We start from the raw sequence: 57,418 nt of genomic DNA, 5'->3' as shown, positions 1-57,418 counted from the left end.
TTGGAAGTGCCTTTACCATCTGACAGTTTTACCAGGGAAGAGGCTCTGAAAACGAAGGCCGATTTGGAATTGTTGTTGAACTCGGCGTATGACGTATTTGCCAATATATATAATGGTCGCAGCCAGGTTTTATCCGCCTTGTTAGCAGACAACATAGGCAATAATTTTGTCGATGGCAACGGCTTCTTTAGAGAGGTGTACAACCGGAATACGAATTTTTTTAATTCGGAGATCGGTACCTATTACAAAGATCCTTATAAGGCCATTGCCCGGGCCAATGTGTTGATAGAAGTCGTAGAGTCTGGAAGTATTCCGGATTTGGACGATGCTTCTGCGTCCCGCATGAAAGGAGAGGGCTTGTTTATCCGTGCGGTCATGCATTTTAATTTAATTCGTATGATGGCCCAGCCTTATGGATATTCCTCTGACAACTCCCATCCGGGAATCGCCTTAAAAGTCAGCTCTGCTGCTGAGGTGTTACCACGAGCCTCCGTGAAAGAAGTGTACGACCAGGTTCTACAAGATTTAAATGAGGCTATCGCGATATTGCCGGCAGAAAACGGGGTTTATGCAACTTCCTGGGCGGCCAAAGCTTTTTTGGCCAGGGTGTATTTCCAAATGAACGACTTTGCCAATGCAGCCAAATATGCCGGAGAAGTGATTGACGGTGGACAGTTTGAATTGGAAAATGAGGTACAAGGCCGTTTTTCTCAAGATATTTCTACTGAGGCTATTTTTACGACTGTGAGCCCTGGAAATAACGACAACAATGCCGGGGAATATACAGGCAAATTCAGGTCGGACAATGCCGAGCCCTTCTTAAAGCCTTCCGGTTCTATTTATGAGTTTATCACTGCGGATGCTGCAGATAAGCGAAGTGAGTGGTTCGAAATGAAAGCGTATGTAGATGAAGGACCGGAAATACTTGTGTTAAACCGTTATAATGACGATTTTTTTAATGTGGCAGTCATTCATTTGGCAGAAATGTTATTGACTCGTGCGGAAGCTTTGGCCGCTCAGAACCAAAACCTCAATCAAGCTTTAGCAGACTTGAATGTAGTCCGTACCCGTGCAGGATTGTCTGCCTTGTCTTCCGGAATGACGGCTCAGGAGCTGGTTGAAAAAGTGAGGGAGGAGCGGAGAAAAGAATTGCTTTTGGAAGGTGATCGAATCCAACAAATCAAAAGGATTGGGGCGTTAGGAGAAACTTCGGTAGTAAGAGGTGCACCTTGGAATTGTCCCGGGATGGTGTTGCAATTCCCTGCCAGCGAAGAATTGCCCGGTTATTTTGAATTGAATGAAAAAGGAGGATGCCAATAGCAAGGATCAGAAAAAGGAAGTGGTCGGTGAAAAAAAATGTCTGTCTTCCATTCTTATTCCTAAAACATGAATTTTAACGCTCTAAAAAAATATGAAGATGACTACTTATAAATATATAGGAATTTGCCTGTTGCTCTGGTGGGGGGTAAGTGCCTGCCAACCGGATGATTTTCCGGCCATTGGCGACAAAGTAAATAAAATTGAAGGCATTGAAGGGGATTGGTCGGTGCAGTCCGTGAAGCAGATTGACGAGATTGCGTTGAATGACGGAGCTTTAAATTATGAAATGGACATTACCGATTTGTTCGATTTTGACGATTATCATATCAGTTTTACTTCGGATGACGAAGGTAACCCTGCAACGTTTGAAGTAAAAGGCAAGGCGCCCAACTATGTAGATACGGAAGGTACCTGGCAGTTTGACAACGTAGAGTTTCCTACCAAAGTGATGTTGTTTACGGATGGGGCTACGGAAGCAACCAGCGTGTTTTATCTTAACCGGGTGCCCTCCAAAGGGTTTAATCTGGAGTTGAAATTCCAACGCTTTGAGGGAGATATTCCCATTCTCAGCTATGTCTACACATTTACCAAAGTGCAACCCTAACTACCGGAACTCATGAAACCACTTTCGATATATACCATTGTCATGATCTTGTTGCTTGGTACCCAACAACTATGGGCTGCCGGGCAAATTAGCAAAATATATTCTCATCCGGCGGCTTTTACGCCCGATGAAGAAGTGACCTTTTACTTTGACGTCACCGGAACGGATTTGGACGGAGAAGTGGGACCTCTGTATTTATGGACCTGGGAGCCCAACCAACCGGATGCCAAACTCGGGACTTGGGACAATTCCAGCGAAGAGGCCAAATTGACTCAAGTGGATGGTAATTTGTGGAGCTTTACCATGGTGCCCACGGATTTTTACGGGGTGGATGCCAGTGCAATTACGCAAATTTTCGGTTTGTTAAAAACCAAAGATGGCAGTAAACAAACGGGTAATTTTGATGCGGATAGTGGTACGGCCATCCAAGTATATGATTTTAGCAAAGTCGCTACGAAAATACTGGATTATTATCCCAAAAACTTCAAAGGCGATGAACCTTTGACGATTATTTTGAATGCCAATTTGGCGTGGAGTGACGGAGGAAGTTCCCAAGGACAACTAGTGGGCAAACAACCTTCTATGCACAGTGGAGTAAACGGTTGGCAAAATGTGATAGAAAGCGGTCAACCGGAAACCTTGTTGAAAGACCTTGGAGACGGGATATATAAAATTGATTTTATTCCTTCGGAGTACTATGCCTTTAGCGAGAAAATTACTGAAATCAACTGTTTGTTTAACGACAATGGTGATTGGGCGGCTTCGGGAAGAGACGTAGGTGGGGAGAATTTTTTAATCGTACCCAAGTCAGACGATGAGGAGAAAGAGTTTAGTTTCTTCCCTCAAAAGTTTACCGTAGATGATGTGGTGACACTTTTCTTTAATCAAAATCTCACGAAAGTAGAAGGCCTGAAAACCGCTACGGAGATACACTTTATCTTATCCACTACAGATGGAGCTCAAGTGATAGAAGGAGTGACTAAACCGGAAGGTGACGGAAAGTTCAGAGCAAGTATGATCCTCAACAGGATTTTTGAAGAAGCGACTTCTCTTGAAGCACTTAACCTGGTCATTCAAACCCCTGACGGTTCTGCTAAAACCGAGGAGGTAAGCGTGAGTTTAGTGCCTTTGCATTAGAAACTATAGAAGTCATTTATTACGATCAACTTACGTAAACTATCTGTGAAAATGAAAAAGATACAATTACTCTATAGTTTGATGATGGTCTTCCTGTTAGGATTTATCACTGCCTGTGAAGAAGATGAAGTGGGGGTTACTTATGATATTGAAAAACCGGTGGTCGCAATCAACGATCAGGTGTTTCAAACGGTGTATCAAAAAGGAGGGGCCTTTCAATTATTAGCCACCCTGACAGACAATAAAGAACTGACTTCAGCGAAAGTCACCATGCCCGAGTGGGGAATTGATTCTACCATGACGCTCTCCGGTACATCTTATAACCTGGACTTTAGTTTTACCATTCCCGGAGATGCCGATATTGCCCTGGTACAACGGGTCATGCTTGAGGTGATGGACGAACGGAGAAATACTACTTCCGTAGAAATTCCGGTGAATTTCGGGACAGATGCCGAGGGACCTGCCATTTTATTTGACCCCATTTCTTCCACCGAAGTATACTTGGGAGATGTGTTGGAAATCAATATTCAAATTACAGACTACTTTGGCTTGAGTGAGGTAAAAGTGAAAGCCGCTGAATTAGGTTTGGAAAAACAATTTTTTGGCAATGGGGTGGACACTCTGAACGTCTTTGCCAGTGGTGAGCAAGCAATTCGTATTGCTTCGGATATGACTTTGGGGGAGTATGATATTGTGGTGGAAGCCACGGATATTTATGGAAATACATCCACAGATACCTTGACCGTTACGGTGACCGAACCGGCTTATGAAACCATGTACATGGTAGGGGATGCTACCGAAGGGGCTTGGGACAATGCCAAGGCCACCTTGATGTATCGCCATCCTACAAAGAAAACGGAGTTTACCTATACCGGAAAGTTCAACGTTGGAAATTTTAAGTTTTTGTCTACTTTGGGCGAATGGCAACCTCAGTGGGGTAAAGGAGCGATAGAAGGAGAGTTGGGTGTGAATCTGGGAGATGGGGCTGATCCCGATGTAATAGCTATTCCCTCAGAAGGATATTATACGGTTACCATGGATTTTAAAGCCATGACCTATTCCGTGGAGACGTATGATGCAAGTGGAGCCACTTCATATACCAGTATTGGCATCATTGGCTCTGCAACGCCTAACGAATGGGCGGACCCGGATACGGATATGCAGCAGTCAACTTTTGACCCGCACCAATGGATGATCGCTAGTCAAGTGCTGACTGATGGCGAAATGAAGTTTCGTGCCGATGATACCTGGACAGTAAATTGGGGTTCTTTGGATGGCTTGCCTTATGGCATAGGTGTGCAGGATGAAGATAACCTTGGCATTACAGCCGGAAACTATCTGATTAAATTCAACGACCTTACAGGACATTATGCCGTGATTAAAATAGACTAGATAGGTCTCCTTTCAAAATAGATGACACTCTTTCTTCCGGTGCCAATCTACTTGGTACCGGGGGAATCAGAGGCTTATAGCTCTTTCAAACAATAAGTTTCAATGAAAACTTAATGAATCACTATATTCATGAAAACCAACTTATTCATCCTGCTTTTTCTATTTGTTTTGTCACAAGTAAAGGGGCAATTGGTATCCAGCGATCCTGCTTTTCCTACAGCCGACCAGCCCGTAACGCTTACTTTTGATGTGAAACAAGCCAGCGATAGCCGCGCACAAGGATTATTGGGTTTGACCGATGGAGTGTATCTATGGTCAGGGGCCGGCTCTACGGAAGGGGGGAACGCTTTTGAGTTTCAACCCACCGGGCAATCGGATTTTAACCAACCTTTCGAACCCGGTAAAATGACTTTTATCGGAGATGACCGTTGGCAAATTACCTTTACTCCCCGAATTTATTTCAATGTGCCGGAAGGAACACCCATTGCGAAACTGGGACTTTTGTTGAAAAATGCCAACGGTTCTGCTCAGACAGAAGATTTTATGTTGACTATCTATGAAGAGGGGACTTTAGAGGTTTCTTTAAATAGCCCTCAAACATTTCCTTTGTTTATAGACGAAGGAGGAAAAATAAATATTTCTGCAGAGATTTCTCAAGAAGCTGATATTACAATAGAAGTAGATGGCGGAGACGTTTATCAAGAATCTGCGGCTACGCAAGTCAGTTATGAATATACAACCACCGGAACAGGTAAGCGGGAAGTAAAAGTAACTGCCAAAGCAAATGGCAAAGTAGCGATGAAATCATTCTCTTTCCTGATCCGGCAGGCTACGGAAGAGGTCACAAAACCTGAAAATATCCGCTTGGGCATTAATTATAGTGAAAATGCTACGCAAGCGGGTTTGGCTTTACAAGCACCTGGAAAATCATCTGTATACGTGATCGGAGATTTTAACGACTGGCAACCCGGCCCGGTTCATCAAATGAAAAAAGACGGAGACATATTTTGGCTGGAAATCGAGGGATTGGAAGCGGGAAAACCTTACGTCTTTCAGTATTTAGTGGATGAATCCATTCAAATAGCAGATCCTTACAGCGAACTTGTTTCTGATCCGTATGACGATCATTATATTGATGTAACTACCTATCCGGATTTGATCGACTATCCTGAAAATCCCTTAGCCAAGGGAATTGCTTCCGTAGTACAAACCGGACAACCGGCATACACTTGGCAAGCGACAAATTACGAAAGACCTTCCAAGGAAAACTTAGTCATCTATGAGCTGTTGATGCGGGACTATTTAGGTACTCATGCTTATCAAACTTTGATTGATTCTTTGGATTACCTGAAAAACTTAGGGGTGAATGCGATTGAATTGATGCCTATTATGGAGTTTAAAGGAAATAATTCCTGGGGGTATAACCCAAATTTCTTTTTGGCACCTGACAAATATTATGGAGGTAAAAATGCTTTAAAAGCTTTAATCGATACGTGTCATGAATACGGAATGGCAGTGATTCTGGATATTGCCCTGAATCATACACACGAGTCGAATCCTTTGGCTGCTTTGTATTGGGATGAAGCCAATTTCCGTCCTTCAGCTGATAACCCCTGGTTGAATTCGGTGGCCAAGCATCCTTTTAATGTCTTTTTTGATTTTAATCATGAATCGGCCAATACCAAAGCCTTTGTGGATAGTGTCAATCGTTACTGGTTGGAGGAATACAAAGTGGACGGTTTCCGGTTTGACCTTTCGAAAGGGTTTACTCAAAACTTTTCTTCTTCGGTGGGGCAATGGAGTGCCCGTGACGAAAGCCGGATCACTTTGTTAAAACGGATGGCGGATAAGGTCTGGGAAAAAGATCCGGAAGCTTATGTCATTCTGGAGCATTTTGCTGATAATTCGGAAGAAACGGAATTGGCAGATTACGGAATGATGCTTTGGGGAAATATGCAAGAAGGCTATGCGCAAATGGCGATGGGGTATCAGGAAAATGCCAATATTGCCTGGGGTATGCACAGCCAAAGAGGTTGGCAAAACCCACATCTGGTGAGTTATATGGAAAGCCATGATGAAGAACGGCTTATGTATAAATTACAACAGTTTGGCAATGGTGCTTCCGGGTATTCTACGAAAGACCTTTCTACAGCCTTGGATAGAATTAAAGCTGCATCGGCTTTTTTCTATACCTTACCTGGGCCAAAAATGCTCTGGCAGTTTGGAGAGTTGGGGTATGATTTACCTATCAACCTTTGTTCGGACGGATCTACTGTAGATAACAGCTGTCGAACAGATCCCAAACCGGCCAAGTGGGACTATTTTCAAGATACACAGCGTTTAAAACTTTGGAAAACCCTGCAAGCATTAATACAGCTGCGTTTTTCGTACGAAGTTTTTCAAACCGGCCAGCTAACTCTGACCAACAATACTTCATTAAGCAAAGAAATCCGTTTGGTACATCCTTCGGGAAAAGTTCAACCGGAGATGGCTGAGGAAATGAGTGTGTACATTGTAGGGAATTTTGATGTGGTTAAAAAAAGTATCACAGCGAATTTTCCTTTTGCCGGTGATTGGTACCACTATTTTTCCGGAGGGGAATTGCTGGAAGTGACGGATGTTAACCGAGTACTGTCGCTCGACCCCGGAGAATTTCGTCTATATACCAATTATCCGATTACCCCTGCAGAAAGAGAACTGATGGCTTTTGTGGCTCCAAGCCCGGTAGAAAACCTTCAGGCAAATACAGACAATAAGAACATCACCCTGAGTTGGACCAGTGATTCGGAAACTGCAACCAGTTTTAAAATTCTGCGCGCAAAAGAAGGAGAAGATTTTTCCACTATTGGCAGTGTAAGCATAGAGGAACGTGAATATGTAGATGCCAACCTGGAATCAGAAATGGAATATACCTACCAGGTAGTGGCTGTGAATAAATACGGGGAAAGCGCTTCAGACGAGGTGACCGCTACAGCGCCTTTGATTACCGGCTTGAAAGATGACCTGTCTGGGTTTGCCAAAGTGTACCCCAATCCTGCAAGCAATCTTTTAACCATCGCTATGGACAAGCATTCCACGCAAACTACGGAAGTTCGTATCACCGACCTTTTTGGAAGAACCTTGTTCGAAAAGGTATTTACGGAAGTGAAAAGAAAAGAATACACACTTTCTGTAAACCACCTGCCTTCCGGCTTGTACTTTATCCATTTGGAGCAAGGTGAGCAATCGGGAAGAGAGAGGGTTTTGGTGAAATAAATAGGTTAAGCAGTGAAATTGGGAGAAAGGCAATAAAACAACTTCCCCTCCTTAACAGGGAGCAAGCCTGACCGGACGGGTGGATTGCCCCACATAAGCAAACGCCCCCTTAACATTTGAATTTAATACCCTAAAAAACGTTCGCCATGAGCCTATTAAAAAAACGATATTTTAAATGGACACTTGTAGCCATTTTGCTGCAAGCCATTAGTCTTACTACTAACGCTCAAGATCAGGCTTTGGAGCGGGTGGAACCCCCTTTTTGGTTTACCGGAATGCACAATACACAACTACAATTGTTAGTGTATGGAAAAAATATTTCGCAAGCTACAGTCAAATTGAACCATGAAGGCATACGCGTAAAGAAAGTGCAACAGGTAGAAAACCCGAACTATCTATTTATTGATCTTGAAGTTTCATCTCAGGCAGAATCGGGGAAATTTCCCTTGGAGTTTGAATGGGAAGGAGGCACTACTTTGCATTACACGTATGAGTTAAAAGAAAAAAATAAAACTGTCAACGCTCAGGCGGGTTTGGATGGTGGTGATGTGATTTACTTGGTTACCCCTGATCGCTTTGCAAATGGCAATCCGGGAAACGATGCAATAGCCCGTTTAAAAGAACAGCCCAATCGTGAATTTCATGGTGGTAGGCATGGAGGAGATTTGCAGGGAGTGAAAGACAAAATCGCTTACATGAAAGATTTGGGCGTAACAACTGTTTGGTTAAACCCGGTGTTGGAAAACGATATGAAAGAGTACTCCTATCATGGTTATTCTACCACCGATTATTATAAAGTAGATGCCCGCTATGGTAGCAATGAAGAGTATGTGGCTTTTTCAAAACAGTTGCATGATCAAGGGATGAAATTGGTGATGGATATTATTTTCAATCATTGTGGACTGGACCACTGGTGGATGAAGGATTTACCAATGAAAGATTGGATAAACCAATGGCCGGAGTATACGGGAACGAACCACGCCATTGCTTCTCTCTCCGATCCTTATGCTTCGGATACAGATAAAAAACAAATGGTGAAGGGTTGGTTTGTGCCTTCTATGCCTGATTTGAACCATGAAAATGACTTGTTGGCCAATTATCTTATACAAATGAGTCTTTGGTGGATTGAGTATGCAAACTTGGATGGCATCCGGATGGATACGTATCCTTATAATCAAAAAGATATGATGGCTAAATGGGTACAACGCATTCTTCAGGAGTACCCGGATTTCTATATAGTTGGAGAGACCTGGGTGGACAATGTAGCCAATGAAGCTTATTGGGCCGGTAAGCAAACCCGGGATAAAACGGTATTTAACTCATACTTGCCGGGGATCAGTGATTTTCCGGTGTGTTTTGCTACCCGGAAAGCCTTCGGCAAAGACGGTGACTTGAAGGCTCTCTATGACGTGTTGTCCAAAGATTTTTTATATAGTCAGCCGGAAAACAACAAGATCTTTCTGGATAACCATGATATGGACCGCTTTTTTTCTGAAATCGGTGGGGATCCGGAAAAGTTTAAACTTGCCATGACCTTTCTACTCACTACCAGGGGAGTTCCTCAATTATTTTACGGTACGGAAATACTGATGAAAGGCAAAGGTGACCATGGGGTGATCCGGGAAGATTTTCCCGGAGGATGGCCGGATGATACCCGGGATGCTTTTACCCGTAAGGGACGCAATGAGCCTGAAAACGAAATCTTTGAATACGTACGGAAGCTCCTTCGGTGGAGGCAACAAGAAGAGGCGGTTCACCATGGGAAGTTAAAACATTTTGTGCCTTATGACAATGTGTATGTTTATGCCCGCTATACCGGACAGAAAACGGTGATGGTATTGATCAACAATAACGAGGAAAATAAAACACTGGAAATGTCCCGCTTTAAAGAAGTGTGGGATGGACATACATCGGCATGGGAGGTATTGGAAGAAAAACATATTTCGGATCTGACACAAATCCGGATTCCGGCGAATAGAGCCATGATTCTGGAACTGGCCAAAAAGGGTAATGAAACAGGGAGCAGAAAGTGATGAAATGAAAGAGATCCTTAGGTTCAAATAAAAAATGAGAGTTTACCTCTAGGGGAATTAGTTGTTGAATTAGAATTAAAAGTTTACACTGAAATGAGAAAACTATTTGCAGTCTTACTAGCTTGTGTTGTCATTACAGGGGCTTGCAGCACTCCTGAAAAAAAGAACATTTATGAGGTGGGCTCACCGGGAAATTTAGTCAAGGTGAATGTCTTCTTGCAAGAGGAAGGACAACCTGCCTACCAAATAATGTTTAAAGATAAAGTAGTGGTAGATACTTCCGCTCTGGGCTTTGTATTGGCCGGTGGCCCTTCTTTTGATAAAAAGCTGGAAGTTATCAATTCGACAACTCGTTCGTTGGACGAAACGTGGGAACAACCCTGGGGAGAGGAGCGGGAAATCCGTAATCAATACAATGAACTCACTGTGTCTTTTCAGGAGAAAGAAGGTCAAAACCGTAAGTTTGATGTAGTATTCAGAGTCTATGATTATGGTACTGGCTTTCGCTATGTATTTCCGGAGCAAGAAAATTTAAAGGAAATCCAGGTGACGGACGAATTGACAGAGTTTAAAATGACGGGTAATCATCAAGCCTGGTGGACACCTGCCTACAAAGGCAACCGGTATGAATATCTGTATCAAAAAGACCCTATCAATGCATTGGATACAGTGCATACGCCTTTGACAATGCAAACTTCGGAGGGCTTGTATCTGAGTATTCATGAAGCTGCTTTACAAAATTATTCCAGCATGACTTTGGCATCAGATAAAAACCAAACGTTAACATGCGACTTGGTGCCCTGGAACACAGGGGTGAAGGCAAAAATGCAAGCACCCTCCGCAACACCCTGGAGAACGTTGCAAATTGCTGAAAAACCAGGTGATCTGATTACCTCCTACCTGATTTTGAACTTGAACGAGCCGAACAAAATCGGAGAGGTTTCCTGGGTGAAACCTGGCAAATACATTGGTATCTGGTGGGAAATGCATATCAATACCGGCACATGGAATTCGGGTCCGAAGCATGCTGCCACTACTAAGAATACCAAAAAATACATTGATTTTGCATCCAAATACGGTTTTGATGGCGTGTTGGTAGAGGGTTGGAACATCGGATGGGATGGTGACTGGATGCAAGACGGAAGCAACTTCCGGTTTGCGGAACCTTATCCGGATTACAATATTGATGAACTGTGCAGTTATGCCAAAGACAAAGGGGTGTATATCATCGGGCATCATGAAACCGGGGCCGATGTATTGAATTACGAAAGTCAGTTGGAAGAGGCTTATGCCTTTTTGGAAAAGCATGGTATGAAAGCCGTAAAAACGGGTTATGTGGAAATGGTCGGAAAGTTAAACAACAATGAATGGCATCATGGGCAATTTATGGTCGAGCACTTCAAAAATGTAGCGGATATGGCTGCCAAGCATAAGGTGGCAGTGGTCGCCCACGAACCGATTAAACAAACCGGTTTGCGCAGAACCTATCCGAACATGGTGTCAGCAGAAGGGGCCCGCGGGCAAGAATACAATGCCTGGTCAGGGGATGGAGGGAACCCCCCTTCTCATACGGCTATTTTGCCTTTTACCCGTTTGTTGGGCGGTCCGATGGACTTTACCCCGGGTGTTTTTGATATCCAACTTCCCACCCAACCGAACAACCAAATCAATACGACATTAGCCAAACAATTGGCTCTGTATGTGGTGTTGTATGCTCCGATGCAAATGGCCTGTGACTTGCCGGAAAATTACGAAGGTCATCCGGCATTCCAATTTATCCTGGATGTGGCAACCGACTGGGAAACCACCAAGGTGCTGGATGCCGAGATTGGCGAATACGTAGCCATTGCCCGGCAGGAAAGAGGGGGAGAACGTTGGTTTGTCGGTGCCATAACGAATGAAAATCCGAGAAATATGAATATAAAGCTGGACTTCCTGGAATCCGGCAAAAAATACAAAGCAACCCTCTATGCCGATGGAGAAGACGCACACTACCTGGATAACCCTACAGCGTATAAGATCGAAGAAATGGAAGTGACTTCCGGATCGGAATTGCCGCTTAAACTGGCAGCCAGTGGTGGGGTAGCTATCAGTATTGTTCCGATGTAATTATAAAAAGGCCTATTCGGTTAATTGTCGATAAACACAAAAAAACGGTCTCTGCTTAGAGGCCGTTTTTTTGTGTTTCGTTCTTATTGAATCTTCTCACCAAATTTGATCAGATTTCCATCCAAATCAAGGATGGCAAATTCTCTCATTCCCCAAGCTTGTTTTTTGAGTGGTCCATTAGGGTGTACTACCTTTACTGCTAACATCTCTTGATAGAGGACATCAATATCGGTGACTTCCACATAGCAACTTGTGTTTTCCGGAAATAATTTATCCGCACATTTCCAAAAATGAATGGCAATCTCATCTCGTTCCACAATGCCATAGTTTTCATCCATCCAGATCGAATGGAAGCCAAGTTTTTCTTCATAAAAACCCACAGTTTTAGCAATGTCTAAAGAGGCCAATACTGGATGGGAGCGTTGGAGAATTTTCATATTAAAAATGTATTTGAAGTATAAATCTTTTTAGAGAAAGAATTATGCTACATAAGTTAAACATATATTGAATAAATGGTTTCGTACCCGGAACCGGGTTAATGGTATAAATATAGGAGATTAGTTGCTAAAGAAATACCTGTTAAGCGTTCTTTGTCAAGAGGTTGTTGTAACCATTTGAAACTGAAACCAAGCTCTTTTAGGTTAATTTTTTATAGATGGGAAAACAGAATCTCTTACTTTATAAATGGAATAGGTATGAAAAGTTTAATGTTACTTGTAGGGCTGGCGGTTTGTTGGGCTTGTACTTCCAAAAATCAAAAGGAATCAACAACTCTCAGTGATGAAGCAAGTTTTGTAAACAGTATAGAGAAGGTCCATCACAAAAAAGATTTTATGGCAAAAGAGGCCATTGCCTTCGATTTTGATCTGACTTTTGGTGGCAATCAGGTGATGGTCGGCAAAGTGACAGTAGCGACCAATTCCTCTAGAATCCGTATTGACCGTGAAGATGGCCTTTGCCTCGTATACGATGGAAAATTGGTATACCAGACTCCTGACTCGGTGGAGCATCCCATGGCCCGTTTTGATATATTTACCTGGCCTTATTTTTTTGCTATGCCGTTTAAACTGAGCGATCCGGGAACCCAGTGGCAAATGCAAGAAAATGCAACCGTTAACGAACGAACTTGTAAAGTTGGAAAGTTGACTTTTGAGAAGGGGACGGGAGATGCCCCGGACGACTGGTACCTGATCCATCAGGACCTGGATAATCATCGTTTGTATGCTGCCGTATACATTGTCACATTTGGTAAAACATTCGAAGAAGCCAACGAAAAACCACATGCCATTTCGTACCACGATTATCAAGAAGTGGAAGGGGTACCCATGGCCACTACCTGGAATTTTTGGGAGTGGAACAAAGATTTGGGGTTTACCAAACAACTGGGGGAAGCAAGGCTCTCTAATATAGAGTTTGTACAACCGGAACCCGGTTTTTTCTCAAGACCTGACAAGGCCAAACTGATTACTTTGTAAGTAGGTACTTACCGAAAGAACAGGGAGTTTTTATCTTTCATACAGACTTGTTTTAGCCTGGGGGCTATACCTTTGAAAGAAAAATACCTAGAGCGATGCAAATTAAAACTATTAAAGCGGAAGAAACCTGGGCGTTGCGGAAAACCGTCATGTGGCCTGATCGTGACTTGGAGTATGTAAAACTGAAAGAAGATGATCAAGGCTTGCACTTTGGCTTGTTTAAAGACGAAAAATTAACTTCTGTTGTCTCACTATTTGTGAAAGGAGAGGCGGCACAGTTCCGGAAGTTTGCCACCTTGGTCGAAGAACAGGGCAAAGGCTATGGATCCGTATTGTTAAATCATGTGATTGATCAAGTACAGGCATTGGGTGTGAAAACCTTGTGGTGCAATGCCCGGGAAGATAAACTGTCCTTTTATAAGAAATTTGCTTTAACCCCCACTGAGCAAACTTTTGAAAAAGGCGGAATTCGATACAGAATAGCCGAACGTACTTTATAAATCATATTTGCCGTAGTCTTTCAATCTTGTAAAAGACTACGGCTTTGTGATTGATACATAAGTACTTTTTTAGCCCCCTGGAAAGGTTTTGTAGAGAAAGTGATCCTTGACGGTAAGTGTTTCATCATCAGTGATTTTTTACGATTTTGAGAAGAAGATTACATGCTGCTTGCATATGCTTTGTTAACTTCTGTTGAATGATTATTTTCGGGCAAATAAACTTTTTAAACTATGAAAATTTTCCCACACATAACCCTAGCGTTGTTTGTTTTTTGTATAATGAACAGCCTTTACAGCATAGCTCAACCTTCCAAAGAAGCGATAAAAAAGCAGGTGGCCGATATGCTTGCTTCCAAAGAGTACGATACGGAGTTGCTTCCAACACCTGAGGCGTTGGAAGTAATTCAAGATGAAATCAACATCTATGAAGGGCATTTTTCTAACAAAAGAAAAACAGAGTACTTGGCGGTATGTGCTCCGGGTGGCGACTTCCCTTTTGGCTTTTATGATGGAATGCCGATCTACCTTTTATTAAAGTACAATGCGAATGGAAAACTGGTCTGGTATAAGCAATGGTATGCCATCGCTGAAGTAAAAGACATTAACAATGATGGAAAATCGGAGGTGATCTGTAAGGCCAACCGGTGTAAAGATGGAAAATGTACCTTTGAGTACAGTATTATGTCATTTTCCGGAAAAAAGGCGAACATGATTTATGAAAATCATTCCTTTGACAACTCCGGAGTGATGGATGATATGCAACTGAAGAAAGGAGATACGGTGAGTAAAGTGCATGAAGTAAGTTTTTCTGACGAAGATAATGACGGTGTGAGTGAACTGGTTGAAACCGTTTTGATCAGTTATTATGACGGACCTGGCAAAACCGAAGACAAAGAAGAACGGATTGTCTGGAAATACCGGAATGGGAAGTTCGAAAAATAATCGTTTTTTAATTGGGGACCGGAGATCCGAATTGATAATCTCTATCACTTTTTCAACGGCCTGTTTGCTCTCGGGTATTGGCATAATAGGATAGATATGTTGCATTTTGTTGCCAATGTATACCTTTAAGGTGGTTTGCTTTTAATTTGTCGTGAAAATCGACAATGTCGGGATAAAGGATTTCATGAGTACCTACAAAAATAGCTAGAGGCAGATATGGGACTAATACTCCCTTGAGTGGGGTGAATTCACCGGAATTTATGTTTTTTTTTCCTGCATACAATTGAAAGCAAACCATTGCTACGGATTTCTCAAGCCTTACATCTTTCTTTTTGTAATGGGGTTTCTATGGCAAAGGTATTCCGGATGCTGATCGCAATTTCAATAGCATGAGGTGAATGGTTTATGGTGGCGTAGTTTTCTTGAGAAAAGTAGCAAAGCCATTTTGTAAATCATAAATTTCGATAGGCATAGTTCTTTCATTTTAATAAAAGCTGCATGAATACCAAATCCAGCCACTGATCAAATTTATAGCCCACTTCTTTTAACCTGCCCACTTCTTCAAAGCCAAACTTTATATGGAAATCATAACTGCTTTGGTTTGCAGCATCAATTCCGGCAATCATAGAGTGTAAGCCTTGTTGTTTGGCTGATTGGATAAGGGCTTCCATCAGGACCGATCCGGCTCCCTTGCCTCTTGCGTTTTCAGAAACATACACAGAGTGTTCCACACAAAACCGGTACCCAACTTTTGGACGGAAGGTTCCATACGTCCCGAATCCCAATACCTGTCCTTCTAATACTGCCACAAGCACAGGCATATGCTCCTGCTGTTTTTGTTGTAACCACTCTCGTTGGGCTTCCGGGCTTCTTTCCTCATAGTCATATATGGCCGTAGAATGGCGAATTTCATAATTTATGATTTCCAGTATTGCCGGAAGGTCTTTTTCTTCTGCCGCTTTAACTTCAATACTCATATTATTTTTCTTTGTTGAACAGACCATTTACAGAATGTATAAACATGTTCATAATAATTACGAAAATATAAAAAAGAGAGACTTGATCATTGGTGTTTTACTTACAAAATGAAAAAAAACTATAGACGGTTTTCCAATAACTTATCGCTGCATACGAATTGGAGAAAGTGAAAATACATTGAGGACAAAACGATAAGGATAAAAAAATACAAGCCCGTAGTATGAGCTTGTATTCCATATGCCGTATGTTTGGGAGGTGCTTGGAATATTTGCGACATTACCCATGGTGTTAAAAGAATGGCACCAATGCCGGACGTTACACAATCCGGTGATATGATTAGGTATATGGAAGAATACAAAACAAGAAAAATACGATTTCAAGAAGTGTATAGGATAGACAATTGGGCGATTAAAATATACACAATTTCAAAGGTTGGAGAGTTTGAACATCCTCAATACTATCAGAGTGTAAAAGCTGAGTTGCCAAAATGGCTTTCGATGAAGAATAGCTTTGATGCGAGTCATGAGAACATTGGGTTTTTGATCCTTCATGCAGGCACCGAAGGAATATTTTCTTTGGTCAATTGGTGGGTTGGGAAAAACATGCTTAACACGCATATCTTTATGACGGATTCTCAGCAACCGGATGCCTTCAAACGGATCTCAGGGGATGGACTTGCTCCTTGTATCTGGGAACTCGAGGTAATTAATCACGAAAGGTTATCTTGGATGCGAAATGTGTTGAAGCAAGCTTCGGCACCCAATTACCAAGGGTATTTACAAGAGGTTTATAACGGAGAAATGTAATGAAAGAAATTGCGATAAGGCCGGTAAGACGGGAAGATATTTCCGGTGTAATCGAGCTTTGTAAATTACACGCGGCTTACGAGCAAGCAGAATACGACCAAACCAAGAAAGAGGAAAAGTTAAGTAATTTCCTGTTTTCGGAAACACCCGCCTTGTATTGCTTAATTGTAGAAATAGATCATAAAATCGTTGGTTACTCAACGTATATGAAACAATTCTCTACCTGGGATGCAAACCATTATATCTATATGGATTGTCTCTTTTTGACAGAGGAGTGCAGAGGGTATGGAATAGGTGAAAAACTGATTGATAGAATTAAGAAAGAAGCAGTATTATTGGGTTGTAATTTAATTCAATGGCAAACCCCTGCTTTTAATAAGCGCGCCATGAAGTTTTATAATAGAATCGGGGCGAAATCAAAATCCAAAGAAAGGTATTTTCTTGAAACCAACCAACCGGTAAGTCCGGTTACAACACCAGTGATACCTGTTTAAAGGCTTTTAAGTTTACATCAAAACTCAAAAATAACTTCTGATCATATGAAGCATTTAAATTACACTTTAGAGTATACTGATAATCTTGGTACACTTGATTTTTCTCAGCAAGAATTAAATTCTATTCCCAATGAGATAAAACACCTTTCAGAAGAAATAGATGAAAAGTACTCGGGAAAAAAGAAGCCCTTAAAGGAAATTATACTTCCTGGAAAGGATATCACTGAGTTATCCCGTGAAGATTTCCAAAATCTAAACCGTTTTGATGTAATTCATTTGATTGGGCTTCGCATGAAACGGCTTTCCTCTGATATCCGGCTTTTAACGCATCCGATTGTTGTGAATTTTTCCTGGAGTGATTTGGTAGAATTGCCAGCGGAAATTTATGCTTTGGAGCAGTTGCGAAGTATAAGAGTAAATTGGACCGCGATAGAAAACTTTGATCAAAAAATAAAAAACTTGAAAAAATTAATGGATATTGAAGTATCCGAAACACCTTTTTTAAGAACGATTTACCGTATTCAAGACAATGATCAACTTCCCGGTAGCGATGCTGAAAAAGCAGTTTGGAGCATTAAACTGTTACTGGACGAAATGGGGTGTGAACTACTTGAATAATATTGATACAAAAGGTTTTCGAAAAACTGATTAAAGACAACGACTGCCAAAGGGGGATATCCTTCCTTGTACTTATATACTTATTCGTTATTTAGTTCCACCATCAAGATGAAAGAACTGGGTTATTATGATAAAATCGAGGCGATCGCAACCTCCATTATAGTGTTAATGGCCATACCCTGTATATCAGCTGCCATTTACTTTTTTGAACACAGTATGACGCTGGAATTCAAAGTTTTCCTCATTTGGGGAGTGTTAAATCTGGGAGTTGGAATATGGAGTTATTTGGGAAAAAATAGAACTCTTCCATTTGGGATAGGCTCAATTATGTACGCATCTTTGGGTTTTGTTGTTATGAATAAGTTTAAGGATTATTTTATGGGAGAAGTGGATGATGGAGTAGGTCAATTAATTGCCTGTTTAGCGGTTGGGCAAATAATACTGATTATGGCCACAAGAAACTCCTTCTTAAAGAAAAAGAGCAAGAAGGAACCAAAAAGTGAGTATACTTGGAATAATGGGCAAGAAGGGTTGGATCTTTTTGAAGCAACAAATGAAAATATATCGGAATTAAGAAAGACGAAAGAAAAAGCCATGAAGTACTTGGACAATGACTAATTCTCCTGGCTTTCATGTCTTGTAATCCCCAAAACCACAACGAAACTTTACCTCAGAGGTCAATTCTGTGGTGATTTTGCCATTCATGGAGAAAAAGGCGCATCAGCCTAACGAATCAGGTCGAGACACAGAAAATAAAAAAAGCGACTTTTTGATCATCAAAAAGTCGCTTTTCATTCAAGTTGTATCTGGTAGCCCAAGCAAATCCCAATCTTTCCGGCAACCCTACCGGTTACACTCCTGTGATTACCTACCGTTCGGCTACCCCGCAGGTCACCGAGCGGAGCTATTTGCTGCGTATCGGCACTCAAAATGAGCTGATTTACTCCGGCCATATTTCCTTGCATTCCAACCAGAGTAATGCCAATACCGGTCTGCAATCGGGCAATTACGTGGACATGCGGGCAATGCAGCAAGACAAACGCTTCTGCCTGGAAGAAGTAAGCCACCTGGACTACGATCAACAATTGATTAACCGCCAACCGGCCGACAAGGTCCTTCCGGTCCTCTTACAGCCCAACTGGCTCTTGGCCATGGGCTTTGAAATGAGCGGTGCCAACATCTACCACAAACACGGCTTTTGTTTGACACAATCCGGAGAGAGTTTTACAACCCGTATCGCCAGCCGTTATACCCGGGTGGACTTTGTGCATAACTTACAGAATTTGTATCGATTAGCGACTTTACGAAGCTTAAAAACGGGGTTGTAGATGCCTTTATTCAGGTAATTCCTTTTTGAAAAAAACTAATAATATTTCAAGGTTAAGCGCTTTTTTGTGTGTATAATTACGTATTACATTGTGTTTTTTATACTTATACTCACTAGCAAGGCAACTAACTACTTTCAGTTATTTTTTCAACCAGTAAGACCTTGAAATATGAGCCTGATTGCAAGACTTTATGTTGAGGATAAAGCAGTGAATATCCTTGACTTTAAATTCCGGTTTACCCGCTCGGTAGACGAACACGGGAAACCGATGGGAAAACCCAACGGGACGATTTTTGACATTACTTTTGAAACCACCTCGGATCAAAGCTTTTTTGCCTGGTCGGTGGGAATGGATATGGTGAAAAAGGTAAAGATTGTCGTCTCCCCGGTGACTCAAAACAGCAAAAGCCGGGTGTTTGAGTTGTACGATGTACACTGCGTCTTTTTCAAAAACCATTTCAACGGAGTTAACGGGGAACCGATGATGACCCAAGTCAAACTCTCTCCAGCCATTCTCTACGATGGAGGAGTGAAAATCCTGGAACACTACTGGAAAGAAACGGATTTGAGCGTGAAGACGGAGCCGACCCCATTAACCGATTCCTACGATAATTTGACCGCCGGAGCAGGTAACGTATTGGGACCGGTAGTGGATGATTCGGAGGCTGAAAAAGAGCAAAAAGAAGAAGATACAACTCAAAAAAAGTGGAGAGGAAAAGGTCACCTTATTATTGGTTATGATAATGAATTTAAAACAAATTTTGAAAAAGCAATTGATAATGTTAACTGGGATTTTATTCTTGCAAAGACATTAGATGAAGCTGTTGAAAAAACGAAAGCATACTTAACAGAAACCAAACTTTCAAAACTTACTACCTTAATAGTAAGGTCACATGGATCCGGAGCTAGTGCAATTGCGGTAGTGACTTTTGGCTTTCCAAATACCTCATTACGTTCAGGAGCTAAAATGCTTTATAGTAAGGATGTAGAAGACATGAAGAATAATACCTTATTTGAATCAGGCAGAATGATGGCTATTTTAGCTCTACAGGACCTTGCAAATATGGTAAAGAAGGGAGGCACAATCTTTTTAACTGGATGCGGAGCAGGGGCTAAAAACCCTAATGGGAAAGGAAGTTTGGGAGAATCCTTATCGTCACTTCCGGAGTTTCGGGGTAAAACACTTTGGCTGAATCATGATAATTCGGCAAAAGCATATCATGGAAAGTTATTAGATACATATTTAACAGCTCCCTCAAGCAAAAATGAGGGGTTTATGGAATATCGTGATGGACTACCTTATGCTCCTCGATTCCCAACATCTTTTTATTTAAAGAGTACAGGACCTCGTCCGGTTGTATTTGTAGATGCTACTAGAATACCAAAAAATGTAATACGAAGAAGATAATTACTACCATGAGAAAGTATATTCTATTAATCCTGGCTCTATTTAGCTATATATCTGTTTTCTCCCAATCAGATGACAAAGGCATATTAATTAAAGAAATACTCAACAAAGCAAGAAAAATATCTGATTCAAAGAATTATACCGATCAAAAAATGATCTATGCCGGGAGGTATACTGCCTTTGATTTTTTAAAGATACAACCAACAGGTAAAATCCCTCAGGCTTCTATTCCCAATGAATATTTTGAAGTGTATAAGGATAAAAAAAATAGAATTACAAAGGTCAAACAGTACAATCAACATTATCACTTCTTAAATAATGACTTTTATTTCCATTACTCAGAGGGAGTAACGTTTATGATTTGTTATGCTTATCACTATGTCTCCAGAGAAAAGGAGGATTATCCCGAAGCAGGTGGATGGTTGGAAGGTTTTTTTGTCAATTCGAAAGAGCATACTTATTTCTTTTCCTTGTGTAGTTATTATGTAAATGATAAGTTCATACCACTTGATGACCTGTATAATATCATGGAGCTTCGCTCGGATCTACACGCCCTTCAAAAAATCAGATTATACAGAGGGCAAATCATTTACAAAACTCAGATGGTGTATAAAGAAGATGATGATACGGTACTTGATTTTGAATACATGGAATCATTTGACCAGAGTCAAATTCCCGGTCATATTAAAAGCTACAGCCTTACAAATCTTTACGAGCTTTTTAACATTGAATCTATTTACAATCCCAGATTCTTCCCAAATGTGGGTGATCCCTTAATCCCCGTAGGAAAGATTTACCCAAAAGACTATGTGGAAGGGGAACCTCTGTGGAAAGATGGAATCTATTGGTATAAATGAGTTCATAAAGAAGCCTAGCTTGAGTAGTTGGGCTTTTGTTTTTTTACAGGGAGAGTAAATTGTACTCATTTACTCAAGGAATGTCTATTACTATATCGAGGTAAAGAGTCTTTATATATATATTTACGTATTACATAGTATTATTCTTTATTAGGGAGTAAAGAATATCAGATATGTTCAAAAGTCAATAAAATCCTAAGAATATATGATCTGCCTTTAGTCATCTATATTAAGACAAATAGGTTGATAGACACTAACCACTAACACTAATCAATAAAAAAATGATAATAGAAGAACTAGTAAGTAAAGTATCTGAGATATCAAGAGAAACAGAATATTGGTTTGTAAGGACCGATAGTGGTAAGTACTTTGATACATTTACAAATAATGGATTTATAGGTATTGGCTGGAACCAAATAACTCTTGATGAACTACTAAATTCCCAGAAAGATGTAGTCAAAGAAAAAATTGCTAGAATTGAAGAGCTAGACCCTCAAGATCAAAACTCTAAAGGTAATATTACTGCTATATACAATAAGCTTTTAAATTTTATTAACCTTAGAAAAGGCGACATAGTAATAATCCCTAGCCATAGTTCAAATTATTTTGCCTTTGGAGAGGTTTCTGATTCATTAACATACATTGAAAATGATAATTTAGCCGATTGTGAGTTTCGTAAAAGGAAAAAAATTCGATGGATTACTAAAAAAGCCATAGGGGATTTGGACCCAACATTTCACAAAATTAAAATTTCTAGACACACAATTAGTAGTGTCAAAGACTATAGCCGTTATATCGACAACGTTATAAGTAATCTTTATATTAAAGAAGATAATACTCACTTTGTCCTTGACATTAAAACACAAAGAGAAATAAATGTAAAATCATTGTTAAAGTTGGTTGAAGGAATTCAGGACTTAGTCGAAAGTATAGATGTGCATTTCCAACTTAATGAAGAAATAGACTATAATGCAATTAGACTAAATCTACAATCTCCTGGAAAAATTGAATTTAAGCTACAAGTAGGAAAGTCTTTAATAATTTTAGCTGCTGTTTTGAGCCTAACTTGTTGTGATAGTAGTTCAGCTAATATTCAGCATAAAGAGGAATTAGAAAATATTATAGAAATAAACAATGATACATTACAATCCATTAAGAATGTAATGGATGAATTAGAAGTAGACCGGCAAAAAATAAATTCATTTTAATATGGAATTAACAAGTTTATTTCCAAGCTCTGACAATTTGTATAAATTCCTATTCATGGGTGGTGTGTTTATGATAGTGTTTTCATTTATATACCCATTAGAAAAAAAACAAAAACTTGAATTAGAAATAAATATACATAATAAGGATACTGAAATTTTAAACCTACAAATTCAGCAATTGAAAGAAGATGTAGGAAATTTAAAATTGCTAACAAAAGAAACCCTTTCTAAATTAGAAAATAAAACAAAAAGTGAATTAGATACAAAAAAAATTGAGCAGTTGAAATCAAACTATAATAAAGAATTTGAAAAAATTAAGACTAAGGAGCTTGATATTTTAACCAAAAAAATAGTAATAAACTATAATAAATCTAAGATTAAGATCTTAAATGAGCATATAAATTCTTTTGACATATTCAAAGACTTGTTTCTAGCAGTTGGAAGTCTTTTTTCCCTTTTTGGGCTTTATAAATGGTTTAGAGTAACTAATATGACTGAAAAACTACAAAAGGACGAGCTTAAAAAAGTGCTACAAAAGGACGAGCTTAATTAAAAGCAACCAAAAACAAAACTGTTAGATATCAGGGTTAGTTGTTTACTATCCGATTGTTTTTACTATTTAAAATAGTAGATTTTTATAAAAGGAGCTGTGGGGAGGAAAGAATATAGGTTAAATATCAACTTAAAGTAGCTAAATATCCCCATTCATCCCCGGTGAAGCTGTCGTACTTTTGATAAGGAATCAATCGGTACACAGCTATGCAAATCCGTCCAAGTAGGTTTAAAATACAACTTTACCTGAAAGTCTTTTTTAAGTTCTCCGGCCTCTTGTTCGCTGATCTTGCCCTCCAGTTGCAGTTCTTCCACCGCCTGGTACCATTTGCGTTGAAGGTACCCCGAACGCCACAGGGAAAATACCAAAACAAAGAATAAGTAACTGATAATTATTGCGTAGGTCATGGTATCGAATGTTTAGTAGTATCCCCATAACGTCAAGGGTTATGCCAAAGGGATGTGTTAGAGATTTTCCAGCTTGTTGACCCCCCCTTTTTTTCATTTCCAGGTTGATCTTGATGTATTTGCGGGTGGTAGTGATTTTACTGTGACCCATAAGTTCTTGAATGACCGGTAGCTGTACATTGTTGTCCACCAACAACGTAGCAAAGGTTTCCCTGCCTACATGTAAGTGTAGTCGCTTGTTTATGCCAATTCGTTTGGCAATCATTTTTAGCTTTTTGTTGACGGTATTTCGGTGAAAACTTCTGAATAACTTTCCCAGTACACTGATTTCACGCTCTTCTTCTAAAAGTTTCAAGGCGAACTCATTTAAGGGAACCTCTATTTGCTTGTCAAATCTTTCCGTTTTGATGGGCGTCAGTGCCAAGCGGTCTTCTTTTACATGGTCTTCGTGTAAATTTTCCAGGTCACTGGCTCGTAACCCTGTAAAGCATGAAAAGAGAAACATCCGGAGGGCTTTTTTCTCCGGAGAGGTAATGTAAATGCTATTATAGAAGTCTAATAGAGCTTTGAGTTCAAGTCTCTCCAATGCTTCCCATTTCCCGTCTACCTTCTTTAATTTAAAGAAATCATAAGGGTTCACAAATACGATACTTTCAGCCTTCGCATAGTTGAGATAGGATTTGATAACGGTGTGTTGACTCCAGCGAGAGTTATAATTTTTAAGTCTGCATTTATTGCGAAGGTAGGCATCGTATTCTTCCGCCCATTTGGGGTGAAAATCGGTGAACTTGAGCTTTGGATCATACTGCTTAAGACGATTCAAGGTGTTCTGATGATTTTTCTTGGTTCCATCTTTAATAATCCCTTTTCCCCAGCGCATTTTCAGAGTCTGTTCAAAAAACTGAATAAAATCATTCCGGTCAATGTTCTTGTTCAGTTCTTTTTTTAGAGTATCCAAATCCAGGGGGATCTCCATCAACCGGTAGCGAATAAAAATATCGTTTGCCTTACTGATCATCTTTCTCAAGATAAGGTTGGCGTCCGCGAAATACTTGGGAGGCCAATACACTCCGGTCGCAATTCTAAGGCTTTCTCGATTAATAATTATGTGTAGGTACAGTTTAGCAGAACCATCTTTCCGCTTGTAGTTGTGAGGAAAAACTTTGATAGATAACATATGCTTGTGCTATAAAGGTGAAACATACACACCCAAATCCCACCGTAAATAGCACTTGTGCAACAAAAAAAATAGCAACTTATTGATTTTCAATAAGTTGCTATTTTGATTTTCGAAGGTTGTACCAGGAGCGGGACTTGAACCCGCACGCCCCAAGGGGCACAAGATTTTAAGTCTTGCGTGTCTACCAATTCCACCATCCCGGCAAATAGAAAGCCCAAACTACTTTGGGCTTTTTGGAGCGAGAAACGGGGTTCGAACCCGCGACCTCAACCTTGGCAAGGTTGCGCTCTACCAGCTGAGCTATTCTCGCTTGCTGTGTTTGTTAATGGTGATGCAAAGATATAATGAGATTTGTTATTCGCAAATTATCACAGCAAAAAAAATGAACTTTTTTTGTCTAAAAAAACGTCCATCGGGATAACTCTCTGAAAAAGTGGGGGATAACCGAAGGGTATAAAATTACACTGTAAGCCACTCCAAACAAGGCTCCGAAAAAGTGCGCATCGTGATTGATATGATCCGAACTGTTTTTGGATTGGTAATAAGAATAAATAAGATAAACTAAGCCCAAAATAAATCCTGGGATTCCAAAAGGAATTAAAAAAAGATAGATCTCTCCCAGCGGATTGAAAATGATACTGGCGAACACCACTGCCGATACGCCTCCGGAAGCCCCCAGAGAATTGTAGTGAAAATTGTTTTTATGTTTCACAAGGGTGGGGATGTCGGAAATGACTACCCCAAGTATAAATAACAGCAAGTAGTAGAGCGTGCCTAATGGGCCGAATAGTTGATTGAAAATACGCTCCATTAAGCTTCCGAAAAAATACAGTGTAAAACAGTTGAAAAATAAATGAGCCATACCGCCATGGATAAATCCCGAACTGAGCATACGGTAATATTCTTTATTATGAACAATCCGGTAGGGGTTCATCATCAACTTTTGTAGCAAGGCCGGACGGTTGCCCGTATATAAACTTATTGCTACGATGATGATAATGAGTACCAGGTTAAAGGAATAATTGATTTCCATAGTTTTTTCAAATCTTTTATTAGTAAGTATACGGAGATTTAAGGAATGTGCCATGCCTGTTGGAGTAAAAGCTTGGCTGTTAGCTCCTATAGAGAAATGAATCCTTCCTGACAAAGGTAAACTTACTTCACGAAAAATCCCCTGATTGTCCGGAAGTAGATTTTGAGGAGGGGTAATTTATTGCTAACTTCAGAAAGCTAACCTATTCAATTGATCATGCAAATCCATTTACAAAATAACATGGTACTGTTCCTTATATTCCTATGCTTTGGGATAATGGCGTGCGGAGAAGAAAGTAAATCTACTCAAACCGGTACGACTACAGAAAGCAACCTTCCTTTGGATAATATCCAATTGCCAGCCGGGTTTAAAATCGAAATATATGCCGAAGGTGTGGAAAATGCAAGATCAATGGCATTAAGTCCATCAGGGGTTTTGTATGTGGGAACCCGTAACGAGGGGAAGGTGTATGCCCTGTTGGACGAAGACAAAGACCAAAGAGCGGAGAAAGTACTGGTACTGGCTGAAGGCTTGAAAATGCCCAATGGGGTAGCCTTTAAGGACGGGACCTTGTATGTCGCAGAGGTGAATCGCCTGATCAAATTTGAAAATATAGAACAACAGCTAACGGCAAAACCGACTTATAAAGTTGTTTATGATAAATACCCTTCGGATACCTGGCATGGCTGGAAGTATATTGCCTTTGGTCCGGATGGTAAATTGTATATTCCGGTAGGTGCCCCTTGTAATGTTTGTGAAAGAAAGAATAAAATGTATGCATCCATTACCCGGATCAACCCGGATGGTACAGGTCTGGAAGTGTATGCTCATGGAGTGCGAAATACTGTGGGTTTTGATTGGCATCCCGATACGGATGAGCTATGGTTTACGGACAATGGCCGCGACCGTATGGGAGACGATATTCCCGGAGATGAATTAAATAGAGTGCAAAACGCAGGACAACATTACGGGTTTCCGTATTGTCATGCGGGATCGATCGCGGATCCGGAGTTTGGTAAGAAAAAAGCCTGTTCGGATTTTGTAGCTCCGGCCAAAGTATTGGGCGCTCATGTGGCTGCGTTAGGAATGGAATTTTATACGGCCGGACAATTTCCTGAAGAGTATCAAAAACAAATATTTATCGCAGAACACGGCTCCTGGAACCGCTCTTCCAAAGTAGGGTATCAAGTTTCATTGATCACCCTGCAAGGAAATCAAGTGACCGATTATAAACCTTTTGCCCAAGGGTGGCTTCAAGGTCAACAAGCATGGGGAAGACCTGTAGATATTGAATTGATGCCGGATGGCTCCATGTTGGTCTCTGATGATTTTGCAGGGGTAATTTACCGGATATATTACGAGGGTTAAATGTTAATAAGTGACAGCGAGCTCTAACATCTGTTAATGTGAAATGTGTTGAAATGGGATGTTCGAATACTGCTTGTAGAAGTGTTATTTATTTGAATTTTATTTTGTAAATTATTGATTATAAGTGATTTGTGTTGTTGTTTTTGATAAGCTGTTTAAGCTTTTTTAATGAGTTGAAAAAGTAATAATATCCTGTGTGGTATCATTGAGCACTCCTTGAATAATTGATTTTTTTTACAATATTGTCCTAGAAATTACATTGTGGTCCCTTGTGGTTTACACAAAAGTGTAGATAGCTGGACCTTTCAATTTGATATACATCAAGTAATCATGAAAACGATGCGGACTTTATTGGCGAAACTGTTATTAGGCTTGGGTATGCTTCTTCTTGTACTACCGCTTCCTGCTGCCTCTCTTTTGATTCCTATGGATGTTGCTCAGGCCAATCATTTGAAAGCTTATGGGGTTTCTTATTGGGTCTTGCATCAAGAGGTAGATGTCGAGTGGTTACTGAATTACCGCGGAGGAAGTTTTTTATGTGAATATTACAAGAGCTTTGAGGAGGAGTTGTTGTTGCGAGGTGTTTCGTACGAAATCGTTTCGGATGCTCAAACGCTCAAATTGAAAGAACAGATCAAAAGCCCTTCTTCCAATATGGATATTGTAAAGCTGGAAGTCCCCCCTAAAATTGCCGTATATTCTCCTAAAACCAAACAGCCTTGGGATGATGCGGTGACCTTGGTATTGACCTATGCGGAAATCCCCTATGATGTGGTGTATGATCAAGAAGTGTTAAGGGATAAGTTGGCAGAGTACGATTGGCTGCATTTACATCATGAAGATTTTACCGGGCAGTATTGTAAGTTGCACCGTACGTTCGGTTCTACAAATTGGTACAAAGCTGAAAAGAGAGAAGCCGAAGCTTTGGCAAAAGAATTTGGCTTCAAAAAAGTTTCCGAGTTAAAACGAGCGGTGGCCAAAAAGATTAAGGAATACTGTGTAGGAGGAGGTTTTTTGTTTGCCATGTGCTCCGCAGCTGATACGTATGATTTGGCTCTGGCAGCCGAAGGGGTTGATATTTGTGCGCCTATGTACGATGGAGATGCGATGGATATACATATGAATCAAAAGCTAAATTATGAAAATACATTTGCTTTTAAAGATTTTCAATTGGTGGAAGACCCTCTACGGGTAGAATTTTCCAATATTGATAACCAATCCTTTGAACGCAACGGGATCACAGAAGAAAATGACTATTTCAAACTGTTTCAGTTTTCTGCCAAATGGGATCCTATTCCAACTATGTTGACTCAAAACCACGCGTCCAATATCAAAGGTTTTATGGGGTTGACCACTGCTTTTAAAAAGGAATTCCTGAAGCCGGAAGTCATTATCATGGGGGAGACCCCCGAAGCAAATGAAGTGCGGTATATTCATGGAGTCATAGGTAAAGGAACCTGGACTTTTTATGGCGGGCATGACCCGGAAGATTACCGGCATACATTGAACGAAGAGCCAACAGATCTGAATTTGCACCCCAATTCTCCGGGATACAGGTTGATTTTAAATAATGTTTTATTCCCTGCTGCAAAAAAGAAAAAGAAAATCACTTGACTTTTGTCTGCTTTGGTGTTTTTGCTGCTAGCTTAGATAAAGTTATGAATTTTTGAGTCAGGGGATCACTACACACCTATGAATGCACAACACTATTTACAACCTTTGCAACAGGCATTTGAAGACAATCGGAATGTTGAAAATGCTCAATGGGCCTCTCAATATTTAAAAAATCAATTTGCTTTTTATGGGGTTAAATCACCGGAGAGAAAAGTGCTTTTCCGCGATTTTTATAAAAAACAAGGATTGCCGGAAAAGTCTCTTTTGGAGGAGGTCGTCAGAGTCTGTTGGCAATTGCCGGAGCGAGAGTGGCAATATGTTGCAATGGAACTTTTGGCAAAGTGCAAAAGGAAGTTGTCTGTTGAAGACCTACCGCTGTTGGAAGAAATTATTTTACAAAAATCCTGGTGGGATACAGTAGACTTTATTGCTTCTGATTTGGTAGGGTATACATTTAAAAAATTTCCCGAAGAGCGATTGGCGTGGACAAGCAAATGGATAAGTTCTCAAAATATATGGCTTCAGCGAACTTGCATTATTTTCCAATTGAAATATAAAAAAGATACGGACTTTTCTTTGTTGACTTCTTTCATTTTGCCTTTAACTCACTCCAAAGAATTTTTCATTCGCAAAGCCATCGGTTGGGCTTTGCGGGAATATGCAAAATACGCACCGGACGAAGTTTTGAAGTTTGTGGAGAAAACGGAGTTGAGTGGTTTGAGTAGGCGGGAAGCACTACGAAGAATACAAACACTTTGACAAGATGCGAATAGTTTTGGGAGTATTGACCTTGGTTTTGATAGGAGGCGCCTCTTGGGTCTTTTTAAGCGATAAGGAAAGTGATTTTCCAGTCGAAAAAATGAACGGTGTGAGTTTGGTAGCACCGCCAAAACCCTTTGAAGGGGATGTGTTTCAGCCAATTGTGGGTGTTTCTGCTAATTGGGTAGCTATTATTCCTTATGCTTTTATAAATGGAAATTCAACGGGCGTTTCTTTTGATCAAGAGAGGCAATGGTGGGGTGAGCGAACGGAGGGGGTGTTGGAAAGTATCCGGCTAGCGAAAGAGAAAGGTTTGCGGGTAATGCTAAAGCCGCATGTCTGGGTAAAAGGACAGGGGTGGGCAGGTGATTTTGCCCTTCACTCCGAAAAAGAGTGGAAGGCATGGGAACGTAATTATACTCGCTATATTTTACACCATGCTCGATTGGCTGATTCGCTACACGTAGAGCTGTTTTGTATCGGTACCGAATTTCGGAAAGCTGTGGTACAGCGAGAAGTCTTTTGGAACGTTTTAATTGAGAGAGTCCGGGAGGTTTACACCGGGGAATTAACATATGCTGCCAATTGGGATAATTATGAACAGATAATGTTTTGGCCTCAGTTGGATTATATTGGGTTGGATGCTTATTTTCCGTTGTCTATGAACGCCAGCCCAAGCGTGAAAGAATTAAAAAAAGCCTGGGAAAAACCGCTTATGGCTATCAGTCAATTACAGAAAGAGGTGGGCAAACCAGTATTGTTTACCGAATACGGATACCGGAGCATTGATCAGGCTACAGGCAAGCAGTGGGAGTTGCCCACTACGCGCGGACGCAGGCAAAAAACCATTCAGGTGAATTTGCAAGCGCAAAAAAATGCCTACCAGGCGCTTTATGAGGTGTTTTGGTCTAATACATGGTTTGCCGGAGGTTTTTTATGGAAATGGTACTCACAGCATCAAAAAAGTGGAGGGGAGCATTGTTCGGATTATACTCCCCAAAATAAACCGGCAGAAACTATTATAAGACGGTACTATTCGAAATCTCAAGAAGTGCATGAACGGTGAGTATTAGTTTTCCCTCATCTGAATAGCTTTTTCCAGGTCATCGATCAGTTTTTTGGAGACTTGTCTCGGGGCTTTCTTTTTGTGTTCTTTTAATAATTGTAGTGCCTTTTCGCCAATCTCGTACAAGCCAATGGGGTTCTTGTCCGCATTATAGCTGACAATGACATATTGCAGTTTGGAGATGATTTCCTGGTATTCACCTTCTCCCAACTTATGAAATTTGTCTTTAGCTTCTTGACATGCTTTTTCAAGTTTTTCGTTTTCGGCTAGCATTTGCATGGTGATTCATTGATTGGATGAATAATTATGTTTCTTATATTAAATATAAAATTTTTCTCTAACATATCCACCTATTTCATTTAAATACAATGAATTAACTCCTTGTCGCAAAATATTCATTCTGTCGCAACCTTCAAGGAGCAATTTTGGCGCAAATCTGTCGCAAAATTTGACGCTTTCCAGAGCGGAAGAAATGGCAATTTCAATAACTTTACCTAACATGATTTTTCAGTTTTAACAATTGAAAAAAAATACTGGCAAAAGCCAGTATTGTATATAAATAATTAGGCTGATAAAGGGCTTTGGGGTCTCTCTTCTTTTAACTTGCGTATTGTTTCATACATTACATAGTTTTGAGCTAAAAGCTCTCTTAAAGAATCAATAATTAATTTCTGTTGTAATTTGATGGCTTCTTTACTGTTTTTGTCTAGTACGTAAAGATTTGTTTCGATTTTTTGAAAATTAAATTCTAAGTTTTGTTGGTTAGTTGAATTGTTCATCGAGAAATTATTACTTCCATGAACAAATCTGTCTAGTTTCTCGCTTAGTTTTTCTTTCATTTGTAAATTGTTCTTCAAATAACTAGTATTTATATTAAAGGATTTATTAGTTACCTAAAGCTTTGATTAAGCTGTCTTTACATTCCAAAAGTTTCTCATATAATTCTTTATTTTTCTTCTCTAAACTTTTGTTTTCAGCTTCTAAAAACTCATTTTTTTTCTTTATCTCATCTATATCTCCATAGCCTCCATTTCCTTTTACATTCATATCTCCTCCTGATTTACTATTGTTCATAGTGAAGTTGCCATCTCCTTGTACAAATGGTTTACTTATATCTTTATCAGATCCTAGCATTTCAAATATGTCTACTTCTAGGGCTTCTGCAATTTTTTTAAATTGAGATAGTTTGCCATCCTCAAGACGAAGGATATTGTAAAATGTCCCTCTTGATATACCAGATTTAGTAGCTAAATCTTCTAGTGTTAAATTTTTTGATTGAGCTAATTTCTTTACTGTTTCCTTGATACTCATGCCTTTTTCCTGGAAATAGATATTTATCCAAAATAATTAGTTTAAATATTTGGATATAAAAGTTTAAAAATTTAATATTGTATCACAATTACTTGTGATTAATACAAATATATTAAACATCTACACAAAGTGTTAGGGATTCTTTTATAACGTTTTTTAGTACAGGAAGGTTAAAAAGTTTCACTTTTAAAAGAAAAAAAAATTAACACTTAACTTCTGGTATCAACTGATTATCAGTAGTACAGGAAAACTATTATTTGTTAAAAAAGTCAACTATGAAAAAGAACAAAAGTAAAAGTAGTAATAACTACAAATTAGGCTTTCGCATTAAAAAGTGTCTCAGTGTTGAAAGTAATAGGAAGTTAAAAAAGATTGTTTTAGTACGTTGTAGCCGATCTGGCCATAAAATTAGTGAAAACACGTATCTAAATACTGTATCTGGTAGATGCACAAACCCATTTGTATTATTAGAACTGGGAGAAGTACTTAATTTGAATATTTCACAACTAAAAGACCCTGATTATCTTTTTGAAGATTCCCTAAAAACTCTTCCGGAGTTAGAAGATGAAACAAAAAAGTATATCCAAAAAATAGGACTAGATGTTGCATAAATTACTAAAATATGGCCATCTCAGTTCTTGATTTTTGGTTGAGAAATTTAATAACAGCGTATGCTGTACACAGTTATTATATAACAAAAGATCCTCAACAGAGAAACTTGTACACGTTGGGTTTACACCCTTTCGGCCCTTACCGGGCTTCACTCTTAGCTCCATTGCTCAAGGTTTTCTCCAAGTACCATTGCATTTTGAAGGAAATCACCTATTGCGAATCTAAAAACATTGTTACCCTTAAATTTCTTATACCATGAGTACTATTTCTTGTGCCCGTTGTGGTAAAACGCTTTTGGTAGAACAAAGCATAGAACGAGGGATTGGACCGTGTTGTTGGCAAAAAATTCTAAAGGACTTTAATGACCCTAAGGAAAAACGTCAAATGCGCATGTTTGCGGCCTCTTATACCTACCGGGTATTACCTCCAAACATCCTTTTGATTATTGACCAAGACCAAGGGGGAATGAGTGTAACCAACGATATGGATAATGTACTGTTGGAAATTGCCGAAAATGAAGCCTTGGAATTGGAAAACTACCGGATTGCCTATTGTGATTCCGAAGGATGTTGGGATGGTGTTAAAGTTGACAATGGCCTCCGTTTTTACCCGATTGGAGTAGAAAGCTCCGAAGAAGTGCTGGAGTATTTTTCATTCCATACGCTAAGTCACTAGGACTTGTAATTCACCTTATGAAACCATTTAATCACCATGGAAATCATTAAGTTCTCACATAACTGGAACAAAAAGCTTTGTACCGACTGCTTTTCTACCATCCGGTTGTATACTACGAAATTTATAGCGGGGAGAAAATATTTGATTGTACTCTCCGAGAAGGGAAAGGAAAGTCCGGTTTGTGAAGCCGAAGCCCTGGAAGTAAGACCTTTTTGGTCTGATCAGCTCACGGAAGGTATGGCCCGGTTGGACACTGGGTACAACCGGGAAGAAGCATTGAATATCTTGCGCCAAATGTACGGTGGGAGAATTGAACATCAATCCTTATGCTGGATATTATTGAAAAGCACAATTCGCTATAGTTACCTGACTGAGGTCCTGGAGCGGTTGCCCCTTTGCGCCCAAGTTCCCAATCTCTAATTTTTCAACTGAAAATGACTAACTACAAAAAATACCAACTGGACAAGTCAAGCAAAAAGTACCACTGTCCGGCATGTGGAGAAAAGAAGTTTAATCTTTATTTAGATCCGGATACAGGGGAACCTGTAGGCGATGAATACGGTCGTTGTGACCGTGAAAACAGTTGCCAATACCACCGTTATCCATCTGTATCCGGTCAGAAAGAAGTGACACAGGCTCCCGGGGCATCACGGCCCGAACCTAAATGTATTTATCCGGTCAAGCCTTTTGTTGATGGGATTTTACAGAGAATGGATTCTCCCTTTCACCATTTTTGTCGGCAACAACTGAATATTCCTGAAGAACACTTAAAAACCTGGTTGGTGGGCAGCCTGGGTAGTTACACTGCATTTGGCGTGGCCAATCCGGAAAAGGTGTTGAACTTTAAATTTGTGCCTTATGAATCCACCGGCACACGGGACCGGTCGGAAGGGAAGTTCCCCTATTACCTGGGAAAAAGTTATCTGATAAAATATGTTCCGGAATATCATAAGGTACCGGCTTCCAAAGCCTGGCAGGACTATTTTAAGTTCGAGCGCTGTTTTTACGGGCAACACCTGTTTGACCGTAAAAAGGATACCTTTTTGGTGGAAAGTGAGAAAACGGCCGTACTGGCGGCCTTTTTCTACCCTTCTTATAATTGGTTGGCCGTAGGGGGTAACAACGGGATAAAATTTGAGCAGTTCTCCCTGTTTAAAGGCTCTCACCGCAAGGTGTATTATTTGATAGACAACGATCTGGCCGGCAAGAAAAGCAAGGTAAGCGAGTACCTGGAAAAATTCAATTCCATCCGTAAACGCAAGGATAAGATCTTTCCTTCGGTACTTTTATTCCCCACAAGTCCCAGCGGTTGGGACCTGGCCGATGAAATTGTCTGTAATGCGAAGATCAGGGAGGAAGAACAGTTTAAAAAAGTCTTAAAAGCGGCATTATCCGCTCTCCAGGAAGAGGAAGAAGAGGAGCAGGAGAAGCAAACCATACGATTCAGGGATTCGGGCATTTGGCTGCACGGTCGCAATGGATGGAATCCGGTCTGTGACTTTAACATTGGTATTAAGTACAAAATTACGGATGACCTGGTCAACCGGGTAAGTTGGGTACTGGAGTTATGCCGGGAAGATGAGGAACCGGAATACCTGGAGATGGACAACCGGGAGTTTTGTTCGGCAAAGCGCTTTCACGAATGCCTGATGGCCCGGAATTATGTGTTCCAGGGTACTGACAACGATCTGAAGCGTATCCAGCAGGCTCTGGTTAGAGGCTGCGATGGCGCGCGAAAAGTACCCGTACTGGGTTTTGACCGGGAATCCAGGGTGTTTTTCTTCGCCAATGCCGGCTTTAACGGCAAGATGGTACAACCCGATGAATTCGGAATCATTGAACATGACGAAAAACATTATTTTATGCCTTACAATACTGAAGAAGGCCGCAAAACGGCTTTTAAAAATGCAGAACGCTTCCTGTTTGAGTCTCGCAAGGATATTTCCTTTAACCTATGGGCAAATTTATTTACCCGTGCTAACCTGGAAGAAAGCTACATTCCCATGTTCTTTTACATTGCCAGCCTGTTTCGGGATCTGGTGTTTGACACAGTGCATTTTTTCCCAATCTTGTTTTTAAAGGGACCGGCCGGCTCAGGGAAAAGTAGTATTGCCCGTTCTATGACTTGCCTGTTTGGTTACCGGCAACATGAAATCTCTCTGAAGTCGCCCAACACTTCTAAATCGTTGCCCCGTTTGCTAGGGCAAATGAGCAATGCAATACTCTGGTTGGATGAATACCATAATTTTCTACCCAGTGAGGTGCAAGGTACGCTCCAGTCAGTCTATGATGGAGGTGGTTATGAACGGGCAGCCATTACCCAGGGAGTAGAAACGACCAGTGTGGATATTCGCAGTGCTTTAACCTTAACCTCTAACTACCTACCGGAAGACACCATTTTCTTCAGCCGCTGTATTTACATTGGCGTGGACTCCATCAAAAAAACAAAGGAGCAAACCGAAGCCTACAACCACTTGCAGAAGCTGGAAAACGGCAACCTGTCGGCCATCTCTGCCGAGGTATTAATACAACGGGCAACTGTGGAAAAGAACTTTGAAAAAGTGTACACCTGGTTTTATGATCGCTTGCAACAGATGGGACAAGGTAAGTTTGCCAACCGGTTGGTGAACAATATGGCCGTAATCCTGACTCCCACCTTTATCCTGGCCAGAGCGAATCAAATTACCCTTTTTACCGGAGAAGAGGAAAAAAGCCTGCAAGAGCGCTTTTTGGAGATCGGTTATAAAAATATGCTCCGGCAATACAACATCAACAGCACCAAAAGCGATTTGTCCATGTTTTTCGAAACGTTCCAGAACCTGCATGACCGCTCCCGTTTCCGCAATAATATCGACTACAAGTTTACCGATGACGGACGCTTTTTGGCTTTGCGTTATGCCAAAATCTATCCGGAGTTTGCCAAAGAGTTCTTTCAGATCTACCGTAAAACTCCTCCGGCCCGGCAGGATTTGTTGGATATGATGCGGGTACACGAGGCCTTTGTGGAGTATAAGAACTCGGTGCGTTTCCGGAACAACGACTATGGGGAAAGTGCAAAATATTCCAACACTTCGGCCCCGCTATTTAATTACGCCCGGTTAAAACAGGATTTTCTGTTGAGCCTGGACGGAGAGTCCGAATACTGATAAAAAATACCAATGGAAAATTTTTACGCGAATCAAATTGTGAATAATATATTGATAGTCAATTATTTAATTAGTTGTTCGGTGTGTTAGAAAATTTTCCTCAAAAGTATAAAATCGGCGAATCTTTCTCTAAAATGATCCTACACTTTATAAGTGGTTAAATATCAATAAGTTATATTCTTTTAAGTGTAGGGTTTGTGTAGGATTCCTGTAGGATTCGTGTAGGATTGTAGGGTTTGAAGAGAGGGTGTAGGATGTATAGGACGGTTTTGAGGCAATTCCTACAGTAAAACCTACAAATAATACTGATTTTATTATTGAAAATCAGGTAGTTATAAAAATATGTAGGATTGTAGGACGATTTTCGGCTGTGAAAAAGAATAATCATTGACAGTGTATTCGCTTCTCCAAATAGGTCATTTACTCGAATAGTACAATTATTTAACACTCTCTAAGTAAGAAGCTTATGAACAAGATACTCTCTTTAAAACAGGTCGTGGACAACTTCAATTTCTTTTTGATGACCACGGCCGGCTATTCCCTGCTCATTTTGATCATGGTCTTACCCGAAGCAGTGGGCACGGTCTTGTTTTTTACCCAGATGCTTTCCGGACGCTTGAGCGATACCGGGCACGCGATCCCTTTTGAGTATCAGGTAGCCATTGGTTGTGGTTTTGCTACCCTGATGCAAGGCGGGATTTATTTCTTGAGTATTACCGGTCATCACCGGGCCTCTTCCTGGCTGGCAGGAGTCAGTGCTTTGTTAGCCATTGTGAGTTTTGGCCGTTTCTTGTTGAGTGGTCTGGATTTTTCTACCCTGGAGCTGACTATTTTGTTTTGGATGAAAGTGATTGGGGTATTGATAATCTCGATTGCTCCGGCTGTTATGATTGGCTTTATCAGTGCCCGCCTGGCGGACAAAATAGATACGGAACTGGCCCAGCAAAAGGATCTGCACCGGGAGGTGGATAAAATTACCATTGCCGGACAAATCGAAGCCGTCCGGAAGTACTTTGAAGGCTTTCAGCAAAAGCACGAAGGCAGCATTTTACAGGGTAGCCTGGAGGCGAAAGTGAAACAAATTGAACGGGATTTTATGAGAAAATAAACGATCATCAATCATGGAAAAAGAAATCTTTACATCCTCTAACCTCATCAAACTAGGCCTGATTGTAGGTAGCATAGTGACACTCTCTAAAGTATTAGGAAGCTTTAACGACCTGCCAGAACAAGCGAATTTTCTGGTCGTTTTCGTGTTGGCGGTTTTTTACTACCTGTGGCAAGCGCTAAAGGTAGACGTCCGCAAGGCTGAGAAACTGGAAAATCAGTACTTGGACCTCTACCAGAACCACCTGGGGGAGAGGAAACGTTGCCAAACGTTCAGCGATCGTATAGACGTATTGCAACGCGAAATTGAGCACCACTACACACCGCTGGAACAACAAAATAAAACGCTCCAGGCCGAGAACCAAACGCTGGAAGCCCGCAACCGGACGCTGAGCGAAGAAGTCATTGAGCTTCGGGCGGAACACCAAACGTTGAGCAACGCTAGCCAAGAAATGCTGCGGAATTTGCAACGAGCTAACGAGCAGCTGGAGTCCTTGAAGGGAGCCAATATTGAAAGGGAACAACTCGCTACCGAAGTGCAACGGCTGAAAGAAGAACTGAAAAGTGCCAACAATGCCAAAGGTGGTTATCAACGAACGATCAACGAGCTAAAAAGTCAATTAAACGCCTTGAAAATTGCATAAACGAACCCTTCAAACGTATGAATGACATAGAAAAAACGAACCAAAAAACGCACTGGCGCACCATGGTAAGCCTGGCCTACCTTTCCGATTTGGAAACCTTGAAAAATACGCTGGACGCGTTAAAAAAGGATTTGCTCGAATATCAAACGACCGGTATATTGGAAGGACAAGCTTATTTACATAAGGTAAAGGTCAAACAGGCTTTAGTGGAACGGACTGAAAAACTCTATGAACTTGTCAAAATTGTTCAGGAAACCCATGCGGTTTTTAGGAAGTAATACAAAGCCTGGGTACATCGTTACGTGTCCAGGCTTTGTTTATAGCCAAAACGCAAGTGTTTTCTTTGGCACAACCCTTGCCTTTTAAAGGCATGATTCATCATTTTTTAATACCATGACTTACATAATCATTATCAGCTATTTATTGCTTGTACTGGCTTTTTCCCTGTGGCGTTCGGGGTACCTTCAACGCAAATGGTACCAGGCGGTGGAAGAATTGCAACTGGAGGGCAAGATCAGCGAGCAAGAGGCCGGAGAACTTAAAAAAGACTTTCAGGTAAAGTTGTATTTTAAACCTACTTGGACGGATTTGCATAGTTGTGTACCGGTTGATTCTTTGTCAAAAGTACGACAACTCCACCAGGGATGAATAGGGATATTTAGCTATTTGAAGTGATATAAAGTCTATTTATGCTGTGTGCGAATTTCATATAAAAAATGACTGCCTAATTAAATTTCGTATGTCATCATCTTGGGAATTTGCATATGTTATTAAATCAAGATTTTCTATTCGAAACTTGACAGCAGTTTTGCTAATCCCAAAATGTTGAGAAAGAAACTCTACAGTTTCTCGATAATCTTTTTTGTTAATAGGTTGGTCATCTAAATAAATATAATGTGGGCGACTAATACCTATACTTTTTCGAAAGGCTACCAAATAAGGAAAAAATAAGTCTTTGGGAAGAAATAGGGCAATGGCAAATTTATTCGCTTGCCATTCTATCCAATGCTTGCCATTAACCAACTGATGTCTATCAGTAAAGAAATCATATTTTGAATCTTCAAAGTCATTATACCTTTCTTGGTTTACTTTTAGCTCACTATGTAAAAAAAAGTGACCCAATTCATGACCTAACACAAATGGAAATTTTTCTGTTGATATTATAGACTTGTCTATTAATATTGAATTATTTTCCAAGTCAAAATAACCAGTAATTTTTTTCCCATTTACAGTTTCTAAATTTTTAGTAAAATCAAATTTTAATTTATGTTTTTGTTCCAGGTATTTTTTGAATTCTTCTATCTTAATTGGTGAGTTTAAATTGTTATAATCTCTTAAAATTGATAAAGCGAAATTTTCAATTTGTTCTGCTGATAGTTTTTTTAAGCCCTCTACTTTTTCTAATCCTAATGTTTTTTTTATGAAAATAAAGATAATTTGGTCTGTATCTTTATTTTCTTCTCTTGTTCTATTCCTTTCAGTTCTATGAAGTATTATAGAATGATTGTTATCTTTATCAACTTCGATTAACATCATCATTTTATTCTTTGCAAAAGTTACTCCACCAGTTTGAAATTTGTTATCACTAATCATTATCCCTTTTACTCCACCTCCTGCAACTTGATTATATTTTGTATAAAACTCTTCAACATCATCAACAGGGACATTGTGTCCTTTAGGTGAACTCTTACACTCTATTAAATATAAAAGTGTGTATCGTTCAGCGTTTTCAGGCCATACTTCTATTGATAAATCAAAAATTATATTCTTTTCTCTGTCTTTCGAATAATAGCCTTTTTTTCTGTGAACTACTGCTGAGCTTTCGCAAATTCCCAGTTCCCCATTTTTGATTGCCTTTTCAATCAAATCATAAGATTTGTTTTCAAACTTGTCTCCAATTTTAACTGTATTCATCTAATTTCTAACATTGATCAAATTATACCAAAGTAATGTTTTTAGGATAATATTGAATAGTGAATTCCTTATGTTAGTTATAGTCAACCTCCTAATAAGGCTCCCCGTAATGGTCCATAAATTTCTGCATATCTTTTTTGGTGAGCAGGCTGCGTTTGTGGATGCCGATGGCTTTAAAATAGCGCAGAATCGTGTTGTAACTGACCCCGTACATCCGGGCCACTTCTTTTTTGGTAATCAAGGTTATTCTCGGTGGGTTCATACTCTTAAAATTACCAAAAAATACGATAAAAAACGCCCATTTTCCCTTGTTATTCCCTGTCAACCCTCAATTCCTCCCAGTGGGTGGGTACGGGCCGCTAGTTTAGTAGCTCGTTACATGAACTCGTTTACAACGAACCCCACAGCGCATGAATACTTTTTTAGTGGTAGCCGGTCTGGCCGTTTTGATTTTTGGCGATGCCTTGAAAACCAAGAGCACGGCCGGCGACATTGATATTTCCTTTGCCGGTCTGGACTGGCCCCGCATCAGCAAGGGCAAGGTCTACTTCGAACCGGTTTTTCGCTTTGCCAATTATTCCAAAAACCAACTGACGTTGAGCAACCTGGTGATTGCCCTTTCGGTCAAGGATGCTTCCGGCAATTGGAAATTGCTGGTCAAGTCGCCTCCGCAAAGCAATCTGTATGAGATTTTGCCTCAAAAAGCTACGTTACAATCGTTTCCGTTGGAAACCTCCCTGTTGACCCTGGGCCTGAATTTTTTGAATTTTCTATCTTCCATGGAGGTGCAGGTGTATGTACAGGGAGAGGCCAACGGTTATCCGTTTTCAGAGAGCTTTACCAAAACATTGGGTAAGCCCCAAACAATCAACGGTTTGGGATGAGCAGCACTGCATCCATAAGAGGCTTAGGCATGGTGGCTGCGGGCCAACGGGAGTTAAGGTCCGGCAGGGAATACAACTGGCTGTTTCCGCCTTTCAGCCAATTGGAGGGTACCGATAGGATTCTCCAGCACGGGGACGTCTTCGACACCCTGAACCTGATTGAAAAGATTGTCAAGCAGACCCTGGGCGATACAAAAAAACTAGCCCGTTACCTGAAGGCAAACGACCTGCAAACGACCACGAAAAACATTTTTGATTTTATCTACCGGCATATCCAATACCGCAAGGACGAGCCGGGTACCGAGCAGTTGCACCGGCCCTTGCGGATCTGGAAGGAGCGCAGCCGGGGTGTAGACTGCGATGATTTTACCATCTTTATTTCCAGTATTCTCACCAATTTAAAGGTTCCGCATTACTACCGGATGACCCAATACAAGGGCCGCGACTACTACCAGCACGTGTACGTGGTGGTTCCCAAAGCCGGCCGCAGCCTTTCACAAGGCCATTACGCGATCGATCCGGTAGTGGACCGCTGGAATTACGAAGTACCCTATTCAGCAAAATTTGACAGAGCAATGAATTTACCCATTCAATACTTAAACGGAGTGGACGACCTGGAAGAATACCCCCAGGTGACCGGCCTAGGTGCGGCCAGCTTAGGCGCGGCCGGCTTAGGCGCGGCCGGCTTAGGCGTTCCGGAAACCTTTGGCAACGAGTTCGATTTGTTGGGCGTTCCCGGTCTGGGAGCGGTGGACGGAGAGGGCTTGTACCAAGGCTTTCTGGACTCTTTGAAAAAACACCTGCAAAACACCCGGATCGCGGTGTCTCAAAACCTGGCGGCTGACTATGCCGGCTACCGGGGCGTGGACCTGGCCCGGCAAATCGACTCGGTACTGGCCGTTTGGAACGACCCGGTGGCGAGAAGTCAACGCCTGGACGAGCTGGAGGCCTGGGAAGAACAGGAAGCCAAACTGGGCGGCTTGGGCGGCTTTTTTAAAAAGCTGTGGAAGGGGGTAAAAAAGGGAGTTAAAGCCGTGGGGAAAGCGGTGAAAAAAGGCGTGAAGGCCGTAGGCAAGGGGGTAAAATGGGTGGGTGACCGTGTGGGAGATGGCGTGCGGGCGGTTGGCAATGCCATTGCCCGGTACAATCCCCTATCACTGGCGGCCCGGGGTGGTCTGGAAGCGGCTTTCCGGAGCAACCTGTTTAAGATGAGCGAGCGTCTGGGCTACGGCTACCTAAGCGAAGCCCAGGCTAAACAGATTGGCCTGGACCTGGATAGCTGGCGCAAGTCGGTGGACCGTTTGAAAAAGACGCGGAACCTCTGGGTAAACACCTTAAAAGGCAAAGAAGGCAATTTGCGGCATTACATCATCCGGGGTTGGGAGAAAGGGGTAAAAAAACACGGTTTGCCGTTTTTGGAACCGGCCCATATCGATCAGACCATTGGAGGGCACAAGGGTTCCGCGGCCCCGAAGGGTAATCCCACCGAGCAGCAGACCCCTCAAAGCCCGGCAAAAGATCCGGAAGCGGTGAAACGGAGGATGCAAGAGCTGTTGAAAAAACGGAATCCTTTCTTCCGTTTTGCATCAAAATCTTCTCCTTTAAAACCCAAGGGTATCCTTCCAAGTGGATGGACCCCAGGGTCCGGCCTTCCGGGAGGCCGGACCCCAAGTGGATGGACCCCGGGAGGCCGGATTCCGAATTCTCGAAGTTCAACGCCAAGCAGTAGTGTACACAGCCGCTTGCAAACGATGCTCCGGCAAAAGAGGCCTTTTGGCTTCCGGGGCGTAGAGGGCTTGGGCGCCGCCGGCCTAGGTGCTACCGGCTTAGGTGCCGCCGGTACGGCCGTGGGAGGAACAGCCGCCAGCGGGTTTATTGCCAAGATCGTATCCTGGTTGAAAGGCTTGGTGATCAAGGTAGCCAAAGGCGCGGGCAAGTTGGTAAAAGGGGGCGTGAAGGTGGTAAGAGACCTGGTGAAGGGCAACAAGAAAAAGCTGGAAAAGAAGGCCGCCGAGATCGCCAAGGGACAAATCCCTTTGGATAAGATCGGGATCAAATTGCCCGGGGTCAAGCTCCCCGGAGTCAAGGACCAAAACGGCAAGGTGATCCCCCGACCGACTCCTTATGTACCGACGGAATACCAGCCGACACCGCAGACGGCCGGTGGGGGTTCGATGGGCCTGGTACTTGCCGCGGTCGCAGTGGGCGGTTTGCTGTTAATGAACAAGAGCCAAAAGCCCACAGGCCTGAGCGGAGCACCCACCCGGCGCACCGCAAGAAAGAAGACGACCCCACGAGGCCGTAAAACGAGTGCGAAACGTAACACCACGGCCTCCCGCAGGGGGCTGGGAAAAGTGAATATTTAATCTATTGTAAACCTATGGTTGATTCTAAAAAACTACAGAGTACCGGTAAAAAAGTCCTGTTTATAGGCTCCGGTATGGTGATTGAAAAGGCCGCCACTTCCATGCTTCCGGTTCCGGACAGCGTCAAGAAGTTTCTTTCCCCAGCCTTGTTGGCGGGTTCGGTCTATTTCCATATGACCTCCAAAAGCGAGGCGGTCAAAGACCTGGCGACCGGTGTGGCCGTCAGTTCCATCTTCAAGACGGTGAATCAGTTTATTCCTTCCTTGAGTCAAGGGGGCGCGGCCAAGTTCGTACCGCAACTGGGAGAAGCAGAGGAGTACGGGGAAGAGTTTGCCGACCTGGACGCGGTGGCGGCCGATTTGGAGATGATCCCGGAAGACAGCCGCTTGCTACAAGGCACCGAAGACCTGGCTTTGCTCCAAGGCGCAGCCCTGGGCATTTAGTCACTTTTGAGTGCTGTTCAATTCGGAGTGCTTTTGAAAGGAAGCACGGTAATTAAAAGACTGTTTCAAAATTTAATTTTTAATCCTCATGTTAGCTGTCAATTACGACAAGATTACCACGCGTGCCCACGAGATGATCAAGCACGCGGCCAATAGCGGGATGTTGCCTCCGGAGACGGCCGAGCGCTTTCTGGCCAACGACCTAAAATCCGTTTCGCATATCCTGTATGTAAAACACGAGATCACGGGCAAGTCGGATACGGCGGACCTGGTAAAAGCCTCGGATTCCAAGCAGGACGGGGTGCGCAACCTGGACCGGGCCAAGCTGGACAAGTTCGAGAACATGGCCGTGGACCGCATCGGCTTCGCCTGGTTTGCCGGCGAGTCGGACTCTGCAATCAACTTGTATAGCCCCGGTGTGTCGGGTGCTGTTGCTATTCATCCGGCCCTGTTCAATGCGGACTTGTTGATCAAACAAAACGACCGGGTCCTGTTTGAAATTCCCGTTTCGGCTTTGTTGTCCATGGAACCCCAGGGTTTGTTGGGCGGTCCGGAGAACACCTTTGCGGTGTATACGCCCTTTATCATCCGCGAAGAAGTGCCTATCAGGATTCAGTTGCGCTTTCCGGAAGGGGCCGGCATGACGCCGCCGACCGGACGGGAATCCGACCAATACTGGGTGAAAGTGGAGCTGTTCGGGACCCGTACGCAAGAAAAATAACTTGTTTTCTATTCAATCCATTCAAGAAAAGACCGGCCTGCCGCTGGTGGGCCGGACTGTTGAATTTTTATAACCTTTAGCAGCGATGGCACGACAATTCAAAAAACAAACCGTACTTATAGAGCTGGTGAACGGCACGGCCGCCGGGGAAAAGACCAGTCCGGTCAACCTGGACCCCTCCTATACCAAGGTGAAGGGCTTGCGCCTGCATCCTTTGGCCGATGGGGGCTTGCCCTATTACGAGGTGGGCCTGGAAGACAACAACGGCTTATTGGTGGATGCGGAAAACAGCCGGGCCTATGCCTATACGGCAGAGAAGCCCTGGGAGCCGGTAGACCTGGATAACAAGGGCCAACAGTTCCGGGTGAAGACGGTGTTGCCGGCTACGGCCACCGGGGATGTACAATACCAATTGGTCTTTTTGCTTGAAAAATGAGTTTGCGCCACGTCATCCCCACGATGGAAGCCCCCGGGGGCGACCAGGAAATAGAGCTGAACTGCGCGGGGTTTCAGGTGATCAACCGGGGAGCTTGCCCGGTGTTTCTGAGCTTTACCCGGGAAAGCCGGTTAAGCCTGGAGCTGGCCCCGGGGGAAAGTTACCGTTCCCCGGTCTTTGAAAACCTTCTGGTCCACGGCAAGCTCTGGTTGAGTTATGGAAAAGGAGGGGGCAACCGCAATGCTATTGTCATCAAATACAGCGAACGCAACGAAGAAAGTTTTGAGTAAAATTTGTCAACACTGTGGGCAGGGGTTTACCCCGAAAGCGGCCGTGCGCATCGAGCAGAAATACTGTTCGGACCGCTGCCGGCACCGCGCCTGGCAGCAACGGCAACAACCGTCAACGAGCATGAACGACCTCACCGAACAAGCGCAGATCCTCTCCCAACCGGGTCCGCAGAACTGGCAGGAATATGTGATCCGGGACCTGCAAGAGAAGGTCCGGGAATACCGGGAAAACAACCGGGATTTGAAAAGCCGGCTGGAGCAGACGCAAAAGGAGTTGTTTGCTGCAGAAAAAGACCTGGCTTTCAAGGACCGGGAGTACGAATTGCAAATGCGGGAGCGGGAACAGAACCGGAAAGGAGGCCTGGAGGGGATTGTGGAAACGGCCTACGAACATCCGGAAGCCACCTCTACCTTGATTAACAGCCTCGCCGGTTTGTTGGGGGCTGCCCGGGGACCGCAAGGGGTGGCGGGCATTCCGGCCACTCAGGAAGAAGCCGACCCGAACATTGAAAATTTCAAGGCCTGGTACCTGGCGCTGGACGACCGGCAGAAACAAGCCTTTGGCTATGTGCTGCAAGCTTTTGCCGACAGTGAAGACTATCTCCGGGCCGCTCAAATCATCGTAAACGCCTTGAAGCATGATTCCACAACTCAAAAAGCCGTCTAAGGGCGGCCGGCTCAAAGTGAGCCGCAGCAAACAGGAGCTGTTGAAGATCCTGGAGAAGAATTTAAGCCTGGAGTCCCTGGAGATCCTGGCAGAGAAGTCCCGTTTGCCGGGCATCAATTTACTGATCAAAGCGAACAAAAACCTGTTATAAGATGGCAGCGACAGCATTATTAGCGGCCGGATCGGCGGCCAAGGGAGTGGTGGAAGGCATTCCGCCTTTGGTGTGGAAAGCCCTGCTCGGGGCCGGAGTGGTGTTTGCCGGTTACCTGGTGTTTAAAAAAGTACAGCAACGGGAGCGGGAGAAGAAATTTGACAACGCCTATGGCTCGGATACCTCTTTGGGCCGTGCAGCGGTGTACGCCTCCCGTTATTACTCGGCCATGTGGGAAAATGACTTTTTCGGCTGGAGTGAGGACGAAGCGGAAATATTCCGCACGGCTCAGGACATGGCCCAGGCGGGCGTTTCTTTTGGCCCGGTATCGCAGGCGTACCAAATGCGCTACGGCAAGGACCTGTTGAAAAACATCCAAAACGCCTTGAACCCTACCGAGTTCAGCAAATTCCGCAAGCTTCTGGCAGGGGATTTAAGCGGTTTGGTGATTGCCGAAAAGGTCTATGCCAAGGGCCTGGTGCCGGTGTTTTCCTCCGACCTGCAAAAAGTACAGTACATCCGGAGCCCGCAACCTTTGGGCATGAAACAGGCGGTGGTGATCCTGGGGGATGTGCCTTTTGTGGCCTTTGAAAACAAGGCCCGTCACTACTTTGTGCCTTTACAGAACGTCACCGTAAAAACCGCGTAATTATGTCTCAAAATAATCTTTTACCCCTGTTGTTGTTAGGGGGAGTCGCCTATTTTGTGCTCCGCTCCCAAAAGGATACCTCACCGGTCCCCTCGGTCCCGGTGCCCTCCGGCGATGTTTTCCCCTTGCGCAGGGGCAGTCAGGGAGCGGCCGTGCGGCAGTTGCAAATAGCCTTGTTGCAACGGGGCGGCACGGTGGCGATGGCCCTCCGGGAAACAGGAGGAGTGGACGGCCGTTTTGGCCTGGGCACAGAAAGGGCTTTGCAACGGGCCGGCTTTCCGGTGGTGGTGGACCAAAACAACTTTCGGCGCTTGATGGAAAAGCAACCGGGACCGGACGCCAGTCGGCCAGACACAGGTCGGCCGGATACCGGACAACCGGCCTTGGGGCATTACCTGTATGCCGGTCCCAACGGGGCTTCGGTCTACAAGAAGGTGAACACCATCACCTTGCCCTTGATCGGTGATACGCATCTGGGTGGCCAGCCCTTGGTCAAGGTTTTTTACAAGACCTACCTGGGCAAGGCCACCGGTCAGCGCAAAGGAGACTTCTGGGAAGTGAAAGCGGTGTTGAACGGGCTTCCGGTCCGCTTCTGGGTAGATACCGATGAAACCAAGACCTTGACCGGAACCCCGGAGGCCTTTAAGGCTTTTCAGCAAAGCCACTTACTTGCCAAGAAGCCCGAACATATCCAACGGATACTCAACGCTTTTAGTTAGACGGATTTACGGGAGATCTTATTGATTTTCTCCTAAAATGAAAAACAAGCACTGGTGCTTATGAAATACTTTCAATACAGTGAATTTGACAGTCCGGACGCCCCGGGTTCGGGCCGGAATATGGACCCGGGCTTTTTGTCCCGGCTGGACAAGGCCCGGGAATATTCCGGCATCCCTTACACGGTCAACAGCGGTTACCGGACCAGGCGCTACAATGCGGGCTTGAAAAACTCCGTACCGGACAGTGCCCATGTCAAGGGCCTGGCCGTAGACATCGGGTTCAAGACCCTGGCGGAAGCCCATAAGATTATACAAGGAGCGATCAAAGCGGGCTTCCGAAGAATCGGCATCGGGGCCGGGTTCATCCACCTGGACAGTGACCGGGCGAAGCCCTGGCCGGCGGTCTGGGGCTATCCCACTACCAATCAAAAACTGCTCAGGCAGTACGAGACGGTGGTGGAAGGGGGCGCGACCTTGCAAAAAGCGGGTTCCATGGGCCTGGCCCTGGCAGCACTTTTACTCTATATCGTGATTTCCAACTCTTAAACTTTATACCTATATGCAATTCGGAATTGAAAACCTGAAAAAGATCCTTTTGGCGGTGTTTGTGTTGATTTACACCCTGTTTGAAATCTTTGAGTCCAAGTTCAAATGGATGAAGCTGTTAAAGCTTTTGAACGTGGTGAAAGAGATCCCCCGGGTGGTGGCATCGGCCCCTTTCATCGATCAAGAGCTGGACGACCTTTCCACCGAGGAACACAAAGAGCTGATCGGCTTTATCGCCGAGCGCTTCGAGCTGGACAATGACAAGTCGGAGGAAGCGATTGAAGCGGCATTGATGTGGATGGTGGCCACCGGCAACGCGGTGGAGAAATTCAAGGAACTGGGCGTATTCAGCAAGAAAAAGAAGCACAAGGCGGTCCATGTGTCCGGATAAGGAACCCGAGCGCTTGTTGTTGATGGTGGCGGGCCTGGCCGGAGGGCTGGCCGGTCACCATATTGCCGAACACACGGAGTTTAAAACGGCCCCTATTTGGGGAAGTTTTGCAGGAGCCGTGTTGGCCTATTGGCTGTTATCCAAACCTGAAGAAAAAGAAGCTGATCCATGAGTGATAGTTACTATATCATCAACCCGGACCGGAAGGCCGAACTGCATTTTGATTATGGGGAATACAAGGCCCTTCCGGAAGAGTTAAAAAAAGAACTCAAGCGCTATTTTGTCTGGGGCCGTAAGCGCAAAGCCTGGGTGAGCAAAGGGGATCACCGGAACTTTTCGGTCATCACGATGGTGAGCAAGCTGGATCTTCCTTTGAAAGAAAAGCAGGCGCGCAAAAGCTTTACCGAGCAGCAGGAGGGCAAGGCGGCCAAAGCGGAATACCGGGCGGAGAAGTACGCTACCCGTGCTGAAAAAGCCCAGGAGCGTTCCGAACGGTTGAGAGCGGAGTTTAACCGGCTCCGGAAGGACTGGTCCTGGTTGACCCAACCCCATGTAAACAGCTCCGGGGGGCGGGCCTTTACCCGTAGCCGCAACCGGGTGATGGACCGCTACGACAAAGGGCTGGAGGAATACCGCAAGAGCGAGCAGTACCGGGCGATGGCCCAAAGGGCCGCGACTTCGGCCACTCAGCCTAAGTTGTCCGATCCCAACTTTTTGCAAAGGCGGATCAAAGAGGCGCAGAAACGCCTGCGGCAACAGGAAAAAATGACCGAAAACAGCCAGGAACGCCTGGAACAAGCCGAAAGCGAAGAGCAGAAGGCTTTTTCCCTGGAATCGCTGGAAAGGACCTTGGAGGACTATGAAGAAGCGCAGGAGAAGCTGGCGTATTATACCGCCCGGCTCAACGAGCTGAAAGCCGAAGGGGCGCAGGTGTTTGACCGGGAGAGCCTGCAAGGGGCTTTGTATATCAAAGGGCGCCGGGCCTGGTACAAGGTGGTGCGGGTGAACAAAAGTACGGTGACGCATTCCTGGTTCGCAGGGGATTTTAAAACCCCGCATAGCGATATCCAAGACGCGGTCTTTGCGGGAGACGAATACAAGATCACCGGTCACCGGCAAGGCTATGCCTTCCAAATCGAAGTCTTACAGCGGGGGGAAGACAAGAAAGAAACCTCCAATCTTACCACTGACCCACCCAAAGAGGAAAAGCCTGTTACAAGCGATCCGAAAGAAAAGCCGGCCAAGAAACCGGCTGTGAAGTTGCCCTTCAAGCAACACCTGGCGGCTTATGCGGCATGGAAGGAAGTCCGGGAAACGGTGGAGTCCTCCGCCAAAGAATGGCATTCTACTATCGGGGGCCGTATCCGTCTTTCGGACAATTTTGAGCTGTACGATTTTGATTCGCAGCGGGTTCCTTCAGAGGACGATCATTCGTTTACCTTCCGGGTCGGTACGTATCTTGATCCGGATAAAAACGTGGTGATCGTAGGGGAACACCTGCAACAGATTTACGGCATGCGGGTATATATGCGCAGCATCCGGAAGCGGGTCAAGCCTTCGGGCAAGCAGGAAAGCTATGGCTTTAAGGTGCTTGTCTCGCAATGGACGCCTTTTGCTTTACCTGACAGGGTGCAGGTGCCTGCCGGCAAACGCAAACCGCATTACAGGTTGGCCGAGCCGAAGGGCTACCGGGACCGGGAAAAGTTACGCAGGGACGTCTTGTTGGAAGAGCTGATGTTGGGTAAGCTGGAGATGGCCCTGGAGAGCAAGTTCAACGGGATGGAGGACATGACCGAGCGTATACCGAAAGAACAGCAGCATTGGTATGTGCCCGGACTCTCCCAAATCCCGGAGGTATTTTACCGCGAAACGCCGGAACACTACGGTAAGAACCTGGTACTTTGGGGGCATTCCGGGGTGCGCTATGCCCTGCGGTACCATCACCGGCCGGTGCCCCAATACCTGGATCTGGAGAGTCCCACAAGAAAGGCTACTCCTCAGAAGAAAGGTTTAAGTCCGGAGGCGAAAAAGAAACTTGCCGAACAGCTAAGGCAAAAGGCGGAAAGCCTGGAGCAAAAGGCTGCGGCCAAGCGTTCCGGGGGGACGTTTCACCAGAACTGGACCCCGAGAAGGGCGGGCATTATGAAAAGCCTGGAGGCGGACGCGGAAGCCCTGGAGCAAAAGGCCTTTGCCTTCCGGAAGTTGGCCGAAGGCTGGGAAGCCGGCAGTGTTCCGGAGCTGTTGCAAGGGATCCGGACGATTGCCGATTTGAACGAGCTGTACTCTTTTTATCCTACCATCCGTGGCAATACGCCGGAGAGCTATTTGGACGAAGCCCGTAAGCGCCTGGAGCGTTTGCAAACCATGGGCCTTGATTCGGAAAGCCGGTTTCAGGCGGCTAAGAAAGCGTTACAGGAATTGGCTCCTGTTGAACCTTCCGAAGAGGCACAAAGCGCCAGGCGGTTGCGGGAATTGGAAGAGAAGTTCCGGACGAGCAAACAGCCGGGCTTTTTCCCTACGCCTAAAGCGGTGGCGGAAAAAATGATTGCCCTGGCCAGGGTGCCGGAAGGGGCGGTGATCCTGGAACCCAGCGCCGGCCTGGGCCATTTGGCCGCGGAGATCAAACAAGCCTTTCCGGAAAACAAACTGGTGATAGGGGAACTCAACCGCTCCTTTCACGAAGTGCTCAGCCTCAAAGGTTTTGAAGTGGCGTTTGACGATTTTCTTTCGTACCGTCCAGCAGAAAAAGACAAACCGGAAATCATCTTGATGAATCCTCCCTTTGAAAAGGGGCAGGATGCCGAACATATCCTTCATGCCTTTGAGATGGTCAAACCCGGCGGTCAGGTGATCAGCCTGGCTTCGGAAGGCTTGTTTTTCCGGCAGTCGAAAAAGGAAACGGCTTTCCGGGAGTTTTTGGAGGAACAAGGTGGAACCTCCGAAGTACTACCGGAAAAAAGCTTTACCGGCAGCGGGGCTTTTAAACAAACCGGGGTCCGTACCCGGATCGTGGTTTTGGAAAAGCCGGCTGTCAAAGAAGAGAAGCCCGTAGCAACCAAACCGGAAGAACAAGCGGTTGAGCCTAAAAAGAAACCGGAGATGAAAAAGAAAGTTTCCGTACAACAGGAAATCCTTTTCAAAGAGGACGTGTACCACTTTAGCGAAGACCAGAAAATCATCCGGAAGTTTGCCGGGATGTCGGGCAAGGCCAAAAGCCGTAAGGAGTTGAAAAACGCGATCCTGGACTTGCAGAAGAAAGCCAAGGAAAAGCGCTTTTCCGATTCTTACAAACCCCTGCTCCGCAAACTCCAGGACGAAGCGGTGGACCTGTACAACGGGATGGAACGGGACAAGATCACCCGGCAGACGGTTGAATTTTCCAAACGCCTGGCTTCGGAACTGGAGCAAGAGGTGCAAAAGAAAAAGCTGCGTTATTCGGTGACCTTGCTTAAACGTTTTTTGAACCTGCAAGGGGAAGAGATTCCGGAAAAGGCAGAGCGCTTGTTAGTCCTGATTCAAAGCGCCTTGAAAAAGGGCAAAGTGCCGAAGAACGACCCGTACTATTCAAAACTGAAAGCGGTGGAAAAAGAACTGTCTCAAGAAAAGTCCCCGGAACTCGAAAGCCGGTCACTGGAGGGAATCCGGATGGAAGCCAAGACACCGAAAGGGGTAATGAGTGCGGGGGACCTGCAAAAGATGGATTTTAAAGTCCTGCCCTTCTCCGGTAAGTGGGCGGAGTTTATCGGCCAACCCAGCGAGAACTTTTATTTGATCCTTTACGGCAAACCCAAGATGGGTAAATCTAACCTGGCCTTTCAACTGGCTAAATACTTAGGCAGTTTCGGTAAAGTGCTGTACGTGGCCGCCGAAGAGGGTTTCGGCTTGACGCTCAAAACCAAGATGGAGGAAAACGGGATTGCGGCCGAAGACCCGGTGCATTTTTCCGATGCCCGCCATTTGGAAGGGGTGAAAAGACACCTGGACCAGGGCTATGCAGCTTGCTTTATTGATTCCATCAACGTACTGGACCTGGAGCCGGAAGAATTTGAGCGCTTCCGGAAGTCGTACCCCAACACCGCTTTTGTCTGTATTATGCAATCGACCAAAAACGGAAACTTTCGCGGCAGCCAGGAGTGGACCCACAACGCGGACAGCATTGCCAGCCTGGACGAACCGGGAAGGGCCGAATGCCGGGGGCGCTTTGGTGGAGGGGTATACTGGGTCTTTGGCAAACCGGAGACGGAAGAAGCGGTTGTAAACTGAGAAAAACACGATCTATGGCTTTTTTAAACAAACTGAAAACGGTAGGAACCCAAACGCTCCGGGTGAGCGGGGAAGTGAGACGTTTAGCCCTTCCCTCCAATGCCATCGAGGCCGTCTTGGTATTTGAAGCCGACAGTACGGCTTCCGATACACAAAAGGCCGCCCGTTGGTGGTCGGACGGCAGCGAACCCAACGCGGGGGAAGGGATGCTTTTGGGCGACCATTCGGTGATGGAACTCACCCACCGGCAAGACCTGGAAGCCTTCCGGATCATCGGCATTGAACCGGGCAAAACCCATCTTGTTTCAATCACCTATTACGGCTTTTAACTATGGCAGTACAGATGACACGCAAACGGCTGTATTACCTCTCGCCCAAGGTAACCGGGGAGGTCAACCCGGGGGACATTCCCGGCTTACAGCCCTGGTCTGCGGCCACCACCTATGCGCAGGACGATTTTGTGGAATACGGCCGGAAAATATGGAAGAGCCGGCAGGGCAACAACCAGGGCAATGTCCCGGCGGAAAATGCCTACTGGACGGAGATCAGCGCCGAAGAGCTGGCCCATATACAAAATACGGATACCCATTTGGCCAAAGGGACCCCGGACGAAGTGAGCGCGGCCGAACTGCGAAGGTTGCTCAACAATCAAATCGTTCTGGAGCGCTTTGTCTCTTCGGACAACATCGTTAAGACCGCCCATTGGCTCTTCCGGGGAGCCAAGACGTTTGGCCCGCCTCAGTACTCCGTTGCGGAAATCATATCCCTTGACTGGGAAGTGCGTTTGTCCGGGGAAAGTAGCTGGATGGCCAAAGCCGATTGGGCAGCGGTACAAGCTTATTCGGCAGCGCGCAACAGCACCGACCAATGGTACCTCCGGGGCACGGCCCAAACCAAGGCCGGTCTTGAAAACATCGAAATCGGTATCGGGATTCAATTAGTGTAAAACCTTAGTAACCATGACAAAGCTTTTTTCTTTTCCCTATAAAGGACAAACCGTGGATGTCTACCATTCGGACACCGGCAGTCATTTTGAATACACCGGGGCCAAGGGGGTGCGCAAAGTGGCCCTGGCCGAAGCCTTCCAGGTGCGCTTGCAAAACACCGCTTGGTTTCCGGTGGAAGAGCTGGGCGACTACTCTTTGGTACACGTGCCCTTCAAGACCTGCGAGCTGTATCCGGACGGCAGCTTGAATCTCCGGACTTTGCAGGAACACTATTACGAGGTCCGGGAAGAAGAACTGGAGAAATTCAAAAACCTGGTCTTTGGCACGGCCCCGCTCAAGGAAATCCTGCGGATTGTGCTCAACGGGGTGATGGAATGCATCCCGGAGCTGGGTGGTGATGCGGAGCGGAGCAACGGGATTTTTCCCTTTTCGGCGAGCACTTTGCAACCCATTACCCCGATAGATTTTAGCGCCACCAAAACGGATTGCACTTTGGCAGATCCCGGGGACCCGGCAACGGTGCAAAATGACGGAAGCATTGCCGTAACGGTCCACTCCGGAGGCGGAGACTACCGCTATGCCCTCACCGGCACGGAGGTTACGGACAAGTTCTCGGTAAGCTTCCGGCAAATGATCGATGAATTCGTCTATCTCTCCCCGGGCATCTACCGCCTATGGGTCAAGTCAATGACAGAAGACCATATCAGCCCGTATTTGGATATCGAAATCCTGGCTCCTGCAACGATTTAACCATGAAAGCGACCTTAACCACTCAAAGGACCCTGCCGGACGCAGCGGTCCAGCTTCGTTTTGATCCTACCCAAAGGCACCGGATCATCATCCCTCACCCGGCTGACAACCGCTTTGCTTTCCACCAAGGGCAAAGCTTTTCGGTGGCCGGCATTGCCCGGGTGTTGGGCAAACACAGCGGCCCGGGGTATGGGGATACACTGATCCAAAAGCGCCGGTACCTGGGTGGTAACGATTACCAGGGTTGGGTGGTGGCCATCAGTGCCAACGCCAGCCGGTTTGTCTTCGGACTCAACACCCCCGGGCAAATCAACTACGCTTGCGGCTGGGACGGCTTCCGTTTTCAGGACACCTTTCATTATGTGGCCACCTATGAGGCGGCTACCAAAACGATTGCGTTGTATGTGAATGGTAAAAAAGTGGATGAAACGCTTTGTCCGGCCTTGAGTGCTACCCAGAATTTTCTGAACAACGAGCCGTTGACACTGGGCAAATGGGACGGGGTAAACCACACGGAAAACCGCTTTGACGGTTTGCAGTCGCATATTTCCCTGTACGACAAGGCACTTAGTCAAGCGGAGGTCCAGGCCTTGCACAAATGGGCGGGGTTGGTGCCGGTGCCGGCACGCTCGTCCTGTATCGGCTATTGGCCCTTACAGCAGCACTATGTCCGGCGTTTGCTCCTTGCCAACGACCCGGCAGAGCGCCTGTGGGTGTTTGATCATTGCGAGCAGTTTAACTACGCCAAAGCCGCGCCCCTTGCAGCGGCCCATGGGTATTTGGAAAACTACAGCGAACAAGAAGTGGGGGCCGTAAACCCTTCCTCCAACCGGCAGAGCAAGGATTTTTATAAGCAACATACCGCTACGCCTATGGCGGCTTTGATTCCGGAGGATTTGTATACGCCGAACAAGTACTTGCAAAGTGCCGACTGGAGCACACCGGCGATTGGCCAAGCTGAAGGCGGGAGTTATACCTTGTTCTTCCGGATGAAATTCCGGGCGATGGGAAAGGGAAGAAAGGCCAACTACCGGCGGTGGCTTTCCGTGCCCGGGGCCTTCAATTTACTGGACTCCAGCAACCAGTCCGGCTATTGGGTTTACCTAAATTATTTAGGCACCTCTGCTATGATCCAGTGGGATAGCCACGATGTGTTGGACACCATTGGCCAGGAGCACCACGACAGTTGGTTTACCTTTTGTATTGCTTACAACCAGGTTTCCCAACAGCTCAAACTCTACGCTTTCCACGAAGGGAAAAACAAGTATGCCACCCTGGTCAAAAACAACTTTACCTGGGACTACGCCAGTGGAGGAAATTATAAAAAAGGGCTTCGCCTGGGCTATTGTATCCCTTCAACCGGTCACCCGTTTATCTACCTGAACCGGATGTTTTTCTATGCCAATACCTTGCTGGAGCAAAACGAGATAGAAACGCTGTTGCAAGGGGGCTACGATAAGGTGCCGGGCAAGAGTTTTGAATACCTCTGTTCCGACCTTCAAGGCGATGTGTTGCGGGATGTATCCGACCCGGCCAAAGACGGAACGGTTGTGAACCTCCCGACTCCGGACGCAATGGGAGACGGGGCCTGGCTGGAACAAAAAAGCTTGTTGCCGGCTATAACCCACGGGATGGAATTGGGTTTGGGCAAGTACGTTGACGTAGGCGTATTGGACCTGATACCAAAAGCCAATCCCAACATACAAAGTAGTCCTACGGGCTATACCGTTTTGTTCACCTATCGTTTGGCCACACCATTGCCCGCCGAAAGGAATATCATTCTTCGCGTAGGAACACAAAACGAAGTGCTGTTTTCCCTTGAACCCAATGGCCATATTTCCTTGTATTCCAACCAGAGTAATGCCAATACCGGTCTGCAATCGGGCAGTATTATTTTGAGCAATAACTTCCGGCACGATACGGTCAATACGGTAACCAGTCTGTTTTACAACAATTATCCCTTGTCCGGCTGGCCGGGCAATGCCCGTTGTTTGAACGGATTTACCAAATTACATGTGTCAGGGTCTTCCTGGCACCCTTCGGATATGTCGGGCTACGGGCTTGGCGACCGTTTGTACATCGGCTCGCCCGCTACCGGGGTGAGTTCGGGTAACAAAAGCCTGGAGGGGCATTTGTATTCGGTGGCCGTTTACGACCGGCCTTTGTACTACGCTAAAAAAAATCAAGCCCTTCCTTTGGAAGCGGGCAACCCGGCCCTGTTGAAACAGTTCGGTTTGCAGCTTTACTACCTGTTTGCCCCGGGCTGTTTTTACCTGGACGGCAGCGACCGGGTGCGTCTCCGGAACCTGGCCCCCGATCAGATCGAAGGGGTACAAAATATCCAAACGACCGGGCAGAACACCGAAGGAAAAGCCAACTTTTGGGACGGGATCGTTCAGGGCTTCGGCACGGGAGCGGCCGGCCTCCAGGCCGCACAAAATGCTTGTCACCGCATCGAAAACCATGTATAGAATTTATGCCGGAAGATCTTCACAACCTGATCAAAGCGATCAAAGAGTTTGGCCTCTTGCAGGTGGTGGCCGCCATCCTGGTGTTTACCCTCTTGCAGCAACGGGTGGTGCTGGGCAAGGCCTTTGCCAACCTGCTCAACGCAGTGAGTCTGGGCATCAAGGCTTTGGTGGACTATACCTTGCTGGAGCTGATCAACCGGCTCTCGGAAATCTACGAGCTGATGAACAAACTGGAGAATGAATTTAACTGCATGCGGGTGGCTATTTTGAAGATCCACGGCAAACTCAACATTGACGAAAACCTGCGTCTTTCCATCCATACGGAAATTACCGGCAAGTACGAAAACGGAGAGATCGTACAACCCTTGAAACCCCAACGGCAAAACCAACGGCTCAACGACCAATCCCTGGGCTACTTCCGGGAGATGATGCAAAGCGAAGAAAAAGACCTGTACCTGCCCGATGTAGAGAAAATGCCGGCCGGACAAGCCAAACTGGACCTGCTATCCACCGATGCCAAAGCGGTGTACCACCTCTACCTCAGGGCCAAACCCAATTTGATCTACACCCTGATCCTGGTTTTTAACCGCAAAGACCCCTTGACCGCCATCGACCGGACCAAAGTCCGGAACCTGGCCCATCAAATCCGAAAACTCCTGAAATAATGATGCTTGAATTGCAATTGGGCAATTACGTGGACATGCGCGCAGTGCAACCGGATAAACGCTTCTGCCTGGAAGAAGTAAGCCACCTGGACTACGATCAACAATTGATTAACCGCCTACCGGCCGACAAGGTCCTTCCGATCCTCTTACAGCCCAACTGGCTCTTGGCCATGGGCTTTGAAATGTGTGGTGCCAACACCTACCACA

At 44.4% G+C, this 57,418-nt stretch carries 61 protein-coding genes and 2 tRNA genes (2 of these 63 cut by a window edge); 51 read left to right on the top strand and 12 right to left on the bottom strand.

From position 1 onward, the window contains the following. The 7 genes from AAG747_RS14300 to AAG747_RS14270 all read left to right on the top strand — a co-directional run. On the top strand, positions 1-1,320 hold the 3' portion of the coding sequence (locus AAG747_RS14300) for a RagB/SusD family nutrient uptake outer membrane protein (protein ID WP_346821861.1). Its footprint begins 75 nt before the window's first position; 1,320 of the gene's 1,395 nt are visible here — the last part of the coding sequence; its start codon lies off the left edge, out of view; the stop codon is at positions 1,318-1,320. Between the two features lie 97 nt (positions 1,321-1,417). Then, positions 1,418-1,924 (top strand): DUF5004 domain-containing protein, encoded by a 507-nt coding sequence (locus tag AAG747_RS14295; RefSeq protein WP_346821860.1) that lies wholly within the window; start codon positions 1,418-1,420, stop codon positions 1,922-1,924. 12 nt (positions 1,925-1,936) lie between these two features. Next, positions 1,937-3,061: a hypothetical protein gene (locus tag AAG747_RS14290; protein ID WP_346821859.1), complete on the top strand. Its 1,125-nt coding sequence runs from the start codon at positions 1,937-1,939 to the stop codon at positions 3,059-3,061. Between the two features lie 51 nt (positions 3,062-3,112). Then, the gene (locus AAG747_RS14285) at positions 3,113-4,453 is read left to right on the top strand and encodes a SusF/SusE family carbohydrate-binding protein (protein WP_346821858.1); all 1,341 of its coding nucleotides are present in this window, start codon (positions 3,113-3,115) and stop codon (positions 4,451-4,453) included. Positions 4,454-4,582: 129 nt separating this feature from the next. Continuing rightward, on the top strand, positions 4,583-7,708 hold the full coding sequence (locus AAG747_RS14280; protein ID WP_346821857.1) for an alpha-amylase family glycosyl hydrolase: 3,126 nt from the start codon (positions 4,583-4,585) through the stop codon (positions 7,706-7,708). A 146-nt stretch (positions 7,709-7,854) separates the two neighbouring features. Further along, a complete protein-coding gene (locus tag AAG747_RS14275) occupies positions 7,855-9,741 on the top strand; it encodes a glycoside hydrolase family 13 protein (RefSeq protein ID WP_346821856.1) in 1,887 nt (628 codons plus the stop codon). A 93-nt stretch (positions 9,742-9,834) separates the two neighbouring features. Continuing rightward, entirely contained in the window at positions 9,835-11,850 is a 2,016-nt protein-coding gene (locus AAG747_RS14270; RefSeq protein WP_346821855.1) for a glycoside hydrolase family 97 protein, read from the top strand. 83 nt (positions 11,851-11,933) lie between these two features. On the opposite strand, the gene AAG747_RS14265 is transcribed toward AAG747_RS14270, so the two are convergent. Next, a complete protein-coding gene (locus AAG747_RS14265) occupies positions 11,934-12,287 on the bottom strand; it encodes a bleomycin resistance protein (protein ID WP_346821854.1) in 354 nt (117 codons plus the stop codon). Between the two features lie 258 nt (positions 12,288-12,545). Here AAG747_RS14265 and AAG747_RS14260 point away from each other — a divergent pair, with 258 nt between their 5' ends. The 3 genes from AAG747_RS14260 to AAG747_RS14250 all read left to right on the top strand — a co-directional run bounded on the left by AAG747_RS14260 (position 12,546) and on the right by AAG747_RS14250 (position 14,767). Further along, a complete protein-coding gene (locus AAG747_RS14260; protein WP_346821853.1) occupies positions 12,546-13,325 on the top strand; it encodes a hypothetical protein in 780 nt (259 codons plus the stop codon). Between the two features lie 95 nt (positions 13,326-13,420). After that, entirely contained in the window at positions 13,421-13,825 is a 405-nt protein-coding gene (locus AAG747_RS14255) for a GNAT family N-acetyltransferase (RefSeq protein WP_346821852.1), read from the top strand. Positions 13,826-14,104: 279 nt separating this feature from the next. After that, positions 14,105-14,767, top strand: a complete 663-nt coding sequence (locus tag AAG747_RS14250) for a hypothetical protein (RefSeq protein WP_346821851.1) — start codon at positions 14,105-14,107, stop codon at positions 14,765-14,767. Positions 14,768-15,246: 479 nt separating this feature from the next. Here the strand turns inward: AAG747_RS14250 and AAG747_RS14245 are convergent, their stop codons facing one another. Next, the gene (locus tag AAG747_RS14245) at positions 15,247-15,744 is read right to left on the bottom strand and encodes a GNAT family N-acetyltransferase (protein WP_346821850.1); all 498 of its coding nucleotides are present in this window, start codon (positions 15,742-15,744) and stop codon (positions 15,247-15,249) included. A gap of 297 nt (positions 15,745-16,041) precedes the next feature. On the opposite strand from AAG747_RS14245, the gene AAG747_RS14240 reads away from it, so the two are divergent. The 9 genes from AAG747_RS14240 to AAG747_RS14200 all read left to right on the top strand — a co-directional run bounded on the left by AAG747_RS14240 (position 16,042) and on the right by AAG747_RS14200 (position 23,016). After that, complete coding sequence (locus tag AAG747_RS14240) at positions 16,042-16,551, top strand: hypothetical protein (RefSeq protein WP_346821849.1); 510 nt, start codon at positions 16,042-16,044, stop codon at positions 16,549-16,551. Further along, complete coding sequence (locus tag AAG747_RS14235; protein WP_346821848.1) at positions 16,551-17,045, top strand: GNAT family N-acetyltransferase; 495 nt, start codon at positions 16,551-16,553, stop codon at positions 17,043-17,045. The genes AAG747_RS14240 and AAG747_RS14235 overlap by 1 nt, the downstream gene beginning before the upstream one ends. A 45-nt stretch (positions 17,046-17,090) precedes the next feature. Beyond that, positions 17,091-17,663, top strand: coding sequence for a leucine-rich repeat domain-containing protein (locus AAG747_RS14230; RefSeq protein ID WP_346821847.1), 573 nt, complete (start codon positions 17,091-17,093; stop codon positions 17,661-17,663). Between the two features lie 108 nt (positions 17,664-17,771). Then, positions 17,772-18,281: a hypothetical protein gene (locus AAG747_RS14225; RefSeq protein ID WP_346821846.1), complete on the top strand. Its 510-nt coding sequence runs from the start codon at positions 17,772-17,774 to the stop codon at positions 18,279-18,281. Between the two features lie 182 nt (positions 18,282-18,463). After that, positions 18,464-18,991 (top strand): hypothetical protein, encoded by a 528-nt coding sequence (locus tag AAG747_RS14220; RefSeq protein WP_346821845.1) that lies wholly within the window; start codon positions 18,464-18,466, stop codon positions 18,989-18,991. Positions 18,992-19,159: 168 nt separating this feature from the next. After that, the gene (gene tssD / locus AAG747_RS14215) at positions 19,160-20,398 is read left to right on the top strand and encodes a type VI secretion system tube protein TssD (RefSeq protein WP_346821844.1); all 1,239 of its coding nucleotides are present in this window, start codon (positions 19,160-19,162) and stop codon (positions 20,396-20,398) included. An 8-nt stretch (positions 20,399-20,406) separates the two neighbouring features. After that, on the top strand, positions 20,407-21,255 hold the full coding sequence (locus AAG747_RS14210; protein WP_346821843.1) for a hypothetical protein: 849 nt from the start codon (positions 20,407-20,409) through the stop codon (positions 21,253-21,255). 281 nt (positions 21,256-21,536) lie between these two features. Then, on the top strand, positions 21,537-22,463 hold the full coding sequence (locus AAG747_RS14205; protein ID WP_346821842.1) for a hypothetical protein: 927 nt from the start codon (positions 21,537-21,539) through the stop codon (positions 22,461-22,463). A gap of 1 nt (position 22,464) precedes the next feature. Beyond that, positions 22,465-23,016 (top strand): hypothetical protein, encoded by a 552-nt coding sequence (locus AAG747_RS14200; protein WP_346821841.1) that lies wholly within the window; start codon positions 22,465-22,467, stop codon positions 23,014-23,016. A gap of 258 nt (positions 23,017-23,274) precedes the next feature. Here AAG747_RS14200 and AAG747_RS14195 read toward each other — a convergent pair whose 3' ends face one another. The 4 genes from AAG747_RS14195 to AAG747_RS14180 form a co-directional block, all read right to left on the bottom strand. After that, positions 23,275-24,441: a site-specific integrase gene (locus AAG747_RS14195; RefSeq protein WP_346821840.1), complete on the bottom strand. Its 1,167-nt coding sequence runs from the start codon at positions 24,439-24,441 to the stop codon at positions 23,275-23,277. A 281-nt stretch (positions 24,442-24,722) separates the two neighbouring features. Next, positions 24,723-24,806 (bottom strand) — tRNA-Leu (locus AAG747_RS14190). 31 nt (positions 24,807-24,837) lie between these two features. Then, positions 24,838-24,913, bottom strand: a tRNA-Gly gene (locus AAG747_RS14185). Positions 24,914-25,000: 87 nt separating this feature from the next. Continuing rightward, a complete protein-coding gene (locus AAG747_RS14180) occupies positions 25,001-25,636 on the bottom strand; it encodes a rhomboid family intramembrane serine protease (protein ID WP_346821839.1) in 636 nt (211 codons plus the stop codon). 216 nt (positions 25,637-25,852) lie between these two features. Here AAG747_RS14180 and AAG747_RS14175 point away from each other — a divergent pair, with 216 nt between their 5' ends. The 4 genes from AAG747_RS14175 (at position 25,853) to AAG747_RS14160 (ending at position 30,443) form a co-directional block, all read left to right on the top strand. Beyond that, on the top strand, positions 25,853-27,004 hold the full coding sequence (locus tag AAG747_RS14175) for a PQQ-dependent sugar dehydrogenase (RefSeq protein WP_346821838.1): 1,152 nt from the start codon (positions 25,853-25,855) through the stop codon (positions 27,002-27,004). A gap of 339 nt (positions 27,005-27,343) precedes the next feature. After that, positions 27,344-28,618 carry an asparagine synthetase B gene (locus tag AAG747_RS14170; RefSeq protein WP_346821960.1) on the top strand — a complete coding sequence of 425 codons (1,275 nt, stop codon included), beginning with the start codon at positions 27,344-27,346 and terminating at the stop codon, positions 28,616-28,618. Between the two features lie 78 nt (positions 28,619-28,696). Continuing rightward, positions 28,697-29,377: a DNA alkylation repair protein gene (locus AAG747_RS14165; protein WP_346821837.1), complete on the top strand. Its 681-nt coding sequence runs from the start codon at positions 28,697-28,699 to the stop codon at positions 29,375-29,377. A gap of 4 nt (positions 29,378-29,381) precedes the next feature. Beyond that, positions 29,382-30,443: a glycoside hydrolase family 113 gene (locus tag AAG747_RS14160; RefSeq protein ID WP_346821836.1), complete on the top strand. Its 1,062-nt coding sequence runs from the start codon at positions 29,382-29,384 to the stop codon at positions 30,441-30,443. Positions 30,444-30,446: 3 nt separating this feature from the next. Here the strand turns inward: AAG747_RS14160 and AAG747_RS14155 are convergent, their stop codons facing one another. From AAG747_RS14155 to AAG747_RS14140, 4 genes are all read right to left on the bottom strand, one after another. Then, the gene (locus AAG747_RS14155; protein WP_346821835.1) at positions 30,447-30,722 is read right to left on the bottom strand and encodes a hypothetical protein; all 276 of its coding nucleotides are present in this window, start codon (positions 30,720-30,722) and stop codon (positions 30,447-30,449) included. Between the two features lie 39 nt (positions 30,723-30,761). After that, positions 30,762-30,944 carry a hypothetical protein gene (locus AAG747_RS14150; RefSeq protein ID WP_346821834.1) on the bottom strand — a complete coding sequence of 61 codons (183 nt, stop codon included), beginning with the start codon at positions 30,942-30,944 and terminating at the stop codon, positions 30,762-30,764. Positions 30,945-31,006: 62 nt separating this feature from the next. Next, the gene (locus AAG747_RS14145; protein ID WP_346821833.1) at positions 31,007-31,282 is read right to left on the bottom strand and encodes a hypothetical protein; all 276 of its coding nucleotides are present in this window, start codon (positions 31,280-31,282) and stop codon (positions 31,007-31,009) included. A 46-nt stretch (positions 31,283-31,328) separates the two neighbouring features. Continuing rightward, positions 31,329-31,754, bottom strand: coding sequence for a helix-turn-helix domain-containing protein (locus AAG747_RS14140; protein ID WP_346821832.1), 426 nt, complete (start codon positions 31,752-31,754; stop codon positions 31,329-31,331). A 275-nt stretch (positions 31,755-32,029) separates the two neighbouring features. On the opposite strand from AAG747_RS14140, the gene AAG747_RS14135 reads away from it, so the two are divergent. The 8 genes from AAG747_RS14135 (at position 32,030) to AAG747_RS14100 (ending at position 38,586) form a co-directional block, all read left to right on the top strand. Next, on the top strand, positions 32,030-32,365 hold the full coding sequence (locus AAG747_RS14135) for a hypothetical protein (RefSeq protein ID WP_346821831.1): 336 nt from the start codon (positions 32,030-32,032) through the stop codon (positions 32,363-32,365). A gap of 256 nt (positions 32,366-32,621) precedes the next feature. Further along, complete coding sequence (locus tag AAG747_RS14130; RefSeq protein WP_346821830.1) at positions 32,622-33,041, top strand: DUF6011 domain-containing protein; 420 nt, start codon at positions 32,622-32,624, stop codon at positions 33,039-33,041. Positions 33,042-33,077: 36 nt separating this feature from the next. Continuing rightward, positions 33,078-33,461 (top strand): ASCH domain-containing protein, encoded by a 384-nt coding sequence (locus tag AAG747_RS14125; RefSeq protein ID WP_346821829.1) that lies wholly within the window; start codon positions 33,078-33,080, stop codon positions 33,459-33,461. 14 nt (positions 33,462-33,475) lie between these two features. Then, complete coding sequence (locus AAG747_RS14120) at positions 33,476-36,187, top strand: DUF6371 domain-containing protein (protein WP_346821828.1); 2,712 nt, start codon at positions 33,476-33,478, stop codon at positions 36,185-36,187. A 466-nt stretch (positions 36,188-36,653) separates the two neighbouring features. Beyond that, a complete protein-coding gene (locus AAG747_RS14115) occupies positions 36,654-37,295 on the top strand; it encodes a hypothetical protein (protein WP_346821827.1) in 642 nt (213 codons plus the stop codon). 76 nt (positions 37,296-37,371) lie between these two features. Next, positions 37,372-37,938, top strand: coding sequence for a hypothetical protein (locus AAG747_RS14110; RefSeq protein ID WP_346821826.1), 567 nt, complete (start codon positions 37,372-37,374; stop codon positions 37,936-37,938). Between the two features lie 17 nt (positions 37,939-37,955). After that, positions 37,956-38,216 (top strand): hypothetical protein, encoded by a 261-nt coding sequence (locus AAG747_RS14105; RefSeq protein ID WP_346821825.1) that lies wholly within the window; start codon positions 37,956-37,958, stop codon positions 38,214-38,216. Between the two features lie 115 nt (positions 38,217-38,331). After that, positions 38,332-38,586 (top strand): hypothetical protein, encoded by a 255-nt coding sequence (locus AAG747_RS14100; RefSeq protein ID WP_346821824.1) that lies wholly within the window; start codon positions 38,332-38,334, stop codon positions 38,584-38,586. 57 nt (positions 38,587-38,643) lie between these two features. On the opposite strand, the gene AAG747_RS14095 is transcribed toward AAG747_RS14100, so the two are convergent. Then, a complete protein-coding gene (locus AAG747_RS14095; RefSeq protein WP_346821823.1) occupies positions 38,644-39,852 on the bottom strand; it encodes an ImmA/IrrE family metallo-endopeptidase in 1,209 nt (402 codons plus the stop codon). A gap of 91 nt (positions 39,853-39,943) precedes the next feature. Then, complete coding sequence (locus tag AAG747_RS14090) at positions 39,944-40,114, bottom strand: hypothetical protein (RefSeq protein ID WP_346821822.1); 171 nt, start codon at positions 40,112-40,114, stop codon at positions 39,944-39,946. A 148-nt stretch (positions 40,115-40,262) separates the two neighbouring features. On the opposite strand from AAG747_RS14090, the gene AAG747_RS14085 reads away from it, so the two are divergent. The 20 genes from AAG747_RS14085 to AAG747_RS13990 form a co-directional block, all read left to right on the top strand. Continuing rightward, complete coding sequence (locus AAG747_RS14085) at positions 40,263-40,736, top strand: hypothetical protein (protein ID WP_346821821.1); 474 nt, start codon at positions 40,263-40,265, stop codon at positions 40,734-40,736. Then, a complete protein-coding gene (locus AAG747_RS14080; protein ID WP_346821820.1) occupies positions 40,733-43,102 on the top strand; it encodes a transglutaminase-like domain-containing protein in 2,370 nt (789 codons plus the stop codon). The genes AAG747_RS14085 and AAG747_RS14080 overlap by 4 nt, the downstream gene beginning before the upstream one ends. Before the next feature lie 14 nt (positions 43,103-43,116). After that, positions 43,117-43,545 (top strand): hypothetical protein, encoded by a 429-nt coding sequence (locus AAG747_RS14075; protein ID WP_346821819.1) that lies wholly within the window; start codon positions 43,117-43,119, stop codon positions 43,543-43,545. 88 nt (positions 43,546-43,633) lie between these two features. Further along, on the top strand, positions 43,634-44,266 hold the full coding sequence (locus tag AAG747_RS14070) for a hypothetical protein (RefSeq protein ID WP_346821818.1): 633 nt from the start codon (positions 43,634-43,636) through the stop codon (positions 44,264-44,266). Positions 44,267-44,351: 85 nt separating this feature from the next. Beyond that, positions 44,352-44,702, top strand: a complete 351-nt coding sequence (locus tag AAG747_RS14065; RefSeq protein WP_346821817.1) for a hypothetical protein — start codon at positions 44,352-44,354, stop codon at positions 44,700-44,702. Then, on the top strand, positions 44,699-44,992 hold the full coding sequence (locus AAG747_RS14060) for a hypothetical protein (protein ID WP_346821816.1): 294 nt from the start codon (positions 44,699-44,701) through the stop codon (positions 44,990-44,992). Before AAG747_RS14065 ends, AAG747_RS14060 begins: the two co-directional genes overlap by 4 nt. Continuing rightward, positions 44,985-45,659, top strand: coding sequence for a DUF2256 domain-containing protein (locus AAG747_RS14055; RefSeq protein ID WP_346821815.1), 675 nt, complete (start codon positions 44,985-44,987; stop codon positions 45,657-45,659). Before AAG747_RS14060 ends, AAG747_RS14055 begins: the two co-directional genes overlap by 8 nt. Continuing rightward, positions 45,631-45,810 carry a hypothetical protein gene (locus tag AAG747_RS14050; protein WP_346821814.1) on the top strand — a complete coding sequence of 60 codons (180 nt, stop codon included), beginning with the start codon at positions 45,631-45,633 and terminating at the stop codon, positions 45,808-45,810. Before AAG747_RS14055 ends, AAG747_RS14050 begins: the two co-directional genes overlap by 29 nt. A gap of 1 nt (position 45,811) precedes the next feature. Further along, positions 45,812-46,459 carry a hypothetical protein gene (locus AAG747_RS14045; RefSeq protein ID WP_346821813.1) on the top strand — a complete coding sequence of 216 codons (648 nt, stop codon included), beginning with the start codon at positions 45,812-45,814 and terminating at the stop codon, positions 46,457-46,459. Between the two features lie 2 nt (positions 46,460-46,461). Continuing rightward, positions 46,462-47,178, top strand: coding sequence for a peptidoglycan-binding domain-containing protein (locus AAG747_RS14040; RefSeq protein ID WP_346821812.1), 717 nt, complete (start codon positions 46,462-46,464; stop codon positions 47,176-47,178). A gap of 60 nt (positions 47,179-47,238) precedes the next feature. Beyond that, a complete protein-coding gene (locus tag AAG747_RS14035) occupies positions 47,239-47,724 on the top strand; it encodes a D-Ala-D-Ala carboxypeptidase family metallohydrolase (RefSeq protein WP_346821811.1) in 486 nt (161 codons plus the stop codon). A gap of 13 nt (positions 47,725-47,737) precedes the next feature. Next, entirely contained in the window at positions 47,738-48,115 is a 378-nt protein-coding gene (locus tag AAG747_RS14030) for a hypothetical protein (RefSeq protein WP_346821810.1), read from the top strand. Continuing rightward, positions 48,102-48,287, top strand: a complete 186-nt coding sequence (locus tag AAG747_RS14025; protein WP_346821809.1) for a hypothetical protein — start codon at positions 48,102-48,104, stop codon at positions 48,285-48,287. The genes AAG747_RS14030 and AAG747_RS14025 overlap by 14 nt, the downstream gene beginning before the upstream one ends. After that, positions 48,284-52,378, top strand: a complete 4,095-nt coding sequence (locus AAG747_RS14020; RefSeq protein WP_346821808.1) for a hypothetical protein — start codon at positions 48,284-48,286, stop codon at positions 52,376-52,378. The genes AAG747_RS14025 and AAG747_RS14020 overlap by 4 nt, the downstream gene beginning before the upstream one ends. 14 nt (positions 52,379-52,392) lie before the next feature. Next, positions 52,393-52,707 (top strand): hypothetical protein, encoded by a 315-nt coding sequence (locus AAG747_RS14015; RefSeq protein WP_346821807.1) that lies wholly within the window; start codon positions 52,393-52,395, stop codon positions 52,705-52,707. A 2-nt stretch (positions 52,708-52,709) separates the two neighbouring features. Then, the gene (locus tag AAG747_RS14010; protein ID WP_346821806.1) at positions 52,710-53,324 is read left to right on the top strand and encodes a hypothetical protein; all 615 of its coding nucleotides are present in this window, start codon (positions 52,710-52,712) and stop codon (positions 53,322-53,324) included. 13 nt (positions 53,325-53,337) lie between these two features. After that, a complete protein-coding gene (locus AAG747_RS14005; protein WP_346821805.1) occupies positions 53,338-54,075 on the top strand; it encodes a hypothetical protein in 738 nt (245 codons plus the stop codon). A 2-nt stretch (positions 54,076-54,077) separates the two neighbouring features. Next, entirely contained in the window at positions 54,078-56,546 is a 2,469-nt protein-coding gene (locus AAG747_RS14000; RefSeq protein ID WP_346821804.1) for a LamG-like jellyroll fold domain-containing protein, read from the top strand. A gap of 5 nt (positions 56,547-56,551) precedes the next feature. Continuing rightward, positions 56,552-57,211: a hypothetical protein gene (locus AAG747_RS13995; RefSeq protein WP_346821803.1), complete on the top strand. Its 660-nt coding sequence runs from the start codon at positions 56,552-56,554 to the stop codon at positions 57,209-57,211. Further along, positions 57,211-57,418 carry the 5' portion of a hypothetical protein gene (locus AAG747_RS13990; RefSeq protein WP_346821802.1) on the top strand. The gene runs 140 nt beyond the window's last position, so 208 of the gene's 348 nt are visible here — the first part of the coding sequence; it begins with the start codon at positions 57,211-57,213; its stop codon lies beyond the right edge, outside the window. Before AAG747_RS13995 ends, AAG747_RS13990 begins: the two co-directional genes overlap by 1 nt.

This window comes from Rapidithrix thailandica (genome assembly GCF_039710355.1).
Classification (GTDB): domain Bacteria; phylum Bacteroidota; class Bacteroidia; order Cytophagales; family Flammeovirgaceae; genus Rapidithrix; species Rapidithrix thailandica.
The sequence above is the reverse complement of the archived record's forward strand: the minus strand, read 5'-3'. Positions and strand labels throughout refer to the sequence as shown.

Coding starts and splice junctions, on each gene's coding strand:
- AAG747_RS14295 (WP_346821860.1), top strand. CDS start 1,418: ATGACTACTTATAAATATATAGGAATTTGCCTGTTGCTCTGGTGGGGG.
- AAG747_RS14290 (WP_346821859.1), top strand. CDS start 1,937: ATGAAACCACTTTCGATATATACCATTGTCATGATCTTGTTGCTTGGT.
- AAG747_RS14285 (WP_346821858.1), top strand. CDS start 3,113: ATGAAAAAGATACAATTACTCTATAGTTTGATGATGGTCTTCCTGTTA.
- AAG747_RS14280 (WP_346821857.1), top strand. CDS start 4,583: ATGAAAACCAACTTATTCATCCTGCTTTTTCTATTTGTTTTGTCACAA.
- AAG747_RS14275 (WP_346821856.1), top strand. CDS start 7,855: ATGAGCCTATTAAAAAAACGATATTTTAAATGGACACTTGTAGCCATT.
- AAG747_RS14270 (WP_346821855.1), top strand. CDS start 9,835: ATGAGAAAACTATTTGCAGTCTTACTAGCTTGTGTTGTCATTACAGGG.
- AAG747_RS14265 (WP_346821854.1), bottom strand. CDS start 12,287: ATGAAAATTCTCCAACGCTCCCATCCAGTATTGGCCTCTTTAGACATT.
- AAG747_RS14260 (WP_346821853.1), top strand. CDS start 12,546: ATGAAAAGTTTAATGTTACTTGTAGGGCTGGCGGTTTGTTGGGCTTGT.
- AAG747_RS14255 (WP_346821852.1), top strand. CDS start 13,421: ATGCAAATTAAAACTATTAAAGCGGAAGAAACCTGGGCGTTGCGGAAA.
- AAG747_RS14250 (WP_346821851.1), top strand. CDS start 14,105: ATGAACAGCCTTTACAGCATAGCTCAACCTTCCAAAGAAGCGATAAAA.
- AAG747_RS14245 (WP_346821850.1), bottom strand. CDS start 15,744: ATGAGTATTGAAGTTAAAGCGGCAGAAGAAAAAGACCTTCCGGCAATA.
- AAG747_RS14240 (WP_346821849.1), top strand. CDS start 16,042: ATGGCACCAATGCCGGACGTTACACAATCCGGTGATATGATTAGGTAT.
- AAG747_RS14235 (WP_346821848.1), top strand. CDS start 16,551: ATGAAAGAAATTGCGATAAGGCCGGTAAGACGGGAAGATATTTCCGGT.
- AAG747_RS14230 (WP_346821847.1), top strand. CDS start 17,091: ATGAAGCATTTAAATTACACTTTAGAGTATACTGATAATCTTGGTACA.
- AAG747_RS14225 (WP_346821846.1), top strand. CDS start 17,772: ATGAAAGAACTGGGTTATTATGATAAAATCGAGGCGATCGCAACCTCC.
- tssD (WP_346821844.1), top strand. CDS start 19,160: ATGAGCCTGATTGCAAGACTTTATGTTGAGGATAAAGCAGTGAATATC.
- AAG747_RS14210 (WP_346821843.1), top strand. CDS start 20,407: ATGAGAAAGTATATTCTATTAATCCTGGCTCTATTTAGCTATATATCT.
- AAG747_RS14205 (WP_346821842.1), top strand. CDS start 21,537: ATGATAATAGAAGAACTAGTAAGTAAAGTATCTGAGATATCAAGAGAA.
- AAG747_RS14200 (WP_346821841.1), top strand. CDS start 22,465: ATGGAATTAACAAGTTTATTTCCAAGCTCTGACAATTTGTATAAATTC.
- AAG747_RS14195 (WP_346821840.1), bottom strand. CDS start 24,441: ATGATCAGTAAGGCAAACGATATTTTTATTCGCTACCGGTTGATGGAG.
- AAG747_RS14180 (WP_346821839.1), bottom strand. CDS start 25,636: ATGGAAATCAATTATTCCTTTAACCTGGTACTCATTATCATCATCGTA.
- AAG747_RS14175 (WP_346821838.1), top strand. CDS start 25,853: ATGCAAATCCATTTACAAAATAACATGGTACTGTTCCTTATATTCCTA.
- AAG747_RS14170 (WP_346821960.1), top strand. CDS start 27,344: ATGCGGACTTTATTGGCGAAACTGTTATTAGGCTTGGGTATGCTTCTT.
- AAG747_RS14165 (WP_346821837.1), top strand. CDS start 28,697: ATGAATGCACAACACTATTTACAACCTTTGCAACAGGCATTTGAAGAC.
- AAG747_RS14160 (WP_346821836.1), top strand. CDS start 29,382: ATGCGAATAGTTTTGGGAGTATTGACCTTGGTTTTGATAGGAGGCGCC.
- AAG747_RS14155 (WP_346821835.1), bottom strand. CDS start 30,722: ATGCAAATGCTAGCCGAAAACGAAAAACTTGAAAAAGCATGTCAAGAA.
- AAG747_RS14150 (WP_346821834.1), bottom strand. CDS start 30,944: ATGTTAGGTAAAGTTATTGAAATTGCCATTTCTTCCGCTCTGGAAAGC.
- AAG747_RS14145 (WP_346821833.1), bottom strand. CDS start 31,282: ATGAAAGAAAAACTAAGCGAGAAACTAGACAGATTTGTTCATGGAAGT.
- AAG747_RS14140 (WP_346821832.1), bottom strand. CDS start 31,754: ATGAGTATCAAGGAAACAGTAAAGAAATTAGCTCAATCAAAAAATTTA.
- AAG747_RS14135 (WP_346821831.1), top strand. CDS start 32,030: ATGAAAAAGAACAAAAGTAAAAGTAGTAATAACTACAAATTAGGCTTT.
- AAG747_RS14130 (WP_346821830.1), top strand. CDS start 32,622: ATGAGTACTATTTCTTGTGCCCGTTGTGGTAAAACGCTTTTGGTAGAA.
- AAG747_RS14125 (WP_346821829.1), top strand. CDS start 33,078: ATGGAAATCATTAAGTTCTCACATAACTGGAACAAAAAGCTTTGTACC.
- AAG747_RS14120 (WP_346821828.1), top strand. CDS start 33,476: ATGACTAACTACAAAAAATACCAACTGGACAAGTCAAGCAAAAAGTAC.
- AAG747_RS14115 (WP_346821827.1), top strand. CDS start 36,654: ATGAACAAGATACTCTCTTTAAAACAGGTCGTGGACAACTTCAATTTC.
- AAG747_RS14105 (WP_346821825.1), top strand. CDS start 37,956: ATGAATGACATAGAAAAAACGAACCAAAAAACGCACTGGCGCACCATG.
- AAG747_RS14100 (WP_346821824.1), top strand. CDS start 38,332: ATGACTTACATAATCATTATCAGCTATTTATTGCTTGTACTGGCTTTT.
- AAG747_RS14095 (WP_346821823.1), bottom strand. CDS start 39,852: ATGAATACAGTTAAAATTGGAGACAAGTTTGAAAACAAATCTTATGAT.
- AAG747_RS14090 (WP_346821822.1), bottom strand. CDS start 40,114: ATGAACCCACCGAGAATAACCTTGATTACCAAAAAAGAAGTGGCCCGG.
- AAG747_RS14085 (WP_346821821.1), top strand. CDS start 40,263: ATGAATACTTTTTTAGTGGTAGCCGGTCTGGCCGTTTTGATTTTTGGC.
- AAG747_RS14080 (WP_346821820.1), top strand. CDS start 40,733: ATGAGCAGCACTGCATCCATAAGAGGCTTAGGCATGGTGGCTGCGGGC.
- AAG747_RS14075 (WP_346821819.1), top strand. CDS start 43,117: ATGGTTGATTCTAAAAAACTACAGAGTACCGGTAAAAAAGTCCTGTTT.
- AAG747_RS14070 (WP_346821818.1), top strand. CDS start 43,634: ATGTTAGCTGTCAATTACGACAAGATTACCACGCGTGCCCACGAGATG.
- AAG747_RS14065 (WP_346821817.1), top strand. CDS start 44,352: ATGGCACGACAATTCAAAAAACAAACCGTACTTATAGAGCTGGTGAAC.
- AAG747_RS14060 (WP_346821816.1), top strand. CDS start 44,699: ATGAGTTTGCGCCACGTCATCCCCACGATGGAAGCCCCCGGGGGCGAC.
- AAG747_RS14050 (WP_346821814.1), top strand. CDS start 45,631: ATGATTCCACAACTCAAAAAGCCGTCTAAGGGCGGCCGGCTCAAAGTG.
- AAG747_RS14045 (WP_346821813.1), top strand. CDS start 45,812: ATGGCAGCGACAGCATTATTAGCGGCCGGATCGGCGGCCAAGGGAGTG.
- AAG747_RS14040 (WP_346821812.1), top strand. CDS start 46,462: ATGTCTCAAAATAATCTTTTACCCCTGTTGTTGTTAGGGGGAGTCGCC.
- AAG747_RS14035 (WP_346821811.1), top strand. CDS start 47,239: ATGAAATACTTTCAATACAGTGAATTTGACAGTCCGGACGCCCCGGGT.
- AAG747_RS14030 (WP_346821810.1), top strand. CDS start 47,738: ATGCAATTCGGAATTGAAAACCTGAAAAAGATCCTTTTGGCGGTGTTT.
- AAG747_RS14025 (WP_346821809.1), top strand. CDS start 48,102: ATGTGTCCGGATAAGGAACCCGAGCGCTTGTTGTTGATGGTGGCGGGC.
- AAG747_RS14020 (WP_346821808.1), top strand. CDS start 48,284: ATGAGTGATAGTTACTATATCATCAACCCGGACCGGAAGGCCGAACTG.
- AAG747_RS14015 (WP_346821807.1), top strand. CDS start 52,393: ATGGCTTTTTTAAACAAACTGAAAACGGTAGGAACCCAAACGCTCCGG.
- AAG747_RS14010 (WP_346821806.1), top strand. CDS start 52,710: ATGGCAGTACAGATGACACGCAAACGGCTGTATTACCTCTCGCCCAAG.
- AAG747_RS14005 (WP_346821805.1), top strand. CDS start 53,338: ATGACAAAGCTTTTTTCTTTTCCCTATAAAGGACAAACCGTGGATGTC.
- AAG747_RS14000 (WP_346821804.1), top strand. CDS start 54,078: ATGAAAGCGACCTTAACCACTCAAAGGACCCTGCCGGACGCAGCGGTC.
- AAG747_RS13995 (WP_346821803.1), top strand. CDS start 56,552: ATGCCGGAAGATCTTCACAACCTGATCAAAGCGATCAAAGAGTTTGGC.